The organism is Erysipelothrix urinaevulpis, assembly GCF_009828835.1.
Classification (GTDB): Bacteria; Bacillota_I; Bacilli_A; order Erysipelotrichales; family Erysipelotrichaceae; genus Erysipelothrix; species Erysipelothrix urinaevulpis.
Map to the genome: position 1 here is coordinate 1 of NZ_WTTB01000007.1, position 57671 is coordinate 57671.

62 protein-coding genes and 1 pseudogene are annotated in these 57671 nt (G+C 33.9%); 10 read left to right on the forward strand and 53 right to left on the reverse strand.

Annotation, left to right across the window (positions count from 1 at the left end):
• Positions 1-373: 373 nt before the first annotated feature.
• The 7 genes from GVV10_RS08005 to GVV10_RS08035 all read right to left on the reverse strand — a co-directional run bounded on the left by GVV10_RS08005 (position 374) and on the right by GVV10_RS08035 (position 8029).
• Entirely contained in the window at positions 374-1801 is a 1428-nt protein-coding gene (locus GVV10_RS08005) for a murein hydrolase activator EnvC family protein (RefSeq protein ID WP_159521472.1), read from the reverse strand.
• A complete protein-coding gene (ftsX, locus tag GVV10_RS08010; protein ID WP_159521474.1) occupies positions 1798-2700 on the reverse strand; it encodes a permease-like cell division protein FtsX in 903 nt (300 codons plus the stop codon). The genes GVV10_RS08005 and ftsX overlap by 4 nt, the downstream gene beginning before the upstream one ends.
• Positions 2693-3382: a cell division ATP-binding protein FtsE gene (ftsE, locus tag GVV10_RS08015; protein WP_159521476.1), complete on the reverse strand. Its 690-nt coding sequence runs from the start codon at positions 3380-3382 to the stop codon at positions 2693-2695. Before ftsE ends, ftsX begins: the two co-directional genes overlap by 8 nt.
• Before the next feature lie 63 nt (positions 3383-3445).
• Positions 3446-4291, reverse strand: coding sequence for a YitT family protein (locus GVV10_RS08020; RefSeq protein ID WP_159521478.1), 846 nt, complete (start codon positions 4289-4291; stop codon positions 3446-3448).
• A protein-coding gene (gene prfB / locus GVV10_RS08025) for a peptide chain release factor 2 (protein WP_201290025.1) occupies positions 4292-5396 on the reverse strand; the annotation gives its coding sequence in 2 pieces (ribosomal slippage) (positions 4292-5323 and positions 5325-5396; 1104 coding nt in all). It lies immediately after the preceding gene.
• A gap of 4 nt (positions 5397-5400) precedes the next feature.
• Entirely contained in the window at positions 5401-7746 is a 2346-nt protein-coding gene (gene secA, locus GVV10_RS08030) for a preprotein translocase subunit SecA (protein WP_159521480.1), read from the reverse strand.
• A gap of 85 nt (positions 7747-7831) precedes the next feature.
• Positions 7832-8029 carry a cold-shock protein gene (locus tag GVV10_RS08035; protein WP_159521639.1) on the reverse strand — a complete coding sequence of 66 codons (198 nt, stop codon included), beginning with the start codon at positions 8027-8029 and terminating at the stop codon, positions 7832-7834.
• Between the two features lie 368 nt (positions 8030-8397).
• On the opposite strand from GVV10_RS08035, the gene GVV10_RS08040 reads away from it, so the two are divergent.
• The gene (locus GVV10_RS08040; protein WP_159521482.1) at positions 8398-9381 is read left to right on the forward strand and encodes a C-terminal binding protein; all 984 of its coding nucleotides are present in this window, start codon (positions 8398-8400) and stop codon (positions 9379-9381) included.
• Between the two features lie 2 nt (positions 9382-9383).
• Positions 9384-10610 (forward strand): MFS transporter, encoded by a 1227-nt coding sequence (locus GVV10_RS08045; RefSeq protein WP_159521484.1) that lies wholly within the window; start codon positions 9384-9386, stop codon positions 10608-10610.
• A gap of 32 nt (positions 10611-10642) precedes the next feature.
• Here the strand turns inward: GVV10_RS08045 and GVV10_RS08050 are convergent, their stop codons facing one another.
• The 16 genes from GVV10_RS08050 to GVV10_RS08125 all read right to left on the reverse strand — a co-directional run bounded on the left by GVV10_RS08050 (position 10643) and on the right by GVV10_RS08125 (position 25854).
• Positions 10643-11161 carry a ComF family protein gene (locus tag GVV10_RS08050; RefSeq protein WP_159521486.1) on the reverse strand — a complete coding sequence of 173 codons (519 nt, stop codon included), beginning with the start codon at positions 11159-11161 and terminating at the stop codon, positions 10643-10645.
• Between the two features lie 68 nt (positions 11162-11229).
• Entirely contained in the window at positions 11230-12369 is a 1140-nt protein-coding gene (locus tag GVV10_RS08055) for a helicase-related protein (RefSeq protein ID WP_159521488.1), read from the reverse strand.
• 49 nt (positions 12370-12418) lie between these two features.
• Positions 12419-14941 (reverse strand): ABC transporter permease, encoded by a 2523-nt coding sequence (locus GVV10_RS08060; protein ID WP_159521490.1) that lies wholly within the window; start codon positions 14939-14941, stop codon positions 12419-12421.
• Positions 14942-15619, reverse strand: coding sequence for an ABC transporter ATP-binding protein (locus tag GVV10_RS08065; RefSeq protein ID WP_159521492.1), 678 nt, complete (start codon positions 15617-15619; stop codon positions 14942-14944). It lies immediately after the preceding gene.
• 46 nt (positions 15620-15665) lie between these two features.
• On the reverse strand, positions 15666-16610 hold the full coding sequence (locus GVV10_RS08070) for a sensor histidine kinase (RefSeq protein WP_159521494.1): 945 nt from the start codon (positions 16608-16610) through the stop codon (positions 15666-15668).
• Positions 16611-17255, reverse strand: a complete 645-nt coding sequence (locus GVV10_RS08075; protein WP_159521495.1) for a response regulator transcription factor — start codon at positions 17253-17255, stop codon at positions 16611-16613.
• 86 nt (positions 17256-17341) lie between these two features.
• Positions 17342-18241: an SPFH domain-containing protein gene (locus GVV10_RS08080; protein WP_159521496.1), complete on the reverse strand. Its 900-nt coding sequence runs from the start codon at positions 18239-18241 to the stop codon at positions 17342-17344.
• A gap of 19 nt (positions 18242-18260) precedes the next feature.
• On the reverse strand, positions 18261-18689 hold the full coding sequence (locus GVV10_RS08085) for an NfeD family protein (protein ID WP_159521497.1): 429 nt from the start codon (positions 18687-18689) through the stop codon (positions 18261-18263).
• Complete coding sequence (locus tag GVV10_RS08090) at positions 18686-19066, reverse strand: hypothetical protein (protein WP_159521498.1); 381 nt, start codon at positions 19064-19066, stop codon at positions 18686-18688. The genes GVV10_RS08085 and GVV10_RS08090 overlap by 4 nt, the downstream gene beginning before the upstream one ends.
• Positions 19067-19158: 92 nt before the next feature.
• Entirely contained in the window at positions 19159-19710 is a 552-nt protein-coding gene (locus GVV10_RS08095) for an HAD-IB family phosphatase (protein ID WP_159521499.1), read from the reverse strand.
• Entirely contained in the window at positions 19697-20233 is a 537-nt protein-coding gene (locus GVV10_RS08100) for a 3'-5' exonuclease (protein WP_159521500.1), read from the reverse strand. Before GVV10_RS08100 ends, GVV10_RS08095 begins: the two co-directional genes overlap by 14 nt.
• A 104-nt stretch (positions 20234-20337) precedes the next feature.
• Positions 20338-22200, reverse strand: a complete 1863-nt coding sequence (htpG, locus tag GVV10_RS08105; RefSeq protein ID WP_159521501.1) for a molecular chaperone HtpG — start codon at positions 22198-22200, stop codon at positions 20338-20340.
• 189 nt (positions 22201-22389) lie between these two features.
• Complete coding sequence (locus GVV10_RS08110) at positions 22390-23148, reverse strand: bactofilin family protein (RefSeq protein WP_159521502.1); 759 nt, start codon at positions 23146-23148, stop codon at positions 22390-22392.
• Between the two features lie 676 nt (positions 23149-23824).
• On the reverse strand, positions 23825-24412 hold the full coding sequence (locus GVV10_RS08115; RefSeq protein WP_159521503.1) for a hypothetical protein: 588 nt from the start codon (positions 24410-24412) through the stop codon (positions 23825-23827).
• Positions 24399-24773: a thioredoxin domain-containing protein gene (locus GVV10_RS08120; RefSeq protein ID WP_159521505.1), complete on the reverse strand. Its 375-nt coding sequence runs from the start codon at positions 24771-24773 to the stop codon at positions 24399-24401. The genes GVV10_RS08115 and GVV10_RS08120 overlap by 14 nt, the downstream gene beginning before the upstream one ends.
• 73 nt (positions 24774-24846) lie before the next feature.
• Positions 24847-25854, reverse strand: coding sequence for a glycosyltransferase (locus GVV10_RS08125; RefSeq protein ID WP_159521507.1), 1008 nt, complete (start codon positions 25852-25854; stop codon positions 24847-24849).
• 121 nt (positions 25855-25975) lie between these two features.
• Here GVV10_RS08125 and GVV10_RS08130 point away from each other — a divergent pair, with 121 nt between their 5' ends.
• Genes GVV10_RS08130 through GVV10_RS08145 form a run of 4 tightly spaced genes read left to right on the forward strand, consistent with a single transcriptional unit; the run spans position 25976 to position 28141 of the window.
• Positions 25976-26482, forward strand: a complete 507-nt coding sequence (locus GVV10_RS08130; protein WP_159521509.1) for a transcription repressor NadR — start codon at positions 25976-25978, stop codon at positions 26480-26482.
• Positions 26483-26541: 59 nt separating this feature from the next.
• Positions 26542-27060, forward strand: coding sequence for a hypothetical protein (locus GVV10_RS08135; protein WP_201290026.1), 519 nt, complete (start codon positions 26542-26544; stop codon positions 27058-27060).
• Positions 27061-27098: 38 nt separating this feature from the next.
• Positions 27099-27455: an arsenate reductase family protein gene (locus GVV10_RS08140; RefSeq protein WP_159521513.1), complete on the forward strand. Its 357-nt coding sequence runs from the start codon at positions 27099-27101 to the stop codon at positions 27453-27455.
• On the forward strand, positions 27452-28141 hold the full coding sequence (locus GVV10_RS08145) for a YaaA family protein (protein ID WP_159521515.1): 690 nt from the start codon (positions 27452-27454) through the stop codon (positions 28139-28141). Before GVV10_RS08140 ends, GVV10_RS08145 begins: the two co-directional genes overlap by 4 nt.
• A 20-nt stretch (positions 28142-28161) precedes the next feature.
• On the opposite strand, the gene bcp is transcribed toward GVV10_RS08145, so the two are convergent.
• Together bcp and GVV10_RS08155 are read right to left on the reverse strand one after the other, a co-directional pair.
• Positions 28162-28623, reverse strand: coding sequence for a thioredoxin-dependent thiol peroxidase (bcp, locus tag GVV10_RS08150; protein ID WP_159521517.1), 462 nt, complete (start codon positions 28621-28623; stop codon positions 28162-28164).
• Between the two features lie 54 nt (positions 28624-28677).
• Positions 28678-29709, reverse strand: coding sequence for an NAD(P)H-dependent amine dehydrogenase family protein (locus tag GVV10_RS08155; RefSeq protein WP_159521519.1), 1032 nt, complete (start codon positions 29707-29709; stop codon positions 28678-28680).
• Between the two features lie 84 nt (positions 29710-29793).
• Here GVV10_RS08155 and GVV10_RS08160 point away from each other — a divergent pair, with 84 nt between their 5' ends.
• Positions 29794-30636: a MerR family DNA-binding transcriptional regulator gene (locus tag GVV10_RS08160; RefSeq protein ID WP_159521521.1), complete on the forward strand. Its 843-nt coding sequence runs from the start codon at positions 29794-29796 to the stop codon at positions 30634-30636.
• A 54-nt stretch (positions 30637-30690) separates the two neighbouring features.
• On the opposite strand, the gene rplA is transcribed toward GVV10_RS08160, so the two are convergent.
• The 25 genes and pseudogenes from rplA to GVV10_RS08285 form a co-directional block, all read right to left on the reverse strand.
• Complete coding sequence (gene rplA / locus GVV10_RS08165; RefSeq protein ID WP_159521523.1) at positions 30691-31374, reverse strand: 50S ribosomal protein L1; 684 nt, start codon at positions 31372-31374, stop codon at positions 30691-30693.
• A 4-nt stretch (positions 31375-31378) separates the two neighbouring features.
• Positions 31379-31801: a 50S ribosomal protein L11 gene (gene rplK / locus GVV10_RS08170; RefSeq protein ID WP_159521525.1), complete on the reverse strand. Its 423-nt coding sequence runs from the start codon at positions 31799-31801 to the stop codon at positions 31379-31381.
• Between the two features lie 259 nt (positions 31802-32060).
• A complete protein-coding gene (locus GVV10_RS08175) occupies positions 32061-32525 on the reverse strand; it encodes a DUF1307 domain-containing protein (RefSeq protein WP_159521641.1) in 465 nt (154 codons plus the stop codon).
• Between the two features lie 114 nt (positions 32526-32639).
• Positions 32640-33047 carry a hypothetical protein gene (locus GVV10_RS08180; protein ID WP_159521527.1) on the reverse strand — a complete coding sequence of 136 codons (408 nt, stop codon included), beginning with the start codon at positions 33045-33047 and terminating at the stop codon, positions 32640-32642.
• 44 nt (positions 33048-33091) lie between these two features.
• Positions 33092-35074, reverse strand: a complete 1983-nt coding sequence (gene tkt, locus GVV10_RS08185; protein ID WP_159521529.1) for a transketolase — start codon at positions 35072-35074, stop codon at positions 33092-33094.
• A 28-nt stretch (positions 35075-35102) separates the two neighbouring features.
• Positions 35103-36764 (reverse strand): phospho-sugar mutase, encoded by a 1662-nt coding sequence (locus GVV10_RS08190; RefSeq protein ID WP_159521531.1) that lies wholly within the window; start codon positions 36762-36764, stop codon positions 35103-35105.
• 68 nt (positions 36765-36832) lie between these two features.
• On the reverse strand, positions 36833-37099 hold the full coding sequence (locus GVV10_RS08195; RefSeq protein ID WP_159521533.1) for a phosphocarrier protein HPr: 267 nt from the start codon (positions 37097-37099) through the stop codon (positions 36833-36835).
• A 61-nt stretch (positions 37100-37160) separates the two neighbouring features.
• A complete protein-coding gene (gene rlmH, locus GVV10_RS08200) occupies positions 37161-37622 on the reverse strand; it encodes a 23S rRNA (pseudouridine(1915)-N(3))-methyltransferase RlmH (RefSeq protein WP_159521535.1) in 462 nt (153 codons plus the stop codon).
• Positions 37619-38704 carry a S1C family serine protease gene (locus GVV10_RS08205; RefSeq protein ID WP_159521537.1) on the reverse strand — a complete coding sequence of 362 codons (1086 nt, stop codon included), beginning with the start codon at positions 38702-38704 and terminating at the stop codon, positions 37619-37621. Before GVV10_RS08205 ends, rlmH begins: the two co-directional genes overlap by 4 nt.
• Positions 38694-39428 (reverse strand): MBL fold metallo-hydrolase, encoded by a 735-nt coding sequence (locus GVV10_RS08210; RefSeq protein WP_159521539.1) that lies wholly within the window; start codon positions 39426-39428, stop codon positions 38694-38696. Before GVV10_RS08210 ends, GVV10_RS08205 begins: the two co-directional genes overlap by 11 nt.
• The gene (locus GVV10_RS08215) at positions 39428-40951 is read right to left on the reverse strand and encodes a M23 family metallopeptidase (protein ID WP_159521541.1); all 1524 of its coding nucleotides are present in this window, start codon (positions 40949-40951) and stop codon (positions 39428-39430) included. Before GVV10_RS08215 ends, GVV10_RS08210 begins: the two co-directional genes overlap by 1 nt.
• A 9-nt stretch (positions 40952-40960) precedes the next feature.
• Positions 40961-42319 carry a replicative DNA helicase gene (gene dnaB, locus GVV10_RS08220; RefSeq protein ID WP_159521543.1) on the reverse strand — a complete coding sequence of 453 codons (1359 nt, stop codon included), beginning with the start codon at positions 42317-42319 and terminating at the stop codon, positions 40961-40963.
• An 11-nt stretch (positions 42320-42330) separates the two neighbouring features.
• Positions 42331-42780 (reverse strand): 50S ribosomal protein L9, encoded by a 450-nt coding sequence (gene rplI / locus GVV10_RS08225; RefSeq protein ID WP_159521545.1) that lies wholly within the window; start codon positions 42778-42780, stop codon positions 42331-42333.
• Positions 42777-44738: a GGDEF domain-containing protein gene (locus GVV10_RS08230; RefSeq protein WP_159521547.1), complete on the reverse strand. Its 1962-nt coding sequence runs from the start codon at positions 44736-44738 to the stop codon at positions 42777-42779. Before GVV10_RS08230 ends, rplI begins: the two co-directional genes overlap by 4 nt.
• Positions 44739-44779: 41 nt before the next feature.
• Positions 44780-45322 carry a YybS family protein gene (locus GVV10_RS08235; protein WP_159521549.1) on the reverse strand — a complete coding sequence of 181 codons (543 nt, stop codon included), beginning with the start codon at positions 45320-45322 and terminating at the stop codon, positions 44780-44782.
• A 54-nt stretch (positions 45323-45376) separates the two neighbouring features.
• Positions 45377-45610: a 30S ribosomal protein S18 gene (gene rpsR, locus GVV10_RS08240; protein ID WP_159521551.1), complete on the reverse strand. Its 234-nt coding sequence runs from the start codon at positions 45608-45610 to the stop codon at positions 45377-45379.
• 24 nt (positions 45611-45634) lie between these two features.
• Positions 45635-46105 carry a single-stranded DNA-binding protein gene (gene ssb, locus GVV10_RS08245; protein WP_159521553.1) on the reverse strand — a complete coding sequence of 157 codons (471 nt, stop codon included), beginning with the start codon at positions 46103-46105 and terminating at the stop codon, positions 45635-45637.
• A gap of 19 nt (positions 46106-46124) precedes the next feature.
• Positions 46125-46412, reverse strand: coding sequence for a 30S ribosomal protein S6 (gene rpsF, locus GVV10_RS08250; protein ID WP_159521555.1), 288 nt, complete (start codon positions 46410-46412; stop codon positions 46125-46127).
• 129 nt (positions 46413-46541) lie between these two features.
• Entirely contained in the window at positions 46542-47183 is a 642-nt protein-coding gene (locus tag GVV10_RS08255; protein WP_159521557.1) for an IspD/TarI family cytidylyltransferase, read from the reverse strand.
• A 251-nt stretch (positions 47184-47434) separates the two neighbouring features.
• Entirely contained in the window at positions 47435-47581 is a 147-nt protein-coding gene (locus GVV10_RS08260) for a hypothetical protein (RefSeq protein WP_159521559.1), read from the reverse strand.
• Between the two features lie 238 nt (positions 47582-47819).
• A complete protein-coding gene (locus GVV10_RS08265) occupies positions 47820-49067 on the reverse strand; it encodes an ATP-binding protein (protein WP_236261887.1) in 1248 nt (415 codons plus the stop codon).
• A 139-nt stretch (positions 49068-49206) separates the two neighbouring features.
• Positions 49207-50484, reverse strand: a complete 1278-nt coding sequence (locus tag GVV10_RS08270; RefSeq protein ID WP_159521561.1) for a MerR family transcriptional regulator — start codon at positions 50482-50484, stop codon at positions 49207-49209.
• A gap of 114 nt (positions 50485-50598) precedes the next feature.
• Positions 50599-51234 carry an ATP-binding cassette domain-containing protein gene (locus GVV10_RS08275; protein ID WP_159521563.1) on the reverse strand — a complete coding sequence of 212 codons (636 nt, stop codon included), beginning with the start codon at positions 51232-51234 and terminating at the stop codon, positions 50599-50601.
• A 1-nt stretch (position 51235) separates the two neighbouring features.
• Positions 51236-53482: a hypothetical protein gene (locus GVV10_RS08280; RefSeq protein WP_159521565.1), complete on the reverse strand. Its 2247-nt coding sequence runs from the start codon at positions 53480-53482 to the stop codon at positions 51236-51238.
• A 115-nt stretch (positions 53483-53597) separates the two neighbouring features.
• Positions 53598-53770, reverse strand: a pseudogene (locus GVV10_RS08285) (transposase); the annotation flags it as partial.
• Here GVV10_RS08285 and GVV10_RS08290 point away from each other — a divergent pair.
• From GVV10_RS08290 to GVV10_RS08300, 3 genes are all read left to right on the forward strand, one after another.
• The gene (locus tag GVV10_RS08290; protein ID WP_159521569.1) at positions 53762-54040 is read left to right on the forward strand and encodes a hypothetical protein; all 279 of its coding nucleotides are present in this window, start codon (positions 53762-53764) and stop codon (positions 54038-54040) included. The pseudogene GVV10_RS08285 and the gene GVV10_RS08290 overlap by 9 nt on opposite strands.
• Before the next feature lie 130 nt (positions 54041-54170).
• On the forward strand, positions 54171-54482 hold the full coding sequence (locus tag GVV10_RS08295; RefSeq protein ID WP_159521571.1) for a hypothetical protein: 312 nt from the start codon (positions 54171-54173) through the stop codon (positions 54480-54482).
• A 6-nt stretch (positions 54483-54488) separates the two neighbouring features.
• Positions 54489-54860 carry a hypothetical protein gene (locus GVV10_RS08300; RefSeq protein WP_159521573.1) on the forward strand — a complete coding sequence of 124 codons (372 nt, stop codon included), beginning with the start codon at positions 54489-54491 and terminating at the stop codon, positions 54858-54860.
• 189 nt (positions 54861-55049) lie between these two features.
• On the opposite strand, the gene GVV10_RS09550 is transcribed toward GVV10_RS08300, so the two are convergent.
• From GVV10_RS09550 to GVV10_RS08310, 3 genes are all read right to left on the reverse strand, one after another.
• On the reverse strand, positions 55050-55853 hold the full coding sequence (locus tag GVV10_RS09550; protein ID WP_328705631.1) for an amino acid--tRNA ligase-related protein: 804 nt from the start codon (positions 55851-55853) through the stop codon (positions 55050-55052).
• A gap of 64 nt (positions 55854-55917) precedes the next feature.
• Positions 55918-56064, reverse strand: coding sequence for a hypothetical protein (locus GVV10_RS09610; RefSeq protein WP_236261888.1), 147 nt, complete (start codon positions 56062-56064; stop codon positions 55918-55920).
• A 159-nt stretch (positions 56065-56223) separates the two neighbouring features.
• A complete protein-coding gene (locus GVV10_RS08310) occupies positions 56224-57102 on the reverse strand; it encodes a DUF5655 domain-containing protein (protein WP_159521575.1) in 879 nt (292 codons plus the stop codon).
• Between the last annotated feature and the right edge of the window lie 569 nt (positions 57103-57671).

The following is a 57671-nucleotide window of genomic DNA, read 5'->3' on the forward strand; positions in this document are numbered from 1 at the left end:
CTGAGCCAGGATCAAACTCTTCATTTGATTCTTTCTCATGAATAACTCTGACGAGTTATTGTTTTATTTTTGTTATCTATTTCTGTTTGAAATTGACGTTTCCTGTTCAGTTTTCAAAGACCATTGCTGCGTACCGTTTCCCGGTCAACGCTTGATTATAATACCATCCACATACTCCCTTGTCAACTCTATTCGCAAACTTTATTTATTTATTTTACTTTTGTTTTTTACTCTTTTATCTCTTCCTTATATATAGCAATTATTTATCATTTTTTCAATCTAACATATTTTTCGTTCCACCATTTTAAATTAGGACACTTTATAAAATAAAAACCCTAGACTTTTATATCAAAAAGCCCAGAGTTTACTTGTTTTATCCCACCACACTCGCCGGATTCATTCGGCAAGGCGGAGTGTTTCCATTAATATTACAACGTTTTGAATACTCATTCCCATAACTTGACGAACCAGTTCCAAATGTATTTGTTGTGTAATAGCTTAAAGCTTGGGCTGAATTAGTCCCTAAATAATAAACTTCTAAATGTAAGTGTGGTCCGGTTGATGCACCTGACGATCCACTTAGACCAATTCTTTGTCCTTTACTCACCGCTTGACCGGCACCAACATGGACACCTCCAGCTTGTAAGTGAGCATAAAGTAAGCCGTAATACTTACCATTAATATTAACAACTAAATTGACCCAATTACCCCAACCACCATTACATGAATTAGGGTAACCGCCCCATGTAGGACATCCACCACTTGATCCAACCGCAACACCATTTCCAACTGCAAGTAAAGGTGTACCGATTGAGACACTAAAATCTTGTCCCATATGTTTATGTCCACCAAAACTTGCTGGATAATTCCAAACACCTGGACCCCATCCATAACTTCCACCAATCGGACTACCCCAACCACTGGATGACGACCCTCCGCCGCCACCGCCACCATCTACTGGAGGTGGTGTTTGTTGGAATATTTTATCCATGTTATTCTTTTCAGAATCCGAAAGTTTCGTTTTTGTTTCTTGTAATTTTACTTGATTTGCTTTTTGAATTAAGAGTTCTTTAACAATCGCTTCAATTTTAGCTTTCAACGCTTTTGTTTTCTCAACTTGCGCAACTGCTAACTCTTTTTCCAACTCTAAATCTTTTTTATTTTCTTCTAATTTTTCTTTATCTGCTTCTAGTTTTTTCTGTTCTTCAAGGATTTCAGCAATAATTGCTTCATTATATTCCTTAATTCGCTTCATACCTTCACTTCTACGCACAATATCCGAAAAATCACTCGCACCCATTAGAAATTCAATATAACCATTAACACGCATTTCCCCTTGCATATTAACAAGGAATTTTTTAACCAATTTATTTAATTCTTCGATATGATCTTCGCGTTCTTTAATTTCTTTTTCTGTTTTCTTAATTGATGCCTCGATAGCCGAAATTTTCTTCTCATTTTCGACAATCTCATTTTCTAAACGCTTAATATCACTGTGATAGGTCTCTAATTTCTTTTGTTCATCATCAAGTTGCCCTTGAATCTCACCTTGGGTTTTACTCGCACTTTCGATTTCTTTTTTTAAGCGCTCTCTCTTTTCTTGTTTATATTGCTTATATTGTTCACAAGTACCTTTATTTGAAGGGTTGTATCCTCCATAACAAAGACTATCGTATTTACTTTCATTTGCACTGTAGTAATTATAATCTTTATCCGACAACGCGAATAAGGGTGAAAACAATCCTAACCCCATTAAAATTACAACGACTAAAATAATAATTTGCTTAGTTTTCCGTTTCATCGAGACCACCTCAATAATCTTCCTACTGTTAGCATACTACCTAAAGCCCCTACAAATGTTCCTATAAGTGCTAAAAGGCCTGAAATTTGATATACAAGTGGTTCTGCAGGAACCAATTTAAACATAGTTGACCAAATAACGCCACCTGTTCCATCCAAAATATATTTATATAAAAACACTGACACCAGCACCGGAACGATTGAACCAATAAACCCAATAATCATACCTTCTATAATAAAAGGCCAACGAATATACCAGTTACTTGCCCCAACAGTTCTCATGATACTAATTTCTTTCTGTCTTGATTGCACAGAAACTCTGATCGTATTAGCAATTAAGAATATTGCAACTGCCGTTAAGAAAATAACAGTTACCAATCCAACATTTCTAACTTGTTGAAGAGTCTCCATTAAATTTCCTGTGCCATCTCCACCATAAGAAGCATAGTAAACACCATCAAGTTCGCTTACTCTATCCGTAACTGACTTAATTTGTTCACCTTCTTTTATCGTAATTAAAAATGCATCAAGAAAGGGATTGTTTTCACCACGATACTGTCCATATAAATCTTCAGCTTCTTCGCTTCCATCCATTTCAATAAAATATTCCAATTCTTCTTCTTTCGTCGAAAATTTAATGGTTTCGACTTCAGGATTCTTCTTTATTTCTTCCTCAAGTTCTTTAACCGTTTTTTCTTCAATATCATGGTTTAATTGAACATGAATTTGCACACTTTTCTCAACGTTTTTTGTCATAGCTTCAATGTTAACGTTTAAAAACAAAAACATGGACATCAAAAGCAATGTTACTGTTACCGAAGAAATACTCGATAACGACAGAGCAAAGTGTCGAAACACGCCTGTAAAACCATCTTTTAAATGTCTTCCAATTCTACTCATGGTTCATATATCCCCCCGTATTCATATCAGCAACAATATGTCCTGAATCTAGGGCAATTGTACGTTTTTTATAATTATTTACAATATCAATATCATGTGTAACCATTAAAATAGTAGTTTCTTCCTCTTGATTAATTCGTTCAAGTAAATCAATAATTTCATATGATTTTTCAGGATCCAAGTTTCCAGTTGGTTCATCAGCAATTAACAACATCGGTTTATTGGCAATTGCTCTTGCAATCGCGACCCTTTGTTGCTGTCCACCACTCAACTCTAATGGATAAGCATTGGCTTTCTCTGATAAGTCGACAAGACGCAATACTTCACGCACTCGTTTTCTTACCTCCATTCGTGGTGTGTTGACCACTTCTAATGCGAATGCGACATTCTCGAACACAGTTTTTTTCTCAAGCAATTTAAAATCTTGAAAAACAACACCTATGTTACGACGATAAATAGGCACTCTTGAGTGCCTTAGTTTTCCAACATTAAAATCACCGACACTTACTTCACCTTTTGTCGGAATCTCCTCACCATTTAATACTTTTATTAATGTAGATTTCCCTGAGCCCGTAGGACCAATGATATAAACAAACTCTCCTTGGGAAATCGTTAAATTAACTTCGTATAGTGCATTAACACCATTTTTGTACCGCTTTGATACATCTTTTAATCGAAGCATATAGACAACAACTCCATTCCTACTTTGTCATTATAACATACGTTTATTGAAATCTAAGTGAAACTAAACCTTGTAAAACCCTGGTCCGTGGACCTCAGTCGCATCAGAAACAATCATTAATGCTTCAGGATCAAGTTCTTTTACAATCTTTTCTAACTCTGGATATTGATAGTGCATTAAAACAGTCATAATCATTTCACGCTCTTCATTTGTATAACCGCCTTTTGCCGGTATTAATGTTGATCCACGATCAATCATGGTATGAATCGCATGCAAAACTTCATGTTTTTTGTGGGTGATAATAAAGACTTGTTTTGCTTTATCCCCACCCATCATTTGAATTTTATCGATTGCATAACTCGCTGTGAATACTGATAGGAAACCAATTAATACAAGTTCTAATCCATAATTACTCAATCCGAGCAAAATCACGAGTGAGTCAGATAACAAAATCCAAATCGAAACTTTAACGTTCGTGTATTTCTCAAGAATTAGGGGAACAATATCCATTCCTCCTGTACTGGCTCCAGTTCTAAACGTTAACCCTAATCCAATCCCTGTTAAAATACCACCATAAATAGAGGCAAGGATAGGGCTCATTGATGTTTGAATTTCGATAAAACCAAATAAATATACAAATAATGGATATAAAATGGTACTTGCTAAAGTTTTTAAAGCAAATTCTTTACCTAAAAATATAAATCCAAGCATAAACGTGACCACCAATATTATATTGATCATAATTTCAGGATTAACATTAAAAATCGGGTACAGAGCAATGGCAAACCCTGCTACTCCACCCGATAAAATTTTATTTGGCAAGATAAAAAACGTTGCTGCAAAAGCAACTGTAAAGTTACCCGCAAAAATTAGTAAAACATCTAAAAGCAAACCTTTGTTTTTTTTCATTTAATCGCTCACATTCATCTTCAAAAATGCTTCTACAAATGGATCTATTTCCCCATCAAACACATCCTCTAGTTGACTTGTTTCATGAAGTGTTCTATGGTCTTTGACCATCGTATAAGGATGGACGACATATGAACGTATTTGTGATCCCCATTCAATTGCTTTTTGGTCACCTTTAATTTTGGCCATTGCAGCTTCATTCTCTTCTATTTGACGTTGATATAGTTTACTCTTTAACATATTCAACGCTTCTTCTCTGTTTTGGATTTGGCTTCGCCCATTCTGACACGTTGTTACAATTCCAGTGGCTTTGTGGGTAATTCTTACAGCTGAGTCTGTTTTGTTAACATGCTGACCACCTGCACCACTTGATCGAAATGTATCCACTTCGATATCTTCTGGATTAATTGTAATTTCAATACTGTCATCAAATTCAGGCGAAACATCAATTGAAGCAAATGAAGTATGGCGTCGACCTGATGAATCAAATGGACTAATTCTCACTAAGCGATGGACTCCTTTTTCAGCTTTAAGGTAACCGTAAGCAAATGTCCCGCTAATTAAGAGACTTACAGATTTGATTCCTGCTTCATCTCCGTCTAAATAGTGAAGAACCTCTACTTTATATCCCTTTTTTTGCGCCCATCGTGTGTACATACGGTACAGCATCTCTGCAAAATCTTGACTCTCTGTACCCCCTGCACCTGGATGTATTTCCAAAATGGCATTTTTTTGATCATAATCATGACTCAAGAGGACAAGCAGAGAAAAATCATCAAGTTCTTTTTTCAAATCTTTCACCACAAGTGCTAATTCGTTTTGGAACTCATCATCTTTCTCTAATTTTAGAAGTTCTACACTTTCTAAACATGAGGTAAACTGCTCTTGTAAATGCTCAAAACTTTCAATCGCTTTACGCTTTGAGTTTATGCTTTGTACATGAGCAGCACTTTTTTTATGATCATCCCAAAAACCATCTTGCATCATTTCTTGTTCTAATTGTTTTACCTGTTCTCTTTTGAGATCTAAGTCAAAGAGAGTCACCCAATGTCTTTAGTGAAGTCAATGCTTCTGTTACATTTTGATTAATTTCGTATAATTCCATTCTATCACCCTTGTCTATATTCTATTTTCACATTCACGCAGAACATAACAATATCCACTGCAATTTTACTTAACATTTCTTCAAACATTTCAAATCCTTCATTAACATAAGCTTGCAATGGTTTTTCTTGAGCATAAGAGCGTAGGTGAATACCTTCTCTTAATTTTGCCATTGCATCAATATGATCAATCCATGAACGGTCAATCATGCTTAATACCATATCTTTTTCAATTTTTACAAATTGCTCTTTAACTTCATCAATTCTATTTTCATATTGTGCCCATGCATCTTCCGTAAGTTTCGTTTGAAGTTCTTCAATCGTACCTTCTTGTAACTCTGAAACAGATATTTTATCATCGACAATATTTAATGTTTGCAATGCTTCAAGCAATCCTTCGTAATCCACCGCTTCACCTTTGGCTTCAAAATCTCGGTAAGCGGAAATCGTATCAGAGATAACTTTATTAAACATTCCGTGAATAATACCGTGAACATCGTCTTGATCTAAAACTTCATTTCGTTGTTCATACATTATTTCACGTTGTTGACGTAAGACATCATCATAATCTAATAAGGTTTTACGGATATCAAAGTTTATTCCCTCAACACGACGTTGAGCTGCCTCAATCTGTTTTGTAATCACTTTATTTTCAATGGCTACATCACCCAGTTTACTATAAACACCTTCAAAACGTTCGCTACCATGACGAAGCATTAAATCATCCTCGAATGAAACGAAGAATCTTGACATTCCTGGGTCACCTTGACGACCAGAACGTCCACGCAGCTGATTATCAATACGTCTTGACTCATGACGCTCGCTCCCTAAAACCGCAAGTCCACCTAATGCACGTGCTTCATCATCTAACTTAATATCAGTTCCACGTCCAGCCATGTTAGTCGCAATTGTCACAGAGCCTTTACGACCTGCTTTTTCAATGATTTGCGCTTCACGAGCATGGTTTTTCGCATTTAGAATCTCATGAGGAATTCGTCGTTGTTTCATCATCATACTAATATATTCACTAGTTTCTACAGCAACGGTACCCACCAATACTGGTTGACCTTTTTCATGCAGTTCTTTAACTGTGTTTAATAACGATTCAAATTTCGCTTTCTGTGTTCCATAAATCAAATCAGCATAATCTTCACGAGCAATTGGACGATTCGTTGGAATCTCTATAACTCGCATGTTATAGATTTGCAAGAACTCTTCTTCTTCAGTTTTAGCTGTACCTGTCATCCCTGACAACTTACTGTAGAGTCTAAAGAAGTTTTGATATGTGATGGTTGCTAATGTAACTGTTTCTTGTTTAATTGTTACGTTTTCTTTTGCACACAACGCTTGATGGAGACCATCCGAATATTCTCTTCCTTCCATCAAACGACCTGTAAATTGATCAACAATAACGACTTGGTTATCTTGAACAACATATTCAACATCTCGCATCATAATATAATTAGCCTTAAGCGCATTGTTAATATGATGGACCAGTCCTGTATTATCTAAGTCGTATAAATTATTAATTCTGAATGATTTTTCTGCCTTTGTGACGCCATCTTCTGTAAGCTGAACAGTCTTTGACTTAATATCAATAACATAATCTGCACCTTCATGAAGACGTTTAACAAAACGATCGGCTTGTTCATATTGTTTTGCTCCATCACGGGCTCCACCTGAAATGATCAAGGGTGTACGAGATTCATCGATTAAAATCGAGTCAACTTCATCAATTAAAGTAAAGTTAAGCGGTCTTAAAACACGGTTTCTAACTTCCGTCACCATGTTATCTCTCAAATAGTCAAACCCAACTTCGGAGTTTGTTGTATAAGTAATGTCACATTCATAGACTTCACGTTTTTGACTTGCACTCATCGAGCGTAAGTTACATCCAACAGTTAATCCTAAAAAGCGGTGAATTTCACCCATCCACTCAGCATCACGTTGTGCTAGGTATTCGTTAACTGTAACGATGTGAACCCCTTTACCATCAAGAGCATTTAAATACGCAGGAAGAATTGACGTTAAAGTTTTTCCTTCCCCAGTCTTCATTTCAGCGATATCACCTTGATGTAAAATTATCCCCCCCATTAATTGAACTTTATATGGGAATTCTCCAATCACACGGTAAGCAGCTTCTCTTGCTACTGCAAAAGCCTCTACGAGAATATCATCGAGTGTTTCTCCATTTTTTATTCTTTCTTGAAAGAAAGGTGTTTTAGCTTTAAGATCCTCATCACTCAGTTCACGAGTTTCATCAGCAAGTAAATCAATTTTATCAGCAAGATCTGATACTTCTTTTAAAATTTTATTATCATTGTTAAAAATATTCTTTATAAAATCAAGCATATACGTGCCTCCATTCTTATTTATTGTACCACAAGCCCCTCATAAATTGACCATTAAAAAAGTTGGACCGTCCAACTTTTTTAATCTATATTCTAATAATATTATGTGCTTGTGGTCCTCGTTCAGTTTCAACAAGTTCGAATTCTACTTCAGTTCCTTCATCAATCGTTTTAAAACCTTCCATGACGATGTGGGAATAATGAAAGAAAACATCACGCCCATCTTCCAAAGTAATGAAGCCAAACCCCTTATTTTTATTGAACTTCTTAACTTTTCCTTGCATTATCTTTCCTATACCTTTCTTCATTCTATAGAAAATTATACTTGTTTTTCATAAATAAGGCAAGTGTAAGCACTTACTTAGCGCTTTGTCATTAAGGTAGCTTCTATTTCACATTCGAACGCTTGATTGCATTCTTATTTTAAAGATCAGTGGTGCATGAGCTCATTTGCATATTAGAAAACGAATCATTTTCACAATAAAAACACATGAAGTATGTACAAATTGTTGTATATTTCACGAATTAAAGCCCTTTTGTAAGTATTTTCACATTATATGACATTCTACATGATATTGATTACATAAAACTTAGATGGACTTATTGATTTGATATTCTTGAATTGATATTGTTGCGTAAAGGAGAGAGATAAATGAAAATCTATAGATTATTTGAAGAAGATGGTACTTTTGAAGCACAAAAAGAAATGGTAGGGGACAAAGCTGAAATTATTCTTTCAGTTTCACCAACTGAGGAAGATATTATAAAGAATGCTCATGATGCAGACTTTATTATTTGTGGCTATGAAAAAATTACACCTAAAGTAATGGATTCACTTCCAAACTTAAAAATGGTAGCTTTCCAATCAATTGGAACAAATGGAATTGATTTAAAAGAGGCAAACGAGCGAAACATGCCTGTATCAAACATTCCACACTATTGCATTGAAGAAGTTTCTGATTATGTTATTGCATGTATTTTTGCACACAACAGACGATTAATTCAATATAACGACTCAGTTAAACGTGAACACAACTGGATTTACGATGAGTTCCCAAATATGCGTCGCATTAACAACCAAACAATTGGATTCTTGGGATTAGGAAATATCCCACGTTTAGTCGTTAAGAAACTTGCTGCGTTTGGTTGTGAAATGATCGCATACGATCCATTTGTTGATGAAAAGACATTTAAAGAACTTGGTGTTAAATCAGCATCGATGGAAGAAATTTTTGAAACAAGTGATATCATTTCATGTCACTTACCACTTAATAGTGCAACTGACAAAGTCATTAACAAAGATTTATTCGCACTAACAACGAAAGCCCCTGCATTTGTAAACAGTGCACGTGGTGGTGTTGTTAATGAGGAAGATCTCTTAGAAGCTCTAAATAACGGAAAGATTTCTTATGCTTATTTAGATGTTCTATCCACTGAATATCCAGTCTTGGAAGAAGAACCATTGGTCAATCACAAAAACACAATCGTGACACCACATGCTGCATTCTATTCACTTGATTCAATGGAACAATCAGGAACAGACTCAGTGAAGAACATTTTAAACTACATCAGCGGAAACTATGATGAAATTGACTTAGTCAATCGAAGAGATATTGAATTAGGAGGAAAGAAATAACAATGGAAATGTCACAAGGGAAAAAATATTTTCTAGTTGGATTACTAGGATTTATGTTTAGTGCAGCTTACTTACTGCCTTATATTAAATACGTATTCAATGATGCTTTAATTGCTGGATTAGGTATTACAAACCAACAATCAGGAATGTTACTTTCTGTTTATGCTGTGATCAATGCGATTACATTAATTCCTGGGGGATATATTTCAGATAAATACAGTCAAAGAAAAATTATTACTGTTTCAGCACTTGGAACTGGTATTATCACAATTATCTTTGCATTCAATATGAATTATACAATGGCTCTAATTACTTGGACTGTCCTAGGATTCACAACTATTTTTGCTTTCTGGGGATCTGTCATCAAGGCTGTTCGTATGCTTGGTACAGAAGATGAACAAGGAAGACTTTACGGTTTCTACGCTGGTTTCCAAGGTGTTGTTAATACCGTAGTTGCTCTTGGTGCAGCCTATGTTTTCTCATTATTTGCAGCACAAGCTGATGGTTTAAAATCAGTCTTGATCATGTATGGTTCACTTAACATTTTAGGTGCTGTCATGTTCTGGGTTCTGTATCCAAAAGAACTTGATGTTTCTGATGAAAATGCAGAACCAATTAGTGTTAAAGACTTAATCACAGTTCTTAAAATGCCAGCTACATGGTTATTATCATTAATCATCTTCTCAATCTATGGTGTATTCTCAGGGTCAACCTTGATGACATCATATGTGACAGATGTTCTATTAATAACAGGGACAGTTGGTACATTAATCGCAATCTTTAGAACCTATATTGCTCGTGCAATTTTCTCACCAGTCGGTGGAATTCTTTCAGACAAAACAAAAAAACCTTCCAAAAATATTATGATTTCATCAATCATTACTGCAGCTCTTATTGTAGTTCTAATGTTATTTGGTAAACAATTAGGTAATATCGGTGCCCTTCTTGTAATTATCGCAAGTTCAATCACAATTTATATGAACTTTGGTGTAATGTGGGCAACATCAGAAGAATTAAAAATCCCAAGAAAACTTTACGGATCAGTCATCGGTGTTGCATCGATTATCGGTTATGCACCTGACTTCTTCATGCATGCAATGTTTGGTTCATGGATTGATCAACATGGTGCTGATGGATACCGTTTCATCTTCATGTTCTTAATCTTCCTTGCATTAATTGGTGTTGTGACTTCTTTTGTAATTTCACAAAAAAGTAAAAAAGAAGCGTAAGAAAATACTTTAATTTACTTCTAGTTGACTCATCAACTAGAAGTTTTTTTATACCATTTTTTTCCACTTGATATAACTAAACAGCGAATATCTTTTGCATAAGGTTTCAGTAAATTAACACAAGCTTTCATTGTTTCGCCACTGGTCAAAATATCATCAATGAGAAGGAGTCGCTTTCCACGAATTACAGATTCGTTTTCCAACATAAGATAATTTGACACATTTTGTCGTTTTGAGAAGTGTTGTAATGCCTGTTCTTTTTCTCCACAATGTTTTAGGCAAGCTTCTATGTTTTTAAAGCCACTTCTTCTAACAATTTCTTCCATATGACGAAAGCCTCTTTTGTTATTCGCTTGAATGGTAGATGGCACAGGAATAATCGTATACTTTCTAAACCTCCAAACCCAATAAGGATGTATAAATATTTTTGCCAACAAAATATCTTTGCTTTCTTTATACCTCAAGATATTGTTCCTTACTTCTTTTTCATATACAAATAAAGAAACAATATTCGTTGTATCTAGTTTTATTCTCACTGGTTTTGATTTCATCTTCTCACGACAAGATGTGCATAATTGATCACCAAGTAAAATTGTACTAACGAAATTCCCTTCTTTTTCTAAACTTCTAAAACAGAGCAGGCACATTGATTGTGAGCATTGATATTTTCTATACATCTTACAATCTCTAAATTTTTTTCTTTTGAATAAAAATAACACGATCCTTTCGTATTTTGGGTTCCTCTCCCGACTCTTCCCGCTATTTGAACCAAGGTAGCATGAGTGAATACCCTTTGATCCGCTTGCAACACATAACAATTAATTCCTTCAAACGTAACTCCCCTTTCTAATAACGTAGTGCTAATTAGAAAACCTTTCAACTTATTTCTAAATGAATCAAGAATCGCTTCTTTATCCTCGCTTTGTGATGTGATAAATGGACACATAAGACATCGCGCTAGTAAACGTGCTTGTCGCTTAGTTGGAACGTAAATGATTGCTTTAGTGTGACGGTTTCTGTATAAATCAATACAGAACAAAAGATTATCAATGAGACTTAAGCGCCAAACTGGCACCGGAAGCAACTTTAAACTCGGTCGTATGGGCAATGTTAAATGTTTAACTTCCTTGTTTTTAATCTTTTTTTTCATTGCTTCATCCACTGTCGCAGATAAGTAAACAATGTGCCCAGTCTCACTCAAACTTTTAAGAACAAAATGTTCAAGCATCTTATTATCACGATAAGGAAAAGCATCGGGTTCATCCAGAATTAATAAATCAAATTGATGTCGATATCGATACAATTGATGACAAGTACAAACAACCAGATCACCAGTAACACATTGGGTAAAACCTTGACACACCTTCACAACCTGAAGTTCTGGAAAGTATGCCTTGAGTCTGTCTGATAGCTCAATCACTATTTCTCGCCGTGGAATTGCCCAAGCACATCGTTTACCTTGATTCAACATTGCAACAAGCAATGGCAAAACCATTTCCGTCTTTCCTGCTCCACACACCGCTTCAATAAATACATCTTGCTTAACTGCTGTCCCTAATTCTTTAATAAGATTTGCTTGAAAGATGGTCAGTTCAAAAGGAAGATTCAATTTAATTTGCCTTCTTTTCCCTTCAATCTTAGCAACATCTTGACTTAATGTAAGACAATTCCTACATACCCCTTTGTAAAAATATTTTTCCTCACTCACTCCACAAAACTTACATTTCATTTGCATCCCTTTACAAATTATGTTTTTCAACATCAAACTCCTAAATAAAAAGAACCAAAATTTTTGGTTCTCTTTATATTTAATTTGACCTCATTCCATCTAAAATACTTTGACGTTTACGTTTTTGATATATAACGACGGAATTAACTAAAATAAATATTCCTACAAAGCCAAGACTATAGATAAAACTTTTTAAATTTAAACTGAATGTCACAATTGGATTAAACTTTCTAACAAAATGAACATAGACCATTAATAATCCAATAGAGATTGCTGTCGCTTTTATAAAAGGACCAATTGATGAAATAATAATTTCATAGTAAAGCATTTTATTAACTTCCTTTTTAGTCATGCCAACAGACATGAGTGAGGAAAGCTCTCTTTTTCTAGATTCAAGCTGGACAAGGTTCACACTGACCATATTACTAATAACGATAACAAAAACAATCGCTAGAATAATTTTAAAAACATTATCAAATAATTTATACGTATTAATGATATACATTTGATGTTCTTCAATATTTATTACTTCAACCTTATCGCCTAAATTCTTCTCCAATGTAGTTTTAAACTGACTTGCTTCATCAACATTCATGTAAATAACATTCTCAAAAGATGAATTGACGACATAGTCATTATCTAGTAAAGCTTTAAACTGACTTTCGAAGAAAGTTTTACGCATCAAGAATTTTGTTGAATTAATTTGATTTCTAATAAAGTCACTTTTGCTTTCACTCAATATAGAATCAATTGTTAATGGAACATAATCAATCTTTAGCATTTCAATATCACTGTCTTTGCCAATTTTAATTTTTTGGCCTTCATAAAAATTTAATCTTTCACTATTTTCATCAATATCATTCGGTTTATCAACTAAAATCACTTGTGTTTCTTTAGGTAAACCTTCATTTAAAAGTATTTTATTATATGAATCATCATCCACAACTGTTACTTTTAGCCTCGCTCCATCCACGGCTTCATATTCACTGATTAACATTTCGTCATCATCGTTTTTAACATCGAGACCAGAAAAATTAATAGATTCCAGGTAGTATTCTCTTTTCTTTGATACATTTGAGTACATTGATTGAATTGATTGGTTTTGTACTTTTATATCCTCATATGTTTCATGATCAGAGTTCCTTAGATAAACATTGTAACTGTTAGGATTAATTGATCCAGTATTTTTAAACGTCGAGTATACAATGTTTGTTATGCTTAAAAAGATAATTAGACTGACCGTAAGAGACCATTTTGTACCTTTCATCCCTCCTCCATCAACTTTCAATTTTCGATGCGCCAAGCTAAATGGTATATTCTGCTTTGAACGTAATGGGGTCCTTTTTTTCTTTTTATATCTCTTATGTTCTTTAATCGATTCAATGGATGTTTGCTTAAATAAATTGTGGGTAATCTTCCATATAGGAAAACTAATCAAAATCAGTGAAATAAGAAAACTTGCAAGGACTGCCCATAAAGGTAAAACTACACTCATTACGACAGGTTCATCAGATAACTTCATTGCATACATAGACTGACTTACATAATTCGCCAATTCTCTTGCTAAAATTGAACCTAATGCTATTCCTAATATAATACCAACAACCCCAAGTAAGTACGACTCAATTTGAATCGCAAAACGAATCTGTTTTTTAGTTGCTCCCACACTCCTCAACAAACCATAATCGTGAAGATTTTGTTGAACCCGACTATTAAATGAATTGTAAATCATACTGACCGTGGCCAGATATAAAACCGCTATCATAAATAAGATAATTGTAATTGAAGTTAGTTTATTTTCAGTTAATTTTAAATCTAACCCTTCAAAGTTATTCAAGTCATCATTAAGAAAATAATAATGCCCATCAGTAATTTGGTCTTTATTTATAAGGTTTTTTTCATCGACCATTTTAATAAAGTCATTTATATTACGAATATTATCGTTCACTTTAACTTCAATAATTCTCATGCCTTCTACTTTGTCTTGATAAACATACGAAGTATTTGCCATTCTGTCATCTGCTTTAAAACCAACAACTTTCAGATCAACTGGATGCGTTTCAACGTTACCATCATCAAAATATATTTTTCGAGATAAATTGATCGTATCATTCAACTTCAACGTTGGAAAATACAACATTTTCATCTTAATAGACATAAACATCTCGTTGTTTTTATTTGGGAACCGACCTTCTAAAATTGTTTCTTTGTCCCGCAGTGGAATCCAATCTAAACGATTTAATGAATAGGATAAATGGTCATTATTGGGGTAATATTCGCTTATACTTTCTGCTACATTTACCATTTGATTGCCTGTATCATCAAGTAAAAAATAACTATTATGTGTAACTAAAGAATACGATTCCATGTAAGGTTCCATCTCTTCGATAAATTTTTCATGGTCTGTTAAATGAAAGAATAGAATATTATAGCGTGGAGAGCTATTCAGTACTTGGATTTTTTCATCTTCGTAAACACTATATGAAAATGCTACAACCATAGTTGTCATTGCAACCGACAAGGCAATACTAATCAAACTCAACATCGCTATTTTTTTGTTTTTAAATAAATTCCTTAATCCAAGCTTAGCCACTAGCATCATTTAAAGAACCTCATCTTTGATTATTTTTCCATCTTCAAGGTAGATGACGCGTTCTGCTTGTTTAGCAATATTAATATCATGTGTAATGACAATGATTGTTTGCATATGTTCACGATGAGATTTTTTTAACAGTTTTACAATCTCTAATGAATTTTCTTGATCTAAATTTCCTGTTGGTTCATCAGCTAAAATTAAACTGGGTTTATTCATCAATGCACGAGCGATTGAGACTCGTTGCTGTTGCCCGCCTGATAACTCATTAGGGTGATGTTTTAATCGCTTATCTAATCCCATTTGGTCAATCAATGTATCAAAATAATCTCTATCCACCGGAGCATTATCAAGAAGTAGTGGTAATTCTATATTCTCTTGTACATTTAACATCGGGATTAAATTGTAAAATTGGTAAATAAGCCCTATTTGTCTACGTCTAAAAATCGTTAATTTCTTTTCATTCATTTCTGAAATATTCATTCCATCAATGTATATTTTTCCAGAACTTGCTTTATCAACACAACCAAGAATATGCATAAGCGTTGATTTCCCTGAACCACTGGGACCCATTACCGCTACAAATTCTCCTTTTTGAATTGAGAAGCTTATATCATTTAAGGCATAAATTTCTTCTTTTCCTTGTTTATATGTTTTAACAAGATTTTCTACTTTTAATATTTCCACTGTATCACCTCTCTTAGAGTATAGACCGTAATAAGACTCTATTTTCTTACAGTTTTGTCACATGATCTAATTCTATGACAAATGTATTTTTTTCTTCTACTCTAATTGTAGCGTGATGGAGATCTAAGACGCTCTTAGCGTATGCAAGCCCAATTCCTAAACTTTCTGTTTTACTTGGATAAGTATAGAAACGATCAAATACTTTTTGAGGGTGACATATAGCATCTCCATCATCAGAAATACGAATAGTGGTCCAAGGTCCTTTTTGTTCAACCTCAATCATTATCACTTCTTGTGCATAATCCAGTTTATTGTTAATAATATTATAAAGAACTTCGAACATTAATTTTGAATCAACAAATATCTTCTTTTCTCCACCACTCACACGAACGATTAATTTTTTTTCTTTTAAATGAATAGACAAGTTATCGAGCACCTGATCAAGGATGTGTTTTGTTTGCACCCACTCTGGACAAAATGGAAGTAATTGAGCATCAGCTTTAATTAGCGTGATTAAAGACTCTACTAGACTTCGCATTCTTTCAATCTGTGCATGAATATTTTCTGTGATTTCTGTCTCTTCTTGTAAATCATTCAACAACATTAATGCTGCTAGGGGTGTCTTTAGTTGATGCGATACATCTTGAAACTGATGAGCAAGCAATTCTTTTTGATCTTTGAGTCGTTCATTCATTGTTCTCATATTTACAGTTGTCTTGTTCAGTTCCGAATGAATTCTAGCAAGCTCTCCTTCCTCATAGGCTAACAAATCATAGTTATAATTTCCTTGATTCAATTTTTGTAAATAGATATGAAGTTTATCAATGTTTTCTTTACGTTTCTTAAAATATCGAATTATCATCAATAGTGTCCCAATAAACAACCCCAAAATTATAATAAAAACTGGCATAAAACCAATGGCTACAAGTGCAAAAAGATATAATATAGTCAAAGACTTAAATAAATTATTTTGATCGTTATCGTATGTCATTTATACCTCCAAACAGTATCCTTCACCGTGTATTGTAATTATCGATACACTTTGACCCAACTTTTCTCTTAGTCTTTTAATATTTACAGAAAGTGTGTTATCACTAATGTAATCTTCGTCTCCCCATATATGACGACTCAATGATTGACGTGTCATTATTTGATTGACGTGTTGGGCAAGCACCAATAACAAACGATATTCTTGAACCGATAAAATTATCTCTTCCTCGTTAACATAAACCATCGCTGTTAAAACATTAATCTTCAATACTTCAATGTCTATCATCGTTTGCTTTTGTCTTTTAAGCAAAACTTGAATTCTTCGGTCGAGCTCACTAAGTCTAAATGGTTTACTCAAATATTCATCCGCACCCAGATCATAAGCTTGAACAAGACTTTGTTCATCATCTTGCGCTGTTAAAAATAATATTGGCGTTTGAAATTCTTTTCTTATCAAATGGCATACTTCAAAACCACTCCCATCTGGGAGTCCTATATCCAGCATAAACAAATCAATGTCTGAGCTTATTTTTCGTTTCGCTTCGGAAACGGTGTAGGCAGTTTCACATGACCAATTTTTACTTTCACAAAATTTTCTTAGCGCAAACACTATGGTTGCATCGTCTTCTACAATTAGTATCTTCATAGTTTTATTATATCCTAATTATCAAACAATGTTTGTGACAACTTCGTCATAAAAAAACATCACCTTTTTCAAGATGATGTGATTAATTAATCTTTACTTACAATATCTTTGCCCATTTGAAGAACAGAAGCTAGATTTTGTAATTCTGATGGAACAATAATTTTTGTTGCTTGACCATCCGCAACTTTTTCCATTGTTTCTAAACTCTTAAGTTTTAAATAAGCATTATCAATTGTAACTGTTGAAAGTAAGGATGCACCTTTTGCTTGAGCTGCCATCACACGTTCAATTGCTTGTGCTTCCCCTTCAGCTTCAGTTATACGAGCTTCTTTTTGAGCTTGAGCTCTAAGAACTACAGATTCCTTTTCACCTTCCGCGATTAAAATAGCAGAGCGCTTTTCACCTTCAGCACGAAGAATCGACTCACGACGTTCACGTTCAGCACGCATTTGTTTTTCCATTGCTTCTTGAATATCACGTGGTGGGATAATATTCTTTACCTCAACTCGTTGAACTCGAATTCCCCATGGATCTGTCGCTTCATCCAAGATAACACGCATTTGAGTATTAATAATGTCACGAGATGTCAAGGTTTGATCCAGTTCCAAATCTCCAATGATATTACGTAAGGTTGTTGCTGTTAGATTTTCAATAGCACTAATTGGATTGTGAATTCCATAAGTATACAGAACAGGGTCTGTAATTTGGAAGTAAACAACCGTATCAATTTGCATTGTTACGTTATCCTTTGTAATTACAGGTTGTGGTTCAAAGTCTTGCACTCGCTCTTTCAATGAAACTTTGTTTGCTACACGATCCACAAACGGTAAAATAATGTGCATTCCTTTTTCTAATGTATGACTGTAAGCCCCTAATCTCTCAATAACATATGCATTGGATTGAGGAATGACTCGTACAGAGTAAAACACAATCAATAATGCAATAATAACAACTAATCCCAATAATATATATCCAAAAAAGTCCATAAACTTTCTCCTTCTCTAGTTAAACTTTTTTAACAATTAACTTTACACCTTCGATAGCTCGAACTTCGACCAAGCTTCCTGCCTCAATCTCTGAGTCTTCATAGCTCGCTACTGACCACTCTTCACCATTAATTTTAACTAAACCCCAGCTTTCAGGCGTGACCCCTTGGTGCAACTTGACAGTTCGACCAATTAAGCGGTCTGCATTTGTCGCAATGACATTTCCACGCAAGGCCCTTGTAGCGATTGGTCTTACAATAACAAGTGATAGTATCGATACCACCGCAAAAACCACAATCTGTAATGGCATACTAGGATGTAAGTAACTGACAATTAATGAAGCAGCCGCTCCAATCGCAAACCACAACGAGACTAAATTACCAATCGTAACTAATTCAAAAAGAATCATCACAACCAAAACAATTAACCAAAATGTCGTTGATGTCATAGAACCACCCCTTCTTTCCCTAAATCATTTAAATCAAATTCCAACACATCTTCCTGATCATTGTATTTAGCCACTATTTTCTGACCGACCAAAGGTTCTCCTAATTTTTTCGATATAAGATCACATAATGCCTTGTTATTTATCTTGGCATAAGCTTTTCCTACAGAAATTTTATGAAGAAGATCACGGTTATAACGATTCAACTCTAAATCTTTTTTAGTCACCGGCTTAACCCCGACCATACCTTCATCACTAATGCCAACTAGCACATAATGACTCTTTGTAAAATGTTCAGTTGCATTGCTATTCAACGTGACATTATGTTCATTCAACGTCACAATTCGTAGTTCTGCATTTCCTGTAACCCACGTATACATTGTATCACCTCTCATACATAATACACTATATTATTTATTTTTTCAATATTTTCTAAAATATTTAATTTTGATAATTTATAATAAAAAAACTCTTACCAAGGTAAGAGTTTATTTCCTTTAACTAAGAAGCTTTCGCTTGCATATTGTGCAAGTGGATCATCAGAATAAGAATCTGAATAAAACTGTTCCATCTCATCAATATTATAGTGTTCTTTCATTCTAACAACTTTTTCAGCACCATAACAATTCTCACGCATATTTCTGCCGGTAAAAGGATCGACAACAGACGCAATCAAATCAACGCCTAATTCTGAACATATTGGTTTAAGCAAGAACTCAGGAGATGCTGAAATAATTAAATCATCTGACCTTTTTTGTTCAAAATACCAATCCTTTAAATTATGTCGATGAGCTTTCCAAAATGATTCAACATGGTCATTCATATTCGGAATATGTTCAAAATAACGATAAAAGATTGTTTTCATATCTGTTTTACTCATTTTTTTTCGCTTATAATTTGTTGCTGCACTAATTTGTGATGGCCATTTTTTTATGATCGAAGGATGTTTTTTTAAGGTGTACTTATAAAAATCAATCGAACTATCACCATCATAAATTGTTTTATCAAAATCATAGACATTCATGGTATCTCTCCTTATACTTACTTACTATATTTAAATATACATCTGCTGTTTGACGACAGTCGTCTAACGCTCGATGACCTATTTCTCTAGGTATTGAGAAATAATCACACAACGTTTCTAACTTGTGGTTGACACTGTCCTTAATAAGACATTGAGCAAGTGACAAGGTATCAATCTTTTCATTGTCGAAAGGTTCTTGGCTCACACGCTCATAGGATTCTTTTATTAAGCCATAATCAAAGTTTACATCATGACCTAAAATAACATCATCCCCAATAAAATCAACCAAATTAATGATAATTTCATCGATAAGTGGTGCATCTTGTATCATCGAATTTGTAATTCCTGTCAATTCCACCACAAACGGAAGAATCGTATTTTTAGACTTGATTAATGTTGAAAAAGAAGCGACTGGCTCACCATTACGATATTTAATGGCACTAATTTCTGTAACATCATCCGCTTTATCACTTCGTCCCGTTGTTTCTGCATCAATCACTGTAAAATCTAAAACCATACACATTCTACCCTTCTTTACTATGCTAATTGTACCATATTTCTATATAAGGGGGTATCTTTCACTTCGTAAAAAGAAAGAAGTTATCCTTAACTTCTTTCCTTTAATTGTTATTTAGATGTCTCAATCATTAAATTAGCAATTTTTTTAGAAAACTCTACAGGATCTTCGATTGGTAAGCCTTCTATTAAACATGCTTGATCATAAAGAATATCTGCATAGTCTTTCAAAGTATCTGGATTTTTTTCATACATAGAATTTAGTGCTTGTAGTAATTCATGGTCTGGATTTATTTCAAGTATCCGTTGTGCTTTCATTGTTTCATCATTTTCAGGTAAAGCATTTAAGACCTTTTCCATTTCAAATGACAATCCTTCATCACTTACTAAACATACAGGATGGGATACGAGTCGGGATGACAATTTTACATCATCGACTTTGTGACTTAAGTGTTCTTTTAAACTTGATAACAAGTCTTTTGAACTTTCTGTTTTCTTTTCAATTGCTTCCTTAGTCTCATCGTCAATAAGATCTAAATCACCTTGATTCACTGATTTAAAGTTTTTCTCATCATAATTCATCATAACTTGTAAAACAAACTCATCAATTTCATCAATTAAATAAAGCACTTCATATCCTTTTGATCGAACAAATTCAGCTTGCGGAGATATTTCACATTTGGCGATTGATTCTCCTGAAATAAAGTATATTTCTTCTTGATTTTCTTTCATTCGTTCAACGTATTCGCTTAAGCTTGTAAGTTGGTTTGTTGTTGAACTGTTGAATAAGAGTAAATCTTGTAACTTTTCCTTATTCATACCAAAGCTGGAATAAATTCCATACTTGATGCTTGATCCAAAGTTTGTCCATAGTTTTTCATACTCATCACGATCATTTTTCATCATAGTTTCTAACTCTCTTTGAATGCGTCGTTCAATTCTATTCGAAATTACTTTTAATTGACGGTCGTGTTGTAATATTTCTCTAGAGATATTTAAGGATAGGTCTGGTGAATCCACTAATCCTTGAACAAAGCGGAAGTGTTCTGGAATTAGGTCTTTGTTGCGGTCCATAATGAAGACTCCGCGACTATAAAGTTGTAGACCTGGCTCGTAAACTGTTGAATAAAAATTATGGGGTACATGCTTTGGAATATAGAGCAGTGCATCAAACGATGGGACACCTTCAACTTTCATTTGGATTGTTTTTAATGGGTCCTCAAAGTCATTAAATTTTTCTTTATAAAAATCATTCAGTTGTTCCTTGCTTACATCTGACTTTGATCGTTTCCAAAGTGGAACCATTGAGTTGATGGTCTCTTCCTTGTCTTCTTCAGTCTTCATGATAATTGGATAAGGAATGTAATCTGAATAGGTTTTAATAAGAGACGTCAATGTAAAAGGTTCTAAAAATTGATCATAGTCTTCTTCATCTGTACTTTCTTTAATAGTACAAATTATTGTTGTTCCATGATGCTCACGTTCTGCCTCGGAAATTCGATATCCGTCTAAACCATTGGATTCAAAGCGATACGCATCATTGTGTCCGTATGCCTTGGAAATAACCTCAATTTTTGAACTCACCATAAACGCTGAATAAAATCCCACTCCAAATTGTCCGATAATATCTACTGGGTTTGCCTCATCGTCACTTAACGCTTCTTTAAATGCGTGGGAATCACTTTTAGCAATGGTTCCAAGATACGTTTCGAGTTCTTCTTTATTCATTCCTATCCCACGATCATGGATGATAAGCTGACGATTTTCTGTATCGACATCAACACGTATTTGAAGATCGTTTTTACTGATTTTTATATCTGTATCCTGTAAAGATTTAAAGTATAATTTATCCGATGCATCACTGGCATTTGATAAAAGTTCCCTTAAGAATATCTCTTTATTTGTATAAATAGAATTAATCATCAAATCCAAGAGTCGTTTGGATTCAGCTTTAAATTGTTTTTTTCTTGTCATATAAGCCTCCTTAGCACTCCGTTTCTATGACTGCTAAATACATGATATCTCATTCCTTATTTTTGTCAAGTTTTTCTTTAAAATTCTAATCTTTGCTATTTACACGTGAGCAAACATAAAAATGAGCTACTATGATTGAAAACATCATAATAACTCATTCAATATTTAACATTTCATTTTTCTTATAATCTACTTTTCGATGTCAATTTGACCTTGAATAATTGCTCCAGCTTTTACTTCTAGCTCGCGTGCTCGAACATTACCTTCTAAAATGCTTGAATCATTTAGGATAATTTTATTGTCAATGTACACATTACCAACAATTTTCCCTGAAGACACAAGATTTTCTGCATGTATATCACCTGTCAAAATTGATTGATTTTCAATTGTGACATCATTATTTAATGATACATTGCCAGTAACATAGCCACTCACAATTTCTAGATTTCTTCCTTTAAGAATTCCTTCCATTTGTGCCCCACTTGCTAAAGTAATATCACCACTTGATTCAATATCACCTGTGATTTCACCGAAAAACTCTAAATCACCATCAAGCTTAATATCACCCGTAATTTGAACCCCTTTTGCAATAATTGTTTTCTCTGAATGCATTTTTTTCTCCTCAACTATTTCTCTAATAGTGTTACTTTCTTCATTTTGAACTTCATAGTTTGTTTCTTCTTGATGTGAAACTCCCCAACTTTCATGATCAACTTGATTATCATTCATTGTTTCAATTTCTGGTTCTGGTATTTCTGTTCGTTCATCAATCCATTTTTTAATCGAAGATAATACGTTATTACTTGAGTTATTATCATTTGACTCAAATGAATTTTTCTCTTCTGGGAGTTCTGGTTCAGTTATTGTTTCAGTCTCTTCTTCAACTTCTATTTCAGATTCCTCTTCAACAATCTCTGGTTCTTGTGTTTTAATACCTCTTGTTTTCATTCTCCCGTATCTTTTTCTAGACAAACTAACCCTCCTCCTTCTTTATCTAAAAATTAAAAAAATTAGTCAATAGTACAAAAATTTTAGTGCATCTTCATCTATACTACTCGACGACTCTTTCTATCTTATTTAATCATATTTCTTATTCTTGCTTGTCTATCGGTATTCAATTGTTATTTATATGTCATGAAATGAGAATTTTTTATGTTAAATACTCAAGGTTTTATCTCAAATTAAGCTTGATTATCAATAAGAATGCGAATGCCTTGCTATCCTTCATTAATTATCGTATCTATTTTATTAACCTTCAACCACGATATTTAAATGTAAAAATATAAAGTGTAGGTCAAAATATTTTTACACAATCATAGAATACCTAGTATTAAAAACTTGACCATTGGAATGATGTCGGTAAAGTTTTTTATGATGCTTGACTGCAAAGTATAAAAATAATCTTAAAGATAAAGTAAAACTGTCGTTAATAGTACTTACATTTTATCATTCATTTATCATTTCATCAAATTATCTTGAATCTTGGTTCCTCAATATGATTTTATTAAAACAGAACGATTAAAAGTCAAAGCTTTGTCGATTTTTAGTTATTTATTAACCCATTTAAATAAAATCATCAAAAAAGCTACATTGTAAGAAACTAAACTTCCTTACAATGTAGCTGTTATATTCTGAAACTTTCAACAATAATCCAACGAATTGTTTTGTTTTCAACTGTTAATTTAATCTCTGTCTTGCTTACTTTATCATGTTGAAATGTATACGTTATAAACTGTGCATTTTCTTCTTTGGTATAATCACCCAATGCTTCAATGATCGTCTCAATGGGAGTAGCAAAGTTGATACCCTTGTTTATTTTTATATCGCTTGCTTTATCGGATCCAAAGGTGCGATTCTCTGCACCGATCGTTGCAACATACGTTTCTTTTAAAGGTAAACTGTCTTTCATCGGATTAAAGAAACTCACATCTAAGATGTAGGCCCCATTTCTAATGTAACGATTCCGAATGACTTTACCTGCTTCTAACTCATAATCATCATTATCAACAAGGATCCAACCATCTTTTTCTAAATCTTTATAAGCGACTGGCAATACATATTCTTTATCAAGCAACGTCACTGTTTGCTTATAAAACTCCGGTGCTTTTGGTTCTTCTTTTGGCTCTTCTTTAGACTGAGCTTTTTCACTGCATCCACCAAGTGCTAATAGAACGATGATAACGAAAAAGAGTAATTTTTTATTCTTCATCATTGGGATCTAAATAGATATCTGTTCCAACACCACAACAGTATCCTATCCTTCCATCATTCGCAGCTTGGATTAAGTCACTTGTTTGTTTATTTTCATTAAGTTCAAGTTTAAATATTGATTGAAGTTCCTGTGTATTAGGGTACTTCCCTTCAAATTTTAATTCATTATCAACATAAAAACTAGGCAAAACTGAAATATCTTTAACTCTCTCAGCATGATTATGAGCGTCATATATTTCGACTTCAATGCCGCTTTTTTCTAATTCTTTGCAAGTATCTAAGAACTGATATCGCTTAACATCTTTTTCAATTCCAAGAACACTTCCTAAAGATTCTGCTGTTAAGTACGCTGTTAGTTTCATCTTACCACTCCTTCTCTTCATTATTATATACCTTATTGTTAAACTGACCAAGTTTCTTTTAAAAAAAGAAGGATTAGATTTTCCTTCTTAAATTTCTCTCATAAACTTCTTTTAGTTGATAACCTATCGCTTCAATTGATCGTTCTCTTGCAACTTCATAGCCTTTCGCAATCGTATTCGGAATTTCATCCTCAAGATATGCTTTTACTAAACGTTCAAACTCATCATTATTATTTGCTTTATAACAATTCACTTGATCAACCATCCACGGATCATAGACCGGAATATCACGTAACATTACTTGACATTTTCCTGCTAAAGCTTCTAAAACAACAATGCCTTCTGTTTCCTCATACGATGGAAATAGGAAAATATCCGCATCAGCATATGCACCTTCGATAATATCACCTGAGATATAGCCAGGCATGATTAAATTATCGGGCTTTTCTTTAATCGCATCACGAACCTTTTTGGTCACACTCGCCAACGGGCTAAAGCCAAACCAAATAAATGTATATTCTGGCATCCTTTGTGCAAGTTCGATAAAGTCGGGTAATCCTTTTCTTTCGAAATATAAACCGACTGATAGAATAACTCGATCATCATCCGATAGATTAAAAAACTCTCGATATTTCTTAACTTTCTCATCACTTTTAGAAAAACGGTTTAAATCAATGCCATTAGAAATCGCTTGAATGGGTTTTTGAATGCCATATCCTTCCAGAATTTCTTTGGAGTAAGGAGTTGGTGTAAGAATATAATCTCCCAATTTATACGAAGACATAATCCATCGTTTAAACACTGGTGCAATTTGATTTGATAAAACAAATGAATTTTTAAAATCTTCTTCTGTTGAGTGTGCATGGTAGACGACTGGTATTCTTTTTTTATTTGCCTTTTTTGCCATTTTTCTTGCATAAGGATCGACTGTATTTATATGAACAATATCATAGTCATCATCAGGATTGGTTGTATACTCAACACCAGCAAGATCTAAAGCTTGCATTTGATGACGCATTGCCCGACCAATTCCAGACTTTCGGAGCATTTTTTCTCCTTTTTGAAATAATAAAACTTTCATTATAACACCTCTCATCTGTACTACTTATAATACAACAGTATCACAATCAGTTTAACAGGTCAACATTTGTATATTTACTTATCAGAGAAATAAGATACAATATGAATAAGGAGTGATTGTTATGAGTGGAAATCAACGCCGTGAGAATATCTTAAACTATTTACATGCAAACGATAGTGCATATCCTGCGCGGAAATTTGCAGAAATGTATAACGTGTCTCGGCAAGTAATTGTCGGCGATATTGCATTATTAAGAGCTGAAGGTCATGCAATCATCGCAACCAGCAAAGGATACATTTTCAAACATCCTCAAGAAGGATTAATTCGTAAAAACATCGTCATGAATCATAATCAAGATCAAACAAGATTAGAGCTAGAGATATTCGTTAAACACAATGTATTAGTCGAATCTGTTACGGTAGAGCATCCTGTATATGGTGAACTAACAGGTCAACTAAACATTAAAAATCACGAAGACATCGATGATTTCTTGTCATTAGAAGCTGAACTTTTATCTACATTAACAGATGGCGTTCATATTCATACAATCTATTATCCTCAAGATTTAGATTTTAATGAGTTATATCATGACTTAGATCATAATCAATTGTTATATCATAACGACTAGGTGTCTTGACACCTTTTCTTTTTGGCGTATAATGGTGTCAAGACACAAGGAGAATGATTATGTCAACAACAAAAAATTTAACAAGCTCTGCATTACTAATTGCTTTAGGAATTATTATACCGATGTTTATGTACAAAGTAACTATACCCCCAGCATCGTATACGATTGCCAGCCATGTCCCTGTATTTATTTCAATGTTTATCTCACCCTCTGTCGCAATTATGGTCAGCCTAGGAACCGCCTTTGGTTTTTTTGTTAGCTTACCACCTGTAATCGCATTAAGAGCATTATCCCATATTGTTTTTGCTTACTTAGGAGCACTATATATTCAAAAAAATCCAGATTTAATCAATAAGCCAAAACAATTATTCATTTTTAATATATTAATCGGTTTAATCCACGCAACGGCTGAATGTCTTGTAGTCATCTTGTTTTATCAGGTAACCCAAACAAGTATTGACCTTGTTAAATTTGTATTTTTAATGATTGGTGTTGGTGGATTTATCCACAGTATTGTTGATTTCTTGATTGCACAAGTTGTCGTTAAAAAATTATACCAACAAGGTTTTATCAATTAGAACAAATTTGCTATACTATAGATATGGAGGATGAGATAATGAAACCTATATTTATATGTTATAAACGCTGTTCTACCTGCCGTGACGCAATGAAATTTTTGGATAACAATAACATAGCTTATGACTACCGTGATATTATGAGTGACAACCCCAATGCCAATGAATTGAGAAAATGGATTGGACAAAGTGAATTTCCGATCAAGAAATTTTTCAATACACGAGGGGTGCTTTATCGTGAAATGAATTTAAAAGATAAACTCGATGATTTAAGTGATGAAGAAGCAATTGAATTATTAAGTACAGATGGCCGCTTACTAAAAAGACCTTTATTAATTAGTCAAGAAGGAATCTTTGTAGGCTACCACAAGGAACTTTACGAAACGTTGATTCCATGAAAATAATTATTTCCCCAACAAAAAAACAAAACAAAACTGGACTTAGTCCTAAATCTAGTCCTCTTTTTTTTAACCAAAGCCAAGACCTTCGAAATCGTGTGAAACAATTTAACCAAGAAGAAATCGTTAAGCGCTTTAGTGTTTCTGAAAAATTAAGCAACGAAATATTTAATTTTTACAATGAAGACTATGATTCTCAAGCCGCAATCTCGATGTATTCTGGCGCTGTGTTTCAAGCAGCAGATATCGATTCTTGGTCTGATGATGATTTTGTTTATGCCCAAGATAATTTATGGATCTTATCTGCATTGTACGGATACCTAAAACCACTTGATGCAGTGCAACCGTACCGTTTAGATTTTTTTAGTAAAATCGACCTTAATTTATATGATTATTGGGAAGAACACAATCAACTTATTCATTCAACAATCAAGGAGCCGATTATCAATCTGGCTTCAAAAGAATTTTCAAAAATGCTTCCAAGTGAATACTTAATTGACATAATTTTCTTGGAAGAAAATGGAAAAACACAAGCAACTCGAGCAAAACAAGCTCGTGGAGATATGTTATCATTTATTATCACAAATAAAATAGACTCCCTAAAAAAACTACAAAGATATGATCGTCTAGGCTACAGTTACCTTGATGATCAATCTTCAAACAATAAATTGGTATTTACCAAATAAAAAATAGTCTCCATACGAGACTATTTTTCTTTTAGATATTCTACAATTTCTCCAGCATTGTGTTTGGCTTTTGCTTTTTCATAGATCTTTTCAATGTTTCCGTGCTCATCAATGATGTAAGTCGCTCTTTGAACACCCATTGCTGTTTTACCAAACATCGTTTTTTCTTTCCAAACACCATAAGCTTGAATCACTTCCATCGTTTCATCAGATAAAATATCAAAGCTTAATGCTTGTTTCTCTGCAAATCGTTGATGTGATTGAACGCTGTCCTTACTAATTCCTAAAACAACTGCCCCAAGTTCTTTGATTTCTTGATTATAATCTCTAAAAGAACATGCTTGACTTGTGCATCCAGGTGTATTGTCCTTAGGATAAAAATAGAGTACAACTTTTTTACCTAAATAATCAGTTAAGCTACGATCCTCACCATCTTGGTTTTTTAAAGTAAAGTTTGGTGCTTTTTGGCCAATTTTTAACATAACTATCACTCCTTGTCTTCATCCTATCACAAAAAAACAGCCGAAGCTGTTTTTTTAATCTAAATAAGTATGGATTGGATAGGTTAAATATTCAGGAGCACTTAATTTATCAACAGTTGTATACCCAGGTTCTGCTTTAATGATACTTGGGATTCTATTGACAACCGTAGCACATGTATGAGCCACTGTGTCGGGTTTATTGACTGAAAATTTAACATCAGGATCACCAATAAACTCCCAATCACACATGTCACCTTCACCTTCATCATATACTTTTCCAATACACTGAACTTCTAGTTTAATCCCTTGGTTCGTGTGGATTGTTGTGACAGCACTCATCCCAATCGCATCGCCTTTTGGAATCGTTTTACCTAGCGTTTCAGAGTATATGTCATGTTCTAATACAATTGGTACTGATTTTTGACTGATTGAATTAATACTCCAATTCATCCGAGCACAAATAGCCTCACCTGCATTCCACATATATGATGGGAAACTTTCTGCAGAGCCAATTTCTTTGTCAAACTTCTCTAAATCAAATCCAGTACCATGTGCTTGTGCCAAAGCTATACCGTAATGATCAACATTGTAGCTTACGGCTCCTTTAATTGTTTTCAAACTATTCACACCACCTGCAACGGTACAAGGCATATGTATCCAGTATATATCTTGCATCCCACTCCCTGTAATTGTAATGTTATTATCTTTAGCTAATCGATCAAGATAATTTGTGATTTCAGGACTTGTATTCCATGGATATATTCCTTCCTCAGCCGTTGTAACAACATTCACGCCATGTCGAGCACACGTTTCAAAAAACTTTATGTTGTCTTCCATGTAACTAGATATCGTTACAATTGCGATATCTGCATCACAAGCATTAAAAACTTCATCGGCATCTTTCTTAATGGTTACGCCAGTTTTAAAACCTAAATTAGCAAACTCACCAACATCAACGCCTTGCAAGCTATCATTATTATCAATAGCTCCAACAAGTTCAGCACCTTTCTCATACAAATTCTTAATAATTACCTCAGACATTTTTCCACATCCGTACTGTACTACTTTAATCTTTGTTCGATTCATATCAATTCCTCCTTTTTTCCTTGATATTTATTTCACATCTATACTATAATGTCTATAGTTGGTATAGAGTCAAGGAGTGAGATGATGAATTATTTAAAAATTGGTGAAATGGCAATGCTTAACAACGTATCAATTCAAACTTTACGATATTATGACGATATTAATTTATTGAAACCGGTGTATGTCGATCCCGAAACCAGGTATCGTTATTACGAATTATCCCAATCTTCTCATTTGGATATGATTCTTTTTCTTCAGTCACTCGATTTTTCTTTAGATGATATCAATCTGTTACTCTCAAACCCAGAAAAATCAGAATTTATTAATTATGCAATTACCAAAAAACAAGCAAGTTTAAAAAAACATGAACAAGAGATAAAAAAGAAAACTAAAATGATTACACAATTTAAGCAAGCGTACGATTGCTTTGTAACATATCAAAATTTTAATGGTGTCAGAATTGAGTATTTCCAACAACGAAAAATTCATACCTATACCATTGATTCAAATATATACGATATGAATTTGCTTGATTATGAAAAACATTTACGTTCTTTTAAATTAAGCTTGGAAAAGCAAGGTTTAGGAACCCAATACTTTACGCAAGTTGGTTCAATAATGAAAATGGAAGATTTTGTTAATTCAAACTTTATCTCAAAAGAACTCTTTCTATTTGATCATGATAGTGACACCGAACATCTAAAAGTTTTAGAGGAAGGACATTATGCGGTTTGTTATTGCCACCGTTTTGAGAATGAATTGTCAACAATTAAAACACTTCATCGCTATCTTACTAATCATAATTATGAAGTCATTGGTGACTACATTTGTGAAGTCGTTTATGAATTTCCTTATCTTTCAAAAGAAGAGAGGAATATGTTCATCCGTCTACAAGTACCAATTAAGATTAAAAAAAGTGAATATTAGTCATTTTTCGCATAAAAAAACTAGAAATTTAAAATTTCTAGTTTTTATTTTGTATTAATCAATTGAGACTTTAATTCCAGGTCCCATTGTTGATGTAAGAACTAAGTTCTTAACAAATGTACCTTTAACTGCAGCTGGACGTGATTTAATAACAACGTCGTTAAGTGCTTTAAAGTTTTCAACTAACTTGTCATCTTCAAATGATAATTTTCCAATGATTGTGTTTAAGTTACTTTCTTTGTCAACACGGTACTCAATCTTACCTTTTTTAATTTCTTCAACAGCTTTGGCTACATCCATTGTAACTGTACCTGTTTTAGGGTTTGGCATTAATCCTTTAGGTCCTAGAACGCGTCCTAGTTTTCCTAATTCACCCATCATGTCTGGTGTTGCTACAATAACGTCAAAGTCGAACCAGCCACCTTGAATTTTTTCAAGATATTCTGCGTTACCAACATAGTCAGCACCTGCAGCTTTTGCTTCTTCTTCTTTTGCGCCATTCGCAATTACTAAAACTTTTTGGCTACGGCCAGTTCCATGAGGCAACACCATTGCACCACGGATTTGTTGATCAGCATGACGTGTATCAACATTTAAGTGATATGAAACTTCAACAGTTTCATCAAATTTTACATAACTTGATTTTTTCAATAATTCGACTGCTTCAGAAATTGAATAGACTTGTTCGCGATCAACTAATTCAGCAAGGTTTTTTCTGTTTTTTGATAATTTAGCCATCGTATTAGTCCTCCATTCCTTCAATAGCAATACCCATGTTACGAGCTGTACCTGCAACAATTCTCATTGCTGCTTCGATATCATTCGCATTTAAATCAGGCATTTTGTATTCAGCAATTTCACGTAATTGATCTGCTGAAATTGTTGCAACTGTTTGTGTATTTGGTGTTGCAGCACCACTCTTAACGCCTGCAGCTTTCTTCAATAAGATTGCAGCTGGTGTTGTCTTAAGGACAAAATCAAATGATTTGTCATCATAGACTGAAATTTCTACTGGTACAACATCACCTGGACGATCTTTTGTTTGATCGTTAAATGCTGTACAGAATTGAGGCATATTAATACCTACTCCGGCTAGCGCTGGCCCTGGACGAGCTCCGCCTGCTGGGAATTGTAATTTTACTACTTTAGCAACTTTTTTACTCACACGACATTCCTCCTTTTTTTAGACATTGTCTGTGATGTGGTCATGAATGGTTGCACATTCTCCCACACGAACTTGTTTGTATACAAGCCTAATTATTATACATTATCGATAAAATAAATGCAAGAGTTCGTCGATGATAGTATCACAACGATTTTTATCATACTTTATCTTCCTTCTTAATCTACTAAAACTTATATTTCTCTTTTTATTCGTATAAAAAAGTGATCTATCATTTAAGATAAATCACTTATACAACACTCTATTTAGACTCGCAAGTAAATCCTTCTGATTCTAAGAGCTCAACACTTTGTTTTAGTGAAACAAACATAGCTTTTGAATTTTCTGTATTGACTTGAAGAATCCCTAATTCAGACAAACGAGGTAAGTCTGCTTTATCTAAATTAATTTTCATAATGTCATAGGCTGATGTTTCATCAATAATTTCAACACTAGCTTCGACACCTTCAAGTTCATTAATCGCATCTAAGTTTGCTTGAGCATTTTCGACTGTTGCATCAAGTTCTTCTTTTGAATTAAATACAAGGACTGATTTTGAGTTGAGTTGTTTGACACTATCACCCTTTGAAACATATTCTTGTTCTGAGGACTCATAAACTAAGTATGATCCTGAACTTTTACATGTTGTTGTGGTTTCTTTCCCTTTATTTGATCCACATCCTGTTAATAATAAAACTGCTACTAAAACAAATAATGATTTTTTCATGATTTTCTCCTTTTTTTAACATGCGTATTATAGCAAGGTTTCTAGGTTTAAAAATCATGATGATACAATTTAGTAGATATAGTGTCTAAACGTCACATTATTCACACATCAATTTCATATTTTCAGAAATTCATAGGCATTTTCTTGAATTCCTAATACTTCATTTGTCGTTTCTTCAATGAAAGTAAATTGATTATCAAGAAGCACTTGATTCTTTTCATTTTCTTTCAAAACATCTATTTGTATCTCATCATACTTAGTTTTAACATAATCGAGTAGTATTTTTGCTGATTCGTTTGAAGCATAGTTCAATGCTGCTAGGTAGTAACCCTCAACGATGATTGCATAGTCCGTAATTGTTCCACCATCTTCAATGATATAAACATTTGCATGACCAATAACACTCCCTAAATCTTCACTATAGGACTTAAATAATTCTTCATCGTTGATTTGCTTTTTTAAATCCTCTTTCCACAAATTCAAAACTGTCTTTGTTTGTGGAATTGTCATTAAAGTAACCATTCGTCTCTCCTTTTATTAGAAAAGGTCGCAAGCGACCTTTGTTGTTATTTCAATAATTTTTTTGCTTTATTCACAACATTATCAACTGTGAATCCAAATTCTTCAAAGAGGCGATCGCCAGGTGCTGACCCACCAAAATGATCAAGAGTCACTGTATCGCCATCTAATCCTAAGAGATGTCCCCAACTCATTGAAGACGCTGCTTCAATCGCAATACGTTTTCTCATTGCGATTGGGAGAACGGATTCTTTGTATTCACTAGTTTGTTCTTTAAACAACTCCATCGATGGCACACTAACAACTCGTGCTCCTATCCCATCTTTTTCTAATGCTTTTGCAGATTCAATGGCTAATGAAACTTCTGATCCACTCGCCATAAGAATTAAGTCCATTGATTTTGGTTCATGAACAATGTAAGCACCTTTTAATGCATCAATTCCTGTATTCTCAAGTTGTGGTAAATTTTGACGTGTAAGAATTAATGACACAGGTGTTGTTTTTGACGTCATCGCTAGTGCCCAACCATAAGCAGTTTCTTTTGCGTCAGCTGGTCTAAACGTTACCGTATTTGGAATCGAACGCAACATTGTTAATTGTTCCACAGGCTCATGTGTCGGTCCATCTTCACCAACACCAATACTGTCATGAGTCAATACATAGGTTAGTGGCACAGACATTAATGCACTCAATCTTAACATTGGTTTTAAGAAATCTGAGAACACGAAGAATGTTGCTACATATGGTTTCAAACCACCATAAAGTGTTAACCCATTACCAATTGCAGCCATCGCATGTTCACGGACACCAAAGTGTAGATTACGTCCACCGTAATTATCTGCACTGAATGATTCTTCACCATTCATAAATGTCATGTTTGATGACGCTAAGTCTGCTGATCCACCTATCATATTTGGATAATGATCTTTTATTCGATTAATCATTATGCCTGAAACATTACGAGTTGCTTGTGGTTTATCTTCAAATTCTAAATATCCTTCAATATTTAAAATATCTTCAACTGTAATTTCTGAGAAATCATCAGCCCACTGTTTTGCTAATTCTGGATACTTCAATGAATACTCTGCAAACATCGCTTCCCACTCATCAAAGACTTCAACTTTTTCAGCAACAATTGATGAAAAATGTTCTTTTGCTTTATCATCAACATAGAATGGTTCCATGCTTGGGTAGTTAAAGTTTTTCTTCATTTCAATAATTGCTTCTTCTCCAATAGGTGCACCGTGTGCTTTTGAACTTCCTTCTTTATCAGTACCAAATCCAATTTTTGTACGGACTTCAATAAATGAAGGCTTATCTAAGTTTGATTTCGCCGCAACAATCGCTGCATTAATCGCCTCAAGATCATTACCATCTTCGACTAAGAATGTTTCAAAACCATACGCTTCATATCGAGCACGAACATTTTCCTTAAAGGCAATATCTGTACTCCCTTCGATTGTAATGGAGTTTGAATCATATAAGACAATTAATCGCCCCAATTCCAACGTTCCAGCAAGGGATGAAGCTTCACTTGTAATTCCTTCCATCATGTCGCCATCACCAGCTAAAACAAATGTAAAGTTATCAATAATAGGATAGCCATCTTTATTATATTTTGCTGCCATGTGTTCTTGCGCCATTGCAAGACCAACAGCCGTTGACAATCCAGCACCTAAAGGTCCTGTCGTTGCTTCAACACCTTCAGTGTGTCCATATTCTGGATGACCAGGTGTTTTAGAACCGAATTGTCTAAACTCTTTTAAATCATCTAAACTAACATCGAATGAATGCAAGTGTAAGAGTGAGTATAGTAAAGCTGAAGCATGACCAGCTGAAAGAATAAAACGGTCACGATTCATCCACTTCGTTTCATTTGGATTAAAATTTAAATGATTCGACCAAATTGTATATGCAATCGGTGCTGCACCTAAAGGCATTCCAGGATGACCTGAATTTGCTTTTTGAACTGCATCAACCGACAATGCTCTAATTGTATTTACTGCTAGATTTTCTATATTTTGACTCAATTGAACTTCCTCCTAATTCGCTTCAAGTTTAACTTAAGTTCATAATTTTTTCAACATCAGTTTTCATTGCTTCATAACGCTCTACACAATCTTTTTCTGTCGAGCCGACAACACAGTAATAAAACTTACATTTAGGCTCAGTTCCCGATGGTCTAACCGCTAACCAAGAACCATCTTCCAAATAGTACTTCAGTACATTTGATTTTGGTAAGTCAATGACATCATTAGACGATGTCCTTTGAACTAAGTAATCATCAAATGATAATACTTTTTGATTTCCAATACTTTCAATTTTATTATGTCTAAAATTATGTAGAATCTGCTTGATTTTATCTAGACCTTCTGCACCAGAATAAGCATGACTATCTTGAGTTTCGTAATAATAACCATACTTATCAAACAATTGGTTCAAGACATCAATCAACGTTAGATTTTCCAATGCATAAGCATTACTTGCTTCAGCGACCATTAAACAAGCCTGAACCGCATCCTTATCTCTAACAAAATCTTTAATTAAGTAACCATAACTTTCTTCATAACCAAAAACAAATTCTTTATCGCCCGTTTGATTGTGCCCTTCAATCTTTTCACCAATGTATTTAAAACCCGTTAAAGTTTTCTCAACCTCAACATTATAGTTTTCAGCAATCTTATCCCCCAAATCTGAGGTTACAACTGTATTAAACATAACAGGATTAGGTGGCATTAAATCTTTTTCAAGCATGGTCGAGTATAAATACTCCTGCAAGATTGCCCCTCCTTGATTCCCTGTCAAATAATGATAATCTCCTTCATGTTTAACAACAATGCCCATCCGATCCGCATCTGGGTCAACACTCAAAATTAAATCTGCATCATATTTTTTTGCATATTCAATGGCAAGATCATAACTGTTATGATCTTCAGGGTTTGGTGTCTTTGTCATTGAAAAATCAGGATCATACGGACTTTGTTCCTCGACAAGAATAACATCATAACCTGATTCCTTAAGTAAGTTATAGACATATGGATATGCCGTTCCATGTTGAGATGAAAAAATAATTTTAAGTACTTTTTTATTATCTTCATTCAATTGTAATTGACGGACTCTATCTAAATATATTGAATCAATCGAAGCCCCAATATATTCAAGATAACTTGCATCCCCATCATTTAGATCAATATCGGTTAAATCTTCGACTTTATCAATTAATTCTATGACTCGAGCTATTTTATGATCAACAAGTTGACATCCCGTTTCATCATAAACCTTGAAACCATTGTACTCTTTTGGATTATGACTTGCCGTAATGACGATCCCACCAACACAACCCAACTCTCTAACTGTAAATGATAACTCTGGAGTTGGTCTTGGATTATCAAATATGTATGATTTTATGTTGAATCTTGATAGCATCAATGCACTAATCTCTGCAAACTCTTTCGACATATGACGATTGTCATATGCAATCGCAATACTTTTTTCCTCATTTGGGAATTTCTCACTTAAGTACTCACCAAATCCTAGACTTGCCTTCGCTACCGTAAATAAGTTCATTCTATTTGGCCCAACACCAAGTAACCCTCGCATACCTGCAGTACCAAATTCTAGATTTTTATAAAAAGAATCATGCAATTCTTCTTCAGTAAGTATTTTCAAACCTTCCTCTATCCAAGGATAAAGCTCAGCTTTTTTAATCCATTTTTCCATCTAACCGTTGCTCCTTCACTATAAAAAAAATAGAAGACTGACGGCTTCTATTTTTAATTGATTCTCAATTATCCAATAACATTTTGTGCTTGAAGAACTTCTTTAATTGTTTCTAAAGCTGCTTCTTCATCATCGCCATCAGCAGAAATTGTTATTTCTGATTGTGTTGGAATACCAAGTGACATAACACCCATAATTGATTTCATGTTAACTGATTTTCCTTTATAACTGATTTGGATGTCGCTCTTGAATTTGCTTGCCGCATTAACAGCAACTGTTGCTGGGCGTGCGTGAAGACCTACTGGATCAACGACTGTTACAGTAATTTCTTTCATATACTATACCTCCTACTTTTCTACTTTATATTACACTATATTACAACTTATTACAACACACTCACTTATGATAGGGATGATTTCTCGCAATCATAAAACTTCGGTAGACTTGTTCAATTAACATTAACCGAACAAGTTGATGGGGAAAGGTTAGATCTGATAGCTTCCAGCGGTAATTCGCACGGTTTTTTATGGTTTGATTTACGCCGTGAGACCCACCAATGATAAAGACCAATTGGTGTCCCATATCTAGTTTATCAGAAACAAGTTCTGATAAGTTCTCTGAAGTCAGATTTTTTCCTTGCAAATCTAAAAGAATGACAAATTCATTCGGTTTTATTTTTTCGAGTATTCTTTGACTTTCGTCCAAGATGACCGCATCAATATTCTTTTCATTTATTTTGCTATTGGAAAGTTCAACAATTTCAATGGGATGAACGGATGTCATTCTCTTTTTATACTCTACAATTAAATTTTGTAATGATTTCTCTTTGACCTTACCAATAGCAATAATTCTTATCACTGAAGCGTAACCTCTGCATCAACTTTTTCACCAAAACGATTGATTTCAAGTTTGACCTTATCGCCTGGTTTGTTCTTATACAGCTCTCGTCTAAAATCTTTAAATGTATTAATTGTTTCCTTATTAAACTTGGTAATAATGTCACCTTCTTTAATTCCTGCTTTTTTTGCTGGACTGTTGCCACTTAATTCAACAACAAATACACCTGAAGTAACATCTTCTGGTATTTTGTAGTAATTTCGTTGAAATATATTGAGATTCTCAATCGAAATTGCTGAAATCCCTATTTGTGGATAAACAACTTTACCATTTTGAGCAAGCTGCTCTACGATTGGAACCACTTCATTCACAGGAATTGAGAATCCCATACCTTCTACTTTATTGGATGAAATTTTCATTGAATTAATACCAATCAGTTCGCCTGCCATGTTAACTAAGGCGCCTCCACTATTTCCTGGGTTAATTGCTGCATCCGTTTGGACAACAACCATATCCCAATCTGAGACTCCATCGCCATCTAAATCAACAGGCACCACTCTGTTTTTCCCTGAAATAATCCCGAATGTGGTTGAGTTTTCAAACTCAACACCTAATGGACTCCCCATCGCAACAACGAATTCACCAACATTCAATTTTTCAGAGTCGCCAAGCTTGAATGCTTTTATATCAAGATCGGCTTCAACCTTAAGAAGTGCTAAGTCTGTATAAGGGTCGCTCCCCAAGACCTCTGCAGCGATTTCTTGTCCATCTGAAAAACGAACAATATGTTTCGTCCCACCATCAATTACGTGGTGGTTTGTTACGATGTGAACAATTCCTTTTTCATTTTTATAAACAATTCCTGAGCCACTCCCAGCAACACGGCCTTGCTTTTCGGTAATGACACTAACGACTTTGTTCTTCACTTCATCAACAACTTTTACGACATCAGTTTCAAATTCAGTCACGACTTTTTCAACCGTTGTATTTTCGTTGCCGTTACCACCTTTTGGGATTGTCGTTAATTGGTATGTTAAATATACATTCCATGTTAGTAAAACTGATAGCACTAAGATAAGCGCTGGCTTTATATTATTTTTCATAATAAGTTCCTCCAATTAGTATTTCGTGTTGCTTTGCAACATACACATTGATATCTGAATTGACTAAGTATGACTTAACAGTGCGTTGAGCCAATTGGTCTGTATTTGCTTCTTCACTTAAGTGAGCCAGGATAACTTCTTTTGTTTTTTCTCCAACAACCTCACTCAGAATTGATCCTGCTTGATCGTTTGACAAGTGACCTGTTTCGGATAAAATTCTCCGTTTAATGGCATAAGGTCTTCTTGTTTTCATCAACATATCAGAATCATGATTACTTTCTAAAACATAGTAGTCTGCATTGCGAATATGCTCATAATCGCTTCGACGAATATAACCTGTATCTGTAATGTAGACTAGCTTTTTTTCCTTGTAGTGTATTACATAACCAAATGACAACTCTGCATCGTGTGATGTTTGAATTGGCATAATGGTGAAACCATGAAGTTCGAATGGTTGATACGCCTCGATCTGTTCATGGGGAATGCTCAATTTTGTTGGTGTTAAGACATGATGATTCTTAAATGTATTAATTTGACGGGTGTGATCACTATGATCATGGGTAATTAAGAGTGTATCAATGTCTTCAATCTGAACATCAATGCTTTCTAAACTTGTGACTAAATATTTTTTTGTCGTGCCACAATCTATGAGTATTTTTGCTTCTTCTGTTTCAATTAAGCATGCATTGCCTTTCGATCCACTTGCTAATACAGTATACTTCATCAACAAGCCATGACCGTACAAGCGTTAATTCGACTACCGCCTGTCCATATTTCTAAGTGAACATGTGGTGTCGTGGTTCGACCTGTCATCCCAACGTAGCCGATATTTTCTCCTTTACCAACCGTTGTTCCAACGGATTGATATCCTGGTGATCTCATGTGTGCATACAATGACTGATAGCCATTTCCATGGTCAATACGGATGTAGTAACCCCAACCACCAGCATTGTATCCATTCGCAACAACAACACCACGGTCGACTGAATAAATCGGTCCATAGCCACCACCATAGGCTGCAATATCAACACCACGGTGACCTGGATAACAACCATAACCACAAATCATTCGAGCATTATTCATTGGGTAACGGAATCGCCCACTACCAACTTTAGGTTCTACCTTAGTTCCATAACGAACAACACTTCGCACAGGCTCCAGAGTTACTTTCGATGATTTTTCTTTACTGCTCACTTCTTCACCATTCTCATAGATATCTTCATAGAGCACATCACGTGCACCGTTCTTTTCAACAACATCCACAACTTGAACCCCTTCTTTTAATTCTGGGTCAGATTGGTAAATCGTTGACTCAGGATAAATGGGTTCTGAAGTCATTCTCTCCTTCGTAACTCGAACGGTAAAAGGTGAATTAAATTTCGACACTTTCAACTCCATACCAACTGGCAACGCCTGATCAATGTCCTTGATTTGATCACTATTGATTGATGCAATTTGATTGGGCATCATCCCATTATGCCAGGCAATTCCTTCAATTGAATCGTATTCTTTAACTTTATAAGTTTCTACTTTAGGATTTGGTCCATAACTCAAGTAAGTAATAACTTCAGCCTCATTCATCTTAATTTCATCTTTAGACGCTAAATCACGAGAGATTTTAACACTTTCATTCTCTTTATTTCCAGAAACAAGAACCTTTAAATCAATTTCTCTTGAGCCATAATCAACTAAATCTGGAATTTCATCATTTTTTTGAATCGCTGTGTACGCTTTCTCAGAAATAAAGTTCTTAATAAAGCTATCTTTTGCATTATTAAAGTCAGCAAGATCTTTAACATAAAGAGTATAGCCATTGGAAAATTGAATCTTATTAACCTCTATGGCAAAGAGTTCTTCATCATGAATATATTGAAATATATCATCATCACGATCTTCATAAATATTATATGTTAACTCTTTGACTTGAATTAAATCGTCAATGAATCCTAATTTTGTATCAGGAAAATCTTTTTTATATTCTTTTTCATAGACTTCATCAAACATTTCCTGAAGTCTATCTTTGTCATGAATAATTCCAACTAATTCCTCTTCTCGATAAAGTTTTGTGACTTCAAGTGGTTTATCATTTACATGATCTACCTCCTGAGGAAAAAGTGATTTGGAGGTATCCGCAATTTCATACATTTCTTTTAAATCATTGGCATATGCTTTCTTTTGAAAGGTTAACCCTAAGATTGTACTGAGAACAAGTGCTCCAGCAATAATTATTAAATTTTTATATTTCATTACGTTCACCTACCTTTCTCTTGCAACATCGTAGAACTTACTGATCGATGGTTCAAATTGCATATCCAGTTCAGCCAAAGCACCGTTACGATGCTTCGCAATTTTTAATACAACGGGTCTTGGCTGGTCTGGACTTAGTTCTTCTTTTTCATCATCATCTTTATCATGATCATAATAGTCTTCTCGATACAAGAACATAACAATATCTGCATCTTGCTCGATTGACCCAGACTCTCGTAAGTCACTTAATTGTGGCATTTTATTATCACGACGTTCAACTAAACGTGATAGTTGCGAAAGACCAATTACGGGGGCTTCCATTTCACGTGCTAATTGTTTTAAAGATCGTGAGATTTCCGACACTTCTTGTTGACGACTCTCAGTTCCACCTTTACCACTAATTAACTGAATATAGTCAATAACAATCATATCTAAACGACCTTCAGCTTTCATTTTTCGACATTTCGAAAAAATTTCTGGGACTGTAATTGTCGAACTATCATCAATAAATACATTTAACTGAGCCAAAGCATTCGCTGCCTGGTGCAATTCATTCATTTGATCATCATCCAGATTCCCTGAGCGTAAGTACTCTGATTTAATGCTTGACTGAGCCGACATCATTCGTGAAATTAAATGAGTTGCTGGCATCTCGAGTGAGAACACTGCCACGCCTGCTTGACCTTCAAAATTAAAACGAGCAGCATTCAGTGCTAAGTTTAACGCGAATGCCGTTTTACCGACTGAAGGACGCGCAGCTAAAATAATTAAATCACCACGTTGAAGTCCATTGGTCAAATGATTCAAACTTCCATATCCTGTTTTCAATCCAGTAATTCGATCTTTGTTTTCACGAATCTGATTTAGATTTTCCAAGAACTCTTGAACAACTTCACGACTACTTAACATTTCACTGGTTCGGCGAATTCTTGTCACATCTAAAATTTGCTGTTCCGCTAAGTCAAGTAACTCATCCAGTTCAACCGTCGTATCAAAGCCATGATCGACAATGTCTTGACCTACATGAATTAAACGACGAATTTGTGATTTTTCCTGAACAACGTCAACATAATGTTTAACACTTGATGGTCCTGAACTGTTATCAGTTAACATCATCAAGTAATCCACGCCACCGATTAAATCTAGTTTCCCATGATCTGCAAGGCGGGTGATTAATAACTTAGGATCGATAATCCTATTTGCATCTATCAGTGCTAACATGTGTTCAAAAATCTGTTGATGTTCGACTTTAAAGAAATCATCAATTCGCACGTCGTACTCAACAACTGTAGCGACAGATTCTGGATACACAAGCAGTGAACCTAATAAAGCAATTTCAGCTTCATGACTATACGGTAATTGCTTCAAGTTTAAACCTCCTAGGCTTTTTCAACCAAGCGGACCTTTAATTCCGCAACCACTTTAGGGAAAAGGGTTATTTTAATTCGATTTAAACCTAAGTTAACCAAAGACTTATTGGGTTTAAATTTTCGTTTATCAACAACAATATCGTGATCTTTTTTTAATTTGTCCTCAACTTGTTTTGTTGAAACAGAACCAAATACACGGCCATTGTCTCCAGTCTTAACTGCAAACTCAAGGACAAGATCATCAATTATTTCTTTCAATTTTAAGGCTTCTTCTTTTTCTTCTTCACGAATCTTAGCTTTTTCATCCTGTTGATCTTGAAGAATATGACGTCCTTTTTCACTTGCCATAACAGCCAGTTTATTAGGAATCAAATAGTTACGGCCATAACCATCTGCCACCTCAACAATTTCATCCTTCTTACCAACTTTTTTAACATCTTTTAATAATATAACTTTCATGATGCTTCACTTTCCTTTCTTACTTCATCAATCGAAGCTTTTAATTGTTCAACAACATCATTAATACTACGCCCTTTAATTTGGACGGCTGCTCCAGTGAAATGACCACCGCCACCCATTCGTTCCATGACAGATTGGACATTTAAATCGCCATTGGATCGAGCGGATATCGCAACAGTATCCTCGGCAACATACGAAATAACAAATGATGCCTCAATGCCTTTAACTGAAATAATTTCATCCGCCACCTGGGACATTAAAGGTCGTGGTATAAATTGATCTTTGTATGGAGCTAAAACATAAATATCTTCATACAACTGCGATGTACTTAAGACTAAGTTTTTCAATTCAAAGCTTTCGTACTCATCTTTTAACATATACTCAACTTCTGCTAAATCTGCACCATACTTTCTTAATTCAGCTGCTGCTTGGAAGGTTCGACTATGGCTTCGATTTCTAAAACGATTTGTATCGATTAACATCCCAGTATACATAAAGGTTGCATCTAATTTTGAAATCACAACGTTTCTACGATGATATGGGAATAATTCAATCACTAATTCACTTGCTGATGAAGCTGCAGCTTCGATATAAGTCAGAACAGTTTTAAATTCAAATTCATCTGTTCGACGATGGTGATCAATAATCACACGCTTACTTGCTTTCTCAACAAGATCTTCAAATTGTGTCTGTGCTAAGTTATGATGATCTGTCATAATCAACAACGTTTTCTCGTTCAATAATTTCAATGCTTCTTCGTGTTCAACAAGATGATGACTCTCAGCCAACTCCTCGCGATGATTTAGAATCGCTTCTTTCAAGGTTTGTTCAGTATCATTCATATTGATAACAACATGAGCTTGTTTATTATAAACTTTTACAATCGAGGATAAGCCAAGCGCACTTGAGAATGAATCAAAATCCATCATCTTATGCCCAACAATTAAAACATTATCTGCTTGACTAATCAGTGATCCTAAGTTTTGAGCCATCACTCGAACTCTAACTTTACTACGTTTTTCAATCGCTTCTGTACTTCCACCAAAGTAACGCATACCTTCATCTTTGGTATTAATAGCAACTTGATCACCACCACGACTCTGAGCAAGTTCGAGTGCTTTATTCGACATATCTTCTAATTCCTTAAACGATTCACTCTTTCGAGCAAAGGCTAATGATAACGTGATTCTTGCATCAATTTTCTTAGAAGCATCACGAATGTCACCGACAATTTTAAATCGTTCTTTATTTATTTCATCAAAGACCCTCTCGTTTAAGACTAAGAGGTAACGGTCCTGACGTATCCGACGAATAAACATATCATGACGATCAGCCCAACGAACAACCTCTTGACGGATGTTCGAATCGATGAATGCAATCGTTTGTTCTTCTTCATATTGGGTTGTTTCTTCGTAGTTATCTAAGTGAGCAATTCCCAATACAATTTGATTATTTTTATTTTGTTCTTCTAAATCAATCACATCACTCACATCTTTAAAAAACAACGTACTTTCATCTGAGAATCCACTGACTAGATAAATATCTTCCCCTATCAGCAATGTTTTCTCTTCGACTTTACCAACAAACAATTCTTCTAATTCTGGAAAAACATTCGTGACTTTCTCGCCGATAATCTCTAAATCATAATCATCAAATATTTCTGATACCCAAGTAATATTTTGACGATGATTATACGTTAAGATACCTACGCGAGCAAAATCAAACGCATATTTAGCTTCGTTCCCTAGTATTTTTGATACAGAAAACACACGACGCTTATAGGTATTTTCTGACTCATAAAACATGATGAAAATTATTGCGAAATTAAGCAGCAATAATAAGAATTGGACAATATAGAGATACCGTTCGATAAAGAGTGAAAATACAATGATTAAGACTAATTCTATTAACACTAAAACCATCAAACGGGTTTTAATAAATTCAAATCTTTCTTTCATATTAACCCCCTAAGGATATGCACTAATTTTAACATGTTTTGCTATTTTTTTCTATGATGCTGAAGAAGAGTAACCACCATATCTCCACTAACTTTCACAATAAACACTTCCATCAACATGGTTAAAAAACTTAAAACATAGGCTGCTATTTTAACCCCAACTGCTGGAAGAAATTGAACAAATCCACTAATAGAATCGATTGTTTCCGTGATATTCAATCCAAAATACTCACCAAAGAATAAAACCATAATCACATAAAAGATTGCCATAAACACCGACATAATGACGTAAGTTTGTTTCTTTGTGAAATTATTATGATAAGCATAAATATACGCTAAACCTACCGTAGAGTAGCCAATACTTGTTAAAACGGTCGGTAATAAGCCAACCAGTATCATGGCAATTATGACATTTGAAACAGCAACAATAATGGACTCATTCAACGAGTAATACGAACCATATACCACCAAAGGCAAGGCTAAAAAGGGCATAAAGAACCCCATAAGCATCCGATCTAATAGTAAGATTATTCCCGTTAGCGCTACAGTCATTGCGCCATGGGTGATATGAATAGTTTTCCTCACAAAATTTCACACCTTTCAAAAAATAAAAAATCCTCTCATACGAGAGGATTAGTCTTAATTATCTGCTACGTATGGCAATAAAGCCATGAAACGTGCACGTTTGATTGCTACTGCTAATGGGCGTTGGTATTTTGCCTTTGTACCAGTAACACGACGTGGAATAATTTTACCGTTTGCTGAAACAAAACGTTTTAATAATTCGACATCTTTGTAATCAATCGTTTTAATTTTGTTTTTTGTAAAGTAACATACTTTACGACGTGGTCCTCTAAATTTTCTAAATGACACTGCGATTCTCCTTTTCTATTTTTTCTAGAATGGAAGATCATCACTTGTAATATCAAGGACTGGCTCATCATCCATTGGACTTGATGGCTCTGGATCCATTGCAAATTTTGGCGCAGGATCTTGATATGTATTTTGGGGTCTAGCATAAGATTGAGGTTGCGGTGAACCTTGTTCTCTTTGGCTTCTAGACTCTAAGGCTTGCAAAGTATCCACAATTACATCCGTAGTGTAGATAACTTTCCCAGTCTCACGATCTTCATAACTTCCAGTTTGTATTCTACCTTCCAGGCCAACTAAAGCTCCTTTAGTCAAGTAATTCGCCATGAAATCAGCTGTCTGATTCCAAGCAACACAACTAATGAAGTCAGCTTCATCACGGTTCCCAAATTGACGGTTGCAAGCAATCGTAAAATTGACAACGGACTTACCTGTTCCAGTTTTTCTAAGCTCAGGGTCTCTTGTTAAGCGACCCACTAGTATGGTGCGATTAATCATTTCTCATCACCTCTTTTTTTTAGTCGTCTAAACGAACAATCATATGACGCATAACATCTTTGTTAATACGTACTAAACGATTGAATTCATTAATAGCTTCGTTTTCTGATTTAAAAGTTGTTACAACGTAATAACCTTTTTTAAAATCATTGATTTCGTAAGCTAAGTCACGCAATCCCCACTCATCAACTTTTTCAACAGTTGCCCCGTTGTTAGTTAAAATGGCATGAAGACGTTCGATCAAATCAGTTCTGTAGTCTTCATCTAGTGTAGGCTTTACGATGTACATGAGTTCATAGTTACGCATGTGTACACCTCCTTCTGGTCTAAGGCTCTTTCGAGCAAGGATAATAATTTTATCCGTTATTATATTATAGCAAAGCAGAGCTATGTTGTAAACAACTTAAGCACCCAATCTATAAATAATCAATTCATTTTACTTTTCCTTATTTTTTAATAAGAATCGTGTATTTCTTAAATCGCCTTCTTCAACCGCAATTTTCACATCACTAACTGCAGTAACGACATCCGAATCATCGAGTAAATTATGACCCGCATCAATCGCTTTCGCATAACATTGAATGATAAACGACGTATTAAAGGCTTGCGGTGTTTGCAAGACAACGATATCATTCGTTTTTATTTTCTCACTGATATAACCATTTTCAACTCGACGCAGAGTACCTTTAGGGCGAATCGCTAAAACACAAGCCTTTTCTTCACCCATTCTCCCTAACAAACGGTCAATATAATCTTTACGAATCCACGGTCTCACTCCATCATGAATCAAAACAACATCCTCAGAAACCGCAGTCAAACCAATCAAGACACTTTCCATCCGTGTACTTGCACCCTTAACATAAACAATTTTCCCACTATCATGAGACCTCACCACACGACTCAAATCAGCAGAACTGGCAACAATGACAACTTGTTTGCAACGATCATCTTTTAAGAAGACAGAAACTGTCTGTCCCAAGACACTCTTCTTCTCATTAAATGAAGCAAACGCCCTTTTATAACTCTTTCCTTCCGCCGCCGCATTTCCAGCAGCAACAATTAGCACTGAATAGTCCATACACACCTCTTCTTTTGTTAGTTATTCTATCATATATGTATACAAAAAAACAGTAAAATTACTGTTCTTTGGGACTTCTCTCTTCTTTATTATAATAACACTCTCGATTAGGGTTTGTATACATGTTTTTATTAAGACGAGCTCAAAAGACAAGTAATGTAGCAAACTAAGAATAATTATGATCGTTTTGATATCTTAAGTTCCAGCATTGTTATCCAGTATAATGGACAACAACCCTCATTTTCCCTCTCTTATCCATTATACTGGACAGCGATACTCTCAATTTCAAAACCTTCAACAAAATAAAAAAAGAAAGCTTTAACGGCTTTCTCCTTTAATGATTCTTTCAAATAGGTCACAGTACTGTTTATCGTAAGAACAATATTTTCTAATATCATTTTTAACAGTCTTTCTGATCTGTTGTTTACTATATATAACATCTAATGCTAAATCAAACTCTATATCACTACTTATGTTTCTTTTGATACTTCACTCTCTTCAAACACCAAAGTATACTTAAATAAAATCAACATTCAATAAAAGCCTAACACAAAAAATATTAACCCATTAAAAATTCGAAATTTATTTTTTCATATTCATCCATCAACCTACTAGTTTATTCTAGTTTTTTAATATCTACTCTTTAATCAACCAATCAATGATATTTAAGTGACTTATTCCATCTGAATCGCTCGTAAAAGGATCTAAAGTAAGAACAAGCTTATCAAAATTATCATCGATCTCTTTTAATGACCTAAACTCTCTTTCTCTTGTTTCGGATGACGCTAAAAGATAACTTACTTGAATATACTTTCTATCGAGTCCATTTTCAACTTTCTTTTCCGCAACGAAATCGACCTCGTACTGATTTGTTTTTCCAACAGATACTTGATACCCTCTTGCCTTTAATTCAAGAAGCACAATATTTTCTAACACTAATTCAATATCTTCTTCATTTCTTCCGATAATTGCTTGACGCAAACCATGGTCAACGACATAATATTTTTCTTCACTTTTAAGAAATCTTTTACCTTGTATATCAAATCTCTTCAAGGGAATTATTGCATAAGCATCCACAGCATATCCCAAATAATTCACGACAGTTGTGACAGAAGCTTTTATCCCTTCATTTTTTAGATATCTTACTACCGAGTTTGCTGAGAATGTTCGACCAACATTCGCTAGTACAAAATTTAATAACCTACGAAGCAAATCCGAATCCCGAATATTCTCTCTTTCCACAATGTCTTTTAATATAATTGAGCTATAAACATCTGTTAAATAACTCACTCTTGCTTGGTACGAAAAGTTTTGCAGAACCGGAAACGGCATACCGCCTTCAATCATAAATGATTGAAAATGTTCCTGATTACTTTTTTCAATTCCTATTTCTTTCTTCCCTTCAAGATATTCCGTAAACTTAAAAGGGTAAATTTCAAACTGTACATATCTCCCTGCTAATAAAGTTGCTAATTCACCAGACAAAAGTTTTGCATTTGACCCTGTTAAATAAATATCAACGTTATCATTATAACTTGCTCGTAAGGAATTAATCACCTTTTCAAAGGAATCAACTTCCTGTATTTCATCTAAAAATATATATGTTTTTAGATTTTTCTTTTCTATTTCAGTTTCTAAATAAGTATTTAAGCGATGGTAATCTAGATATTGTTCATTTTTTAATTCTTCAAAATTAATTTGGATGAACTGTTCTCTCAAAACCCCTTCTTTAAGAAGATAATCTTGAATTAATTCTAACATCATTGATTTCCCTGATCGCCTTACACCTGATAGGACTTTAATGACCTCAGTATCGATAAACGGAATTATTTGATTCATGTATGTATCTCGTGCAATCACAGTATCACCCTTTCTACTATCCATTATACTGGACAACACCCCTTTAATCAAGGTCCTTATCCATCATAATGGACAACAACCCTCGTTTTCTCTCTCTTATCCATTATACTGGACAACGACGCTCTCGATTTCAAATACTTTAACAAAATAAAAAAAGAAAGCTTTAACGGCTTTCTCCTTTAATGATTCTTTCAAATAGGTCACAGTACTGTTTATCATAAGTACAATATTTTTTATTATTATTCTCAACAGTCTTTTTAATTTGGTGCTTACGATAAATAGTATCCAATCGTTCGAGTTCAGAATAGGTCGGAGCTTCTTCCAACGTATTTGCTTCAACGATATCTAAACGAAAATCATCGGTATGCAAAACCATACTAAAATCATTTTTATATTGTTTAAAAAATCCTTTATTATAGCCAACAACTATCTCATTAATTTCATTAACATTGTAAGCTGTTCCTTTAGGATTCAAGGGTCCAAAACGAACCAGAGATCCATCGTTTTTAAGGATCGTTACACTGGTTAAAAAAGTGTAAAACAAAAGAGCATTCACAACAACAAAGATTGCTCGATATTTTTTCATGAGACCTAATAAATCTTCAAAAATCTCAAAATCTTTATCGCCAGTTAGTCGCTTCCTTAAACCAAAGAATAAGACCATTATTTCACCAATAACACTCACCAAAAAAACATAACCAAGCAATTTACTGTTCATCACGAAGATATAACTCTCACTATTTGTAAAGAGTCGTTCTTGTAAGAAGGTCATAGCAAACAGCGTAAGAAATAATAAGGCTAAACTAAGAATTATCAAAAGAAAACTAATCAATGTGTTGGATCGTTTTAAATCTTTATTTCTATTTTTAAAGTAAGTACTCCAGGTCAAGGTGATGCCCACAGTTGATAGTAGAGCAAAGGGAACAACAACTCTCAAATCAAGAAAATCCATTAAGCCAAACGCGTTAAAGAACAAGCCCATTACAGGACCTGAATATAAAAGCGTTATCAGTATTGTATACAGAAGACTGGGAGATTTTAGATACTCTATTTCCTCAAAGAATTCTTCATCAAGAAAATCATCGAGTTCCTCCAATAATTCGAAAGACTCTTCCGCCACTTCAGCATAATCTTTACCCTTGATAACATCCAATAAAATTTCTTTCTTATCGTTCATCTGCTTTTCTTGTTTAAGCATTGTCTCTATTTGCTGAACCATAACTATCCATTGGCTAGGATTTTCTATAACATCTTTAATCTCGTTTAAAGAAAAAGAGAAATATCTCATCAAACGAATCATATTTAATTCACGGACATTATCATGACTATAGTTCCGATAATGGTTGTCATCACGGTCAACATGAATAAGTCCTTGAGACTCGTAATATCGAATCGTTTTATCACTAAGACCAGTATATCGAGAAACTTCTTGTATTTTCATTGTATCACCATCATCATTATAGAGCTTCTAGTAGGTAGAAGGTCAAGGTTTATTTAACAAAGACTCAATTAACTCGAAAAGTTATTTACGTTAAAGAATAATCACATTCAAATTTTATTCTTTATCCATATAAACAACCGAATCTGCAATGCGTTTTAGGTCATCATCATGTGTCACAATCATTATCGTTTTCCCTTGTGCTTTTAGTAATAAAAGTAATTCCATAACAAGTTCCTTATTTTGACCATCAAGGGACCCTGTTGGCTCATCACAAAGAACTAAGTCACAGGGTTTTAAAAGCAGTCTCGCAATCGCTACTCGCTGTTGCTCTCCTCCAGAACATTCATATATTTTCTTTTTTTCAAAATTTTCTAAACCAACCTTTTTAAGGGCATCTGATATTTGTTGTTTCTTATTTCCTTTGACATTCTCCAAAGCAATCCGCAAGTTGTATTCTACACTTTTTTGTTCTACCAATGCAAAGTTTTGAAATAGATAACCAATTCTATCTCTTAACAACTTTACCGCCTTGGGTGTGAAGGGTTTAGGTGCAACAGTTCCAAACAGTTTAACTTCCCCACTATCATATGTATCAAGTAAACCAATAATATTCAAAAGCGTACTTTTTCCACAGCCTGATGGTCCCATCAACAAGGTTATTTCTTGATTATTGATACTCAGATTAATATCTTTCAATACACAATGACTACCGTAAGATTTCGATACATTACTGACAACTAAATCATTCATTTTAATTTCCCTCCCCTTTAAGAATACTAGCGACATTTTTGGTATGGAATGTATTGATTACAACTGAGGAAACTATCACGTCAATTGTAATTAACATCACCATAATCATTCTGAGTGAATTAGATTTCACCGATAAATAGTCAAGTTCCCAATAATCTAAACTCCCATTGTAAACTTGAATAAAAACAATGATTGTAAGTATGGACAGTGCTTGAGTAATAAACAACCATCCATATCGTTTAATGACACTGTGTCCATGAAAATACTTTGTACTTAAATCTTTTTTTCTTGATTCGATAAAACTGTACGACATCAGATAGCTAAAGAGGGAAACAATAAATAAAGTCGTTGCGAGTAAAATATAGAAAGACACTTTACTTTGTTGTTCTTTATCATTGACCTGTGCATAAACATCCTGTGAATTTAATTTTGGTATTTGAGCAACATCTCGATTAAATCGCAATAATTCTTTTTGGAATGCTTCACCTTCTGTATTATTGTTAATGACCTTTCTCAAAGAATTATAAAATTCATTCACGACACTGTAATCGTCCACAATGACGTATAAAACTGGATCGACATAGTGGTTATGATGACCAACATAATTTGAAAACTGAGTAAAGGTACTATCAACAAAGTAGGTTGGTGAATTTTCAAATCCGTCAATTTGAATACCTTCATTTTCAAAAGAGTCTTGGGACTTTTCAGGAATAATGATGAAGTTTTCTTCATGATCTGAAAAGTTTGTCATTGAGCTATTTTGAGTCATTGGATAATTTTCAACATGAGTTAAATTGGTTAGTCCGAATGGGTAAATGGGGGCCTCATCACTGTACGAAACTTGCGCTGCGTAATAATCCATATCAATAAAACTCAATGATTGTGAAACAATGAATTTTTCAATGTCTTCACGATACTTTGCTTCCCATTTTTGTATTTTTGTAAACATCTCGCCATCTAATTGAGGATAAATTGCTTGGGTAACACCTTGTAAGCCGACAGATTTTAAGTAAGTTGGATCATTCTCAATCACTTTAACGGCTTCTTTGTTTTGATTCCATGTGTTCAGGCTTAAAGCAAGAGTAATCGTAACGATGGTGACTCCTATGACTTTTATTACTGTAGAGGTTATAAATAATGAAGACATACTGTGTTGTTTCTTTAGATAAACAATTGAATTTCTAAGATGAAAATAAGCAAATAGAAACCCCGCAACAAGAACCATCAATAAACCATAGAGCGCAATAATCAAACATAATTGTTTGATAAAAACAATTGCTAGTGGTCTAAACGAATGGACATGTATAATCCACAAAATAACAAAGGTTAAAATAAATACAGCAAAATTGGCATAGAACTGTTTAGAATTTATTCTATAAAATATAAGACCTTCGCTATTCCCATGCACACGTCTAACATATATTTCTTTTACTTGTGAAACGATAACATAAACATTAACAAGCAATGCTGTTATCGCAGAGATAATAAGGAGTGAATTCGGCATTTGAAATATGGATTCAATTGATTTATCACCAAACAGCGAAAGTTTCGTTAAGCTATCGGTCGACACTTGAGTACTATCCAAAATGAATTCTGATGTTTCAACAGTTCCTTCCGAAATAACGCCCAAAGGGATCAGTAAGTCTTGAGTTAAATCCTTTCTGGCTTGTTCAATATTATTTTCATCCACGTATAAATAAATCGATATCTGGGTATTATAAAGTTTTGAATCATCAGAACTTAAAAGATGATTCAAGGGTAATATGTTCATAAATTGTCTATCGTAGTCATCCCGATATTCATAATAATCAGAATCAAGGTAATCAATTAAAATTGCATTCGCTTGTCCGATAACATTTGTAATCGTCCTATTTTCCGTGCGACTCTTAAACTTAATGTTATCCTCGCTAGGAATAGTATGAAACTGAAAAAGATCGTCTGTATGGTCAAAATATGCATAAACAGAAGCTGATTTTTCCATATTTTCATTGATTGTTACATGACTAATAAATCCTTCGTACTCATTTCCCTCGTAAAACTCAACGATGCGATTCTTTAACTCTTTTATATCAACATCAAGCACATGAGTTGAGATCATCGTGTTTAATTGATGAGTATCCCCATTCACCAGTTTTTCTGCTTTAAACACCGATTGATTCACCGAATAATTTTTATTGAATGTATTCAAACTTACTAAAAACAACAATAGAGCAACCAACGCTGTAAAGACTATGTTTAGCTTTTTCATATTCCCCCCTAGACTATACTGTTATTATAGCTTGCGAGTTCGAAGAATGCTAATAACAGTAGTAATGGTCAAGCATTTTGGGAACACTAGTATATAAATAGATCTAAGAATTTCTAATTTCATTCATTGCTTTAGGCTCTGTTTGGCATTCTTTGCGGTAATCACGAATCCAGTTATTAATTGATTCGGTAGACACACCATATTTGCTTGAAAGACTCGCAATTGAACGACCATCTTGGATATTGCTGTAACAATTTTTTTCTTAATTTCTGTGCTGTAATGTATCATGGGTTCTCTCCTGTTTCTTCAATTTGCTGGATTATATACAGGTGTTGCAAATTCACTATACCATTACAAACTGATTTAGGTTTAAATCAACTAGAATCAGAGTATGGTGTTAAAACTGAAATTCTTTCTGATGATCATATTAACTTTTATAAAGGACAAATTTTGTTATTGTGGGAAGAAGTTGAAGACCAAAATAGATTTAGTGAAGTTATTACAAAGCAAATTGAAATGCGAGATACTAAAGCAGAAGAAAATAAAAAAACGTATTAGAGAACTAGAAGAAAAAATACAACAAAATGAAATAGAAAAGCTAGAATTAAAACATGAATTAGAATTAGAAAACAAGAAATTTATACGCTATATCGTGGTATGATAATCGTATATATAGGAGGTTTAACTTATGAAAAAAATATTAAGTTTAATATTTTCACTAACGATAATACTATCAATAACAAGTTCCGTTTTAGCAGAAGAAACAATCTTATATGAAGCTAATATAATTCTGGAAAACGGAGATAAAATAATCGAACAAGAGTTTGTTGATCTTTTAGAAGCGTATGAAGGGGAAGTTTACGAAATATATTCAGATGTTATTTTTATAAATGAATCTGTTAATAATGGAATACAAATGGCATCAGAAGTCCTTACACTATCAATGAATAATATAATTAAATTCATGGGTGGAGAGATTAGGATTTCAATCCTTGGGTGAAATAAAATGACAACACTAAAAAAGTATTTTTCTTTTGGAAATAATGATAAACTAACCGCAAAAGAAGTATATAAACACATTACACTTGTTAGTGTGTTAGAAGTTGAGAACTTTCTTAATGATAACAATATTAACAGCGAAAATGTTTATTTCAAATTGATATCTCAAATTCAATATTTCGAAAAAAAAACCGAACAAAATAAAGAGGTAATTGCATATTTATATTATATTATTGGATACTATGTAGGGCTATTTTTACATCCCATGTCTGGAGATGAAGTGGCTATCAATTACTTGAATAAATCAATTTCAATAGATAACAGTAGAAATAATGTAATAAGATGCAAAGAAACTATAGATATGATAAATGAAGTTTAAAAATAATTTGGATGATTATTATGATGAATATTTGAGTACTCCAGCTTTATTGCGTAAATTAAAAATTACCTCAAGTATTAAGTATTTAAAAATCCCAACCTAAATAATTTAGATTGGGATTAGTATAATGCTTTTTTATTTACGTGTCCTTGACACGAGGTACAGTTTAAAATGCTTCTAATTTTATTCTTATCTATGACGCATATGTGGGAACAGAATAACTTCTCTAATACTTTGACTATCTGTTAGTAACATAATCAAACGGTCGAGTCCGATTCCAATTCCACCTGTAGGTGGCATTCCATATTCTAACGCCTCAACATAATCAACATCCATTTCGTTTGCTTCATCATTCCCTAAATCAGCTTCACGGAGTTGAGCTTCGAATCGTTCGCGTTGATCGATTGGATCGTTTAACTCACTGAATGCGTTTGAGTATTCACGACCATCAATGAATGTTTCAAAACGGTCTGTGAATCGTGGGTCTTCTTCATTTTTCTTTGCGAGCGGTGAGACTTCAACTGGGTGTCCATAGACAAATGTTGGTTGTACAATCTTATCTTCACAGAATGTCTCGAAGAATTCATTCACAACATGCCCATAAGTTTGTTGATGTTTTTCTAATGGAACATTGTTGTCTTTTGCAATTTGTACTGCTTCTTCATCTGACATGTTTGCCCATAAATCAACACCAGTTACCTCTTTAACAATATCAACCATATGAACACGTCTATAAGGTCCTTTTAAGCTAATATCAACACCTTGGTAGTTAATTTCCGTTGTCCCAACAACTGTAGTTGCTAGATGTTCTAACAACTCTTCTTGAAGCACCATCATGTCTTTAAAATCTGCATAAGCGACATAAGCTTCAATTGTGGTAAATTCAGGATTATGTTTTGGACTCATTCCTTCATTACGGTATAGACGTCCTATTTCATAAACACCTTCTAATCCACCACAATTAATTGTTTTAACGGTATTCTGTTGTGATATGAAATTAATAGTCGTGCTACTGCACCTCTCAAAATCAGTGTTAAAACAGGTGTCTCAACTTCTATCATGCCCGGTTATCAAAGAAGTGATGTATTTCTTTCATAATTTGAGGACGATATCTTTCTGCTTGATCAACAAGACTATGGAACTTATCAGGTAATGGTCGAAGTGCTTTCGTTAAGTGAACAATTTTGTTATCTTTGATTGACAATTCATCATGATTTGCACGAAAACTGTTCCCTCAACCCCTACAATATCACCCAAGTCCATTTCTTTATAATACTCAAACCATTTTTCTCCAACAGCATCTTTACGTAAATAAACTTAGATTTAACCATTTTTGAGGTTGGGAATTATATTGCTTTTCGATTTAATTTTTCATAAATGCTAAATCAATGTATTCCAAGGAATACTTATAATCTTCTACTGTTCTAATGATTATCTCAACATCACCAGTTCCAAAATGGCCTATCCCCCTCATATCTCTCATGTTTTCTTTTATTTCAACATCATCTGGATTAAGCTTTAAATATATTTGAATCTTATCATTCGTCAAATCTAAAGTCACAAAATTATTTACTTTTTTATAAGCAATATATTGTTTCATTACTACTTCATTAACATCTTCACTTATAGATATAATATAGTTTCTTAATTCTACAAGAATTGGTTTTAGTTTTTCATTTAATGATTGCATTCTATCCTCGATAGTTCTCTGTTTCGATACTTTCGAGACAATATTTTGTATCGGCTTTACTTTCAGATCTAAATTCAGAAAATCAAATAAAAGTATTCCATTGTACTTTTTGTATTCTATTAGCCTAATATTTCTTTGCATTTGTTTGACAGCATTAACATCATATCTCGTAAATCCATTAGCAATACAATAAACAACAGGATTATTCCACTCAATTTGATTTGATCTCCCTTTTCCGTATTTATCTCTTACTAATAATTCAAAGTCAGCCTTATGATCAAGCAGCCATTCCAAATAAAATAATCCTTGATTTATTACATTCTCATTCATATTTCTTTTATATTCAAATATCACTGGCGAGTTATTTTCATCTATACCTAAACTATCTATTCTTCCTCCATTAAAAGAATATTCACTTGTAAGGTAATCAACTTGGAAGATTACATCCATATTTTCTTCTATTTTTCTTTGAAGTTCTACTTCTAAATCAAATGTATTGCTTTCTAATTCTTTTACATTACCTGTGATTGAGAACAACTTTATTTCTGACATAATACGACCCTCCTGATTTTATTATATCAAATAAAAGACTTTTCATAATTACTTAAATACATAAATAAATTTTTATGAAATTCTTCGATTTATATTTATTTTTCATATATGCTGATTTTTTTACCGAAATTGCTTTTGTAATTATTTTTAGTACTTCTACGACTAATTGTACTTCCTCTCATTGTCAGTTGCGGTTCCTGCTTCATTATGTAAGTTTCAGTATTCTTAAAAAATGTCTAAAATCTGTAAATAAATTGGACTGATCATACTTCTTTTATAATTTATATTCGTTCATTGTTTTTTTAATCAATTTTTTTTATTTATCATTAATTTTAATTACTAAATTAAAAAGAAGGCTTAAATGCCTTCTGAATTTATTATTATCGATGTCTCATATGAGGGACGATAAAGACCTATTTACACGTAAGTCGCTAAAACTCGTTAAAGGTCGTTAATAGTGGATATACTTATATCGTCATAAATATGCAAGTCATTAAAAGTCGTTACAAGGCGCCTCTTGTTGGGCGTAAGATAAGGCGTAATTTGATCGTTGTTTATTTTATGGCAAT

What these genes read in the sequence shown, in the direction of transcription:
- rpsF (WP_159521555.1), bottom strand. Translation starts at nt 46,412, where the DNA reads ATGCGTAACTATGAACTCATGTACATCGTAAAGCCTACACTAGATGAA.
- GVV10_RS08175 (WP_159521641.1), bottom strand. Translation starts at nt 32,525, where the DNA reads ATGAAAAAATCATTATTTGTTTTAGTAGCAGTTTTATTATTAACAGGA.
- GVV10_RS08140 (WP_159521513.1), top strand. Translation starts at nt 27,099, where the DNA reads ATGAAACCTATATTTATATGTTATAAACGCTGTTCTACCTGCCGTGAC.
- GVV10_RS08310 (WP_159521575.1), bottom strand. Translation starts at nt 57,102, where the DNA reads ATGTCAGAAATAAAGTTGTTCTCAATCACAGGTAATGTAAAAGAATTA.
- GVV10_RS08290 (WP_159521569.1), top strand. Translation starts at nt 53,762, where the DNA reads ATGTATCATGGGTTCTCTCCTGTTTCTTCAATTTGCTGGATTATATAC.
- GVV10_RS08040 (WP_159521482.1), top strand. Translation starts at nt 8,398, where the DNA reads ATGAAAATCTATAGATTATTTGAAGAAGATGGTACTTTTGAAGCACAA.
- GVV10_RS08095 (WP_159521499.1), bottom strand. Translation starts at nt 19,710, where the DNA reads ATGAATGTCTATGATTTTGATAAAACAATTTATGATGGTGATAGTTCG.
- GVV10_RS08085 (WP_159521497.1), bottom strand. Translation starts at nt 18,689, where the DNA reads ATGACATCAACGACATTTTGGTTAATTGTTTTGGTTGTGATGATTCTT.
- GVV10_RS08125 (WP_159521507.1), bottom strand. Translation starts at nt 25,854, where the DNA reads ATGAAAGTTTTATTATTTCAAAAAGGAGAAAAAATGCTCCGAAAGTCT.
- GVV10_RS08115 (WP_159521503.1), bottom strand. Translation starts at nt 24,412, where the DNA reads ATGATGAAGAATAAAAAATTACTCTTTTTCGTTATCATCGTTCTATTA.
- GVV10_RS08135 (WP_201290026.1), top strand. Translation starts at nt 26,542, where the DNA reads ATGTCAACAACAAAAAATTTAACAAGCTCTGCATTACTAATTGCTTTA.
- GVV10_RS08280 (WP_159521565.1), bottom strand. Translation starts at nt 53,482, where the DNA reads ATGAAAAAGCTAAACATAGTCTTTACAGCGTTGGTTGCTCTATTGTTG.
- GVV10_RS08035 (WP_159521639.1), bottom strand. Translation starts at nt 8,029, where the DNA reads ATGCAAGGAAAAGTTAAGAAGTTCAATAAAAATAAGGGGTTTGGCTTC.
- ftsX (WP_159521474.1), bottom strand. Translation starts at nt 2,700, where the DNA reads ATGAGTAGAATTGGAAGACATTTAAAAGATGGTTTTACAGGCGTGTTT.
- GVV10_RS08050 (WP_159521486.1), bottom strand. Translation starts at nt 11,161, where the DNA reads ATGAAATCAAAACCAGTGAGAATAAAACTAGATACAACGAATATTGTT.
- ftsE (WP_159521476.1), bottom strand. Translation starts at nt 3,382, where the DNA reads ATGCTTCGATTAAAAGATGTATCAAAGCGGTACAAAAATGGTGTTAAT.
- GVV10_RS08060 (WP_159521490.1), bottom strand. Translation starts at nt 14,941, where the DNA reads ATGATGCTAGTGGCTAAGCTTGGATTAAGGAATTTATTTAAAAACAAA.
- GVV10_RS08155 (WP_159521519.1), bottom strand. Translation starts at nt 29,709, where the DNA reads ATGAATCGAACAAAGATTAAAGTAGTACAGTACGGATGTGGAAAAATG.
- GVV10_RS08295 (WP_159521571.1), top strand. Translation starts at nt 54,171, where the DNA reads ATGAAAAAAATATTAAGTTTAATATTTTCACTAACGATAATACTATCA.
- GVV10_RS08100 (WP_159521500.1), bottom strand. Translation starts at nt 20,233, where the DNA reads ATGTGTATGGTTTTAGATTTTACAGTGATTGATGCAGAAACAACGGGA.
- GVV10_RS08145 (WP_159521515.1), top strand. Translation starts at nt 27,452, where the DNA reads ATGAAAATAATTATTTCCCCAACAAAAAAACAAAACAAAACTGGACTT.
- GVV10_RS08300 (WP_159521573.1), top strand. Translation starts at nt 54,489, where the DNA reads ATGACAACACTAAAAAAGTATTTTTCTTTTGGAAATAATGATAAACTA.
- GVV10_RS08270 (WP_159521561.1), bottom strand. Translation starts at nt 50,484, where the DNA reads ATGAAAATACAAGAAGTTTCTCGATATACTGGTCTTAGTGATAAAACG.
- GVV10_RS08260 (WP_159521559.1), bottom strand. Translation starts at nt 47,581, where the DNA reads ATGATATTAGAAAATATTGTTCTTACGATAAACAGTACTGTGACCTAT.
- GVV10_RS08020 (WP_159521478.1), bottom strand. Translation starts at nt 4,291, where the DNA reads ATGAAAAAAAACAAAGGTTTGCTTTTAGATGTTTTACTAATTTTTGCG.
- rplI (WP_159521545.1), bottom strand. Translation starts at nt 42,780, where the DNA reads ATGAAAGTTATATTATTAAAAGATGTTAAAAAAGTTGGTAAGAAGGAT.
- secA (WP_159521480.1), bottom strand. Translation starts at nt 7,746, where the DNA reads ATGCTTGATTTTATAAAGAATATTTTTAACAATGATAATAAAATTTTA.
- GVV10_RS08075 (WP_159521495.1), bottom strand. Translation starts at nt 17,255, where the DNA reads ATGAAGATACTAATTGTAGAAGACGATGCAACCATAGTGTTTGCGCTA.
- GVV10_RS08090 (WP_159521498.1), bottom strand. Translation starts at nt 19,066, where the DNA reads ATGTATACGTGGGTTACAGGAAATGCAGAACTACGAATTGTGACGTTG.
- GVV10_RS08160 (WP_159521521.1), top strand. Translation starts at nt 29,794, where the DNA reads ATGAATTATTTAAAAATTGGTGAAATGGCAATGCTTAACAACGTATCA.
- GVV10_RS08110 (WP_159521502.1), bottom strand. Translation starts at nt 23,148, where the DNA reads ATGAAAACAAGAGGTATTAAAACACAAGAACCAGAGATTGTTGAAGAG.
- GVV10_RS08265 (WP_236261887.1), bottom strand. Translation starts at nt 49,067, where the DNA reads ATGGATAGTAGAAAGGGTGATACTGTGATTGCACGAGATACATACATG.
- GVV10_RS08190 (WP_159521531.1), bottom strand. Translation starts at nt 36,764, where the DNA reads ATGGAAAAATGGATTAAAAAAGCTGAGCTTTATCCTTGGATAGAGGAA.
- GVV10_RS08070 (WP_159521494.1), bottom strand. Translation starts at nt 16,610, where the DNA reads ATGACATACGATAACGATCAAAATAATTTATTTAAGTCTTTGACTATA.
- rplA (WP_159521523.1), bottom strand. Translation starts at nt 31,374, where the DNA reads ATGGCTAAATTATCAAAAAACAGAAAAAACCTTGCTGAATTAGTTGAT.
- GVV10_RS08080 (WP_159521496.1), bottom strand. Translation starts at nt 18,241, where the DNA reads ATGGACTTTTTTGGATATATATTATTGGGATTAGTTGTTATTATTGCA.
- GVV10_RS08215 (WP_159521541.1), bottom strand. Translation starts at nt 40,951, where the DNA reads ATGAAATATAAAAATTTAATAATTATTGCTGGAGCACTTGTTCTCAGT.
- GVV10_RS08045 (WP_159521484.1), top strand. Translation starts at nt 9,384, where the DNA reads ATGGAAATGTCACAAGGGAAAAAATATTTTCTAGTTGGATTACTAGGA.
- GVV10_RS08205 (WP_159521537.1), bottom strand. Translation starts at nt 38,704, where the DNA reads ATGAAAAATAATATAAAGCCAGCGCTTATCTTAGTGCTATCAGTTTTA.
- GVV10_RS08005 (WP_159521472.1), bottom strand. Translation starts at nt 1,801, where the DNA reads ATGAAACGGAAAACTAAGCAAATTATTATTTTAGTCGTTGTAATTTTA.
- htpG (WP_159521501.1), bottom strand. Translation starts at nt 22,200, where the DNA reads ATGACAAGAAAAAAACAATTTAAAGCTGAATCCAAACGACTCTTGGAT.
- bcp (WP_159521517.1), bottom strand. Translation starts at nt 28,623, where the DNA reads ATGTTAAAAATTGGCCAAAAAGCACCAAACTTTACTTTAAAAAACCAA.
- GVV10_RS08230 (WP_159521547.1), bottom strand. Translation starts at nt 44,738, where the DNA reads ATGAAAGAAAGATTTGAATTTATTAAAACCCGTTTGATGGTTTTAGTG.
- GVV10_RS08210 (WP_159521539.1), bottom strand. Translation starts at nt 39,428, where the DNA reads ATGAAGTATACTGTATTAGCAAGTGGATCGAAAGGCAATGCATGCTTA.
- GVV10_RS08255 (WP_159521557.1), bottom strand. Translation starts at nt 47,183, where the DNA reads ATGGACTATTCAGTGCTAATTGTTGCTGCTGGAAATGCGGCGGCGGAA.
- GVV10_RS08180 (WP_159521527.1), bottom strand. Translation starts at nt 33,047, where the DNA reads ATGGTTACTTTAATGACAATTCCACAAACAAAGACAGTTTTGAATTTG.
- ssb (WP_159521553.1), bottom strand. Translation starts at nt 46,105, where the DNA reads ATGATTAATCGCACCATACTAGTGGGTCGCTTAACAAGAGACCCTGAG.
- GVV10_RS08195 (WP_159521533.1), bottom strand. Translation starts at nt 37,099, where the DNA reads ATGAAAGAAATTACTGTAACAGTCGTTGATCCAGTAGGTCTTCACGCA.
- GVV10_RS08275 (WP_159521563.1), bottom strand. Translation starts at nt 51,234, where the DNA reads ATGAATGATTTAGTTGTCAGTAATGTATCGAAATCTTACGGTAGTCAT.
- GVV10_RS08130 (WP_159521509.1), top strand. Translation starts at nt 25,976, where the DNA reads ATGAGTGGAAATCAACGCCGTGAGAATATCTTAAACTATTTACATGCA.
- GVV10_RS08120 (WP_159521505.1), bottom strand. Translation starts at nt 24,773, where the DNA reads ATGAAACTAACAGCGTACTTAACAGCAGAATCTTTAGGAAGTGTTCTT.